The following is a 50,771-nucleotide window of genomic DNA, read 5'->3' as shown; positions in this document are numbered from 1 at the left end:
ATTTTATATTATTTATACTTAAAACTAAATAAATATTATTCTGCTATTCTAAATACTACATAAACTTTGCTTCCGTCAGCAGGAAGTACGTCTTCTCTTATATATTTATCTATTTTTTTACTGTCAAGTTCTTTAGTAGCAAAAGCAGCATCGCTTGTTATTGCAATAGGACAGCTGTCAAGACATAGTATGCAGCCTGTTCTATTAGCTTTAGCAGCTTCAAAATTTCCTCCAAATCTAACATCAACAGGTCTTTCTTCTGAAGATTTTATTATATCAGAAAAAGGTATTTCTTTATCCAATCCATCCCAAGTAACAAATACATCTAATTTCTGACCATCTACATATTCCGTTACTTTACCATAATCTTTAAGTTTAAGATTATTTCCAGCTACTGCACCTATATCAATTAAAGCCTGATAAACTTCTCTTTCATCTGCTAGCCCTATTAAAACAGCCCTATCTCCATATTTTCCGCCTTTAAATACTATACCATGATGTCTTGAAGGCGTGTTAAAATATTTACCATTTACTGTTGCTTCTATAATAACTTCTTTATTATCATTATCTATTACAACAGGAACTGCACCTTCATCTCTTAATATGACACTTCCCATTGAATTAGTTAATTGAGAATTTCCTGAAGCTATTTTTTCTGATTCTCCAGATTGTTTACTTCCGCATGATGATAACATAAATGCCGAAAGTAAAGATAAAATAATAATAATTTTTTTATTCACATATTACTCCATTTAATAAAATAAATTTATTTTAATTATTATTTATTGCTACAGAACAGCAGTCTAATTGTTTCATTCTAAACATAACTGAAATTTTTGTGCCGTCAGGCGGAAGTACATCTTCTCTTATATATTTATCTATCTCCTTGTTTTCAAGTTCAGCAGTAGTAAATGATGAATCACTTGTTATAGCAATAGGGCAGCTGTCAAGACATAATATGCAGCCTGTTCTATTATCTTTAGCAGCTTCAAAATTTCCTCCAAATCTAACTATCATCATTCTCTCTTCAGAAGATTTTATTATATCAGAAAAAGGAATTTCTTTATTTAATCCTTCCCAAGTTACAAATACATCTAAAGGCTCTCCTTTAACAGCTTTAGATAATTTCATGTCTTCCATAGTTAAATTTGTTCCTTCAACACATCCTATATCTTTTAAAGCCTGATAAAACTCTCTTTCATCTGCTAATCCTATCAATACACCTCTATCACCATATTTTCCGCCTTTAAATACTATTCCATGATGCCTTGACGGTGTATTAAAATATTTACCATTTACTGTTGCTTCTATAATAACCTCTTTATTATCATTATCTATCACTACTGGAACTGCACCTTCATCTCTTAATATAACACTTCCCATTGAATTAGTTAATTGAGAATTTCCTGAAGCTATTTTTTCTGATTCTCCAGATTGTTTACTTCCGCATGATGATAACATAAATGCCGAAAGTAAAGATAAAATAATAATAATTTTTTTATTCACATATTACTCCTTTTAAAAAGTTAAAAATATTTTGCTTAAAAGTTCTGATGATCAATATTTTTAAGTTATTATTTTATAAAAAACACTATAACAAAACTCCTAAAAATACTCTAAACAGATTTATCATTAATATATTTTCTCTTCAAAAATAATGATACTGCTAATACAAATATTAGAATAACACCTGCAATCAAAAAATATAAATATCTATTATTCTCAGATACAACTCCCACAGAAGCTATAGTAAAAAAAGATATACCTGGAAGCATAAATAAAAATGTATATAGTGAATATTGTAGAAAACTTACATCTGTTATACCATAAGCAAAATTCTGTATATTGTAAGGAAATAAAGGCACTAATCTTGTAATCATCAAAAGAAGTATCGCATTTTTATTTCCTTCCTCAAATAAAAGTTTATTTAAATATTTATTTTTCTCTACCAATGGCTTTATAGTATCTTTTAAGAAAAATCTAGCTATTAAAAAAGAAATTACAGCTGCCAAAGTAGCCGAAAAAGAACATAATATTATACCAAGCACAGGTCCAAATAGCAATCCAGAAAACAAAGCAAATGTTATACCGGGTAAAGCTAACACAGAACTCCCTACAGCAGTTATTATAATATATATGATAGAAGCCTTAACTATATTATCTCCAAGTATATTTCTAAAATCTTCCAAATTATGTATTCTATCATGAAGTTTATAATGATAATTTAATATAATAACAGCTATAACTGCTGCAAAAAATATAACAAGTTTTATATATTTAGTTTTTAACTTCATTATTATTTTCAACTTTATCTTCAGTTTTTGTAGTTTTATTTTTTCTATTTTTATATATCTGTCTTAATAAAATTATCAATGCCGACAATGCAAACAATATTAAAAGTCCAGTAACAAACAGTTTGGCCCCACCTGTAAGCATACCTCCTACATACGAATATACTATTGTAGCAGGAAGCTGTCCTATTCCAGTAGCTATAAAAAAACTTAAAAAATTCATAGATGTCAATCCAGCCGCATAGCTTACTATGTCAAAAGATATAAAAGGAAGAAGCCTAGCTATAAGTACACTTTGTTTTCCGTATTTTTCAAAAAATTCATCTATTTGCTTTAACCCAGTCTTGCTTGTAAGTTTTTCAACAAAATCTCTTCCTAATATTCTCGCTATATAAAAACATACTGCAGCTCCCGCCATAGCACTAGACCAAGATAATAATGCCCCAGCCTTCCAGCCAAATAAATTAGCGTTTGCAAATGTAAGCAAAAATGCAGGCAAAGGTGCTATTACTGACTGAAATACCATAAGTATAAATGAAACTGCCATAGCATAATGTCCGTAAGAAGCTACAAATTCTTTTACTACATTAAAATCACCAGATGCAAACATTTTAAATATTGTATTGAGACTGCTATTTACTTGAGGTATAAAGAAATATGAAAGTACTGCAAGCAAAATTATTAATATCAAAATTACTTTTTTTATTATTGATTTTTTATTTGAAACATTTGACTGTTCCATAAAATAAACTCCTGAAAAAATAATAGAATGATTTTTATTATGATTTTATTAAAGCCGCACGGACTAATATTTTTTATTTAAGAGGGAATTTATGATTGTTAAAAAACATACAAAATAGTACTTTTTTTGATAAAAGAATAAACATAAGAAAAATCCAGTAAAGTTACTTTATAAGTATAATAACAAAAATAATAAAAATATCAAGTATAAAATAGTGATATATAACTTTTTGTAAGCTATTGACATTTTATGCTCTAAATTATATTATTAAAACTCAATTTCAAAGAATAATAATCATTAAAGGTATTAATTTCACTATGAATATTTTATCATCATCACAAAATATGCATTTCAAGAATCAATACCACTTTCCTCAGATAATCTAAATACTGCAGGCAGGCTGTCTGTAAATAACAATATTAATATTCTTTCTTTATATGAATATAAGCTAATAAATTGATTAGTTCTAATCAGTTAATAATAAAAAACTAAAAGGATTGACACAATGAAAACAAAATCGTATTCATTAACTTTTTGTGCTATAGGCGTAGCATTAAACATAGTGCTTTCATTTATAGCGAAACACTTAAATATCCCATTTGTATTTTTCGATGTAATGGGTACAGTATTAAGCGGTGCGGTACTCGGACCATTATACGGAGCTATTACTGGATTTGTTACCAATTTAATTACTTCTATGGTTAATAATCCTGCGGAACTTCCTTATGCTATTGTTAATATGATGATAGGTATAATAACAGGATTTATTTCTATTAAATTTGGATTCAAACTTCCTACAGCAATAATAACAGGTATAATACTTGCTGTTGCCGCTCCTTTAGTAGGAACTCCTATAACAGTAATATTATACGGCGGATTAGCTGGCGGAACTATGGATATTATGACAGGCTTTTTAATTCAAAGCGGTCAGAAAATATTTACTTCTGCATTTATACCTAGAATAATATCCAATATCATAGATAAGCCTTTATCTTGTATAATAGCATATATTATAATTTTAAGAATGCCTAGCTCTCTTCTCTCTAAAATAACTACAAACAAAAAATTATTAGCTCAAAAAAATGCTGCTTCTTCAAAAGATGAGGATATTGATAATGAATAGGTCAAAAAAATTGGCTGTATTATCGCATTGCATATTAAATCAAAATGCTGTTGTCAAAGGAGAATACAAGGATATGAATGTATTTTTTCCATTTGTACAAGAGCTATTTAAAAATAATATAGGAATACTTCAGCTTCCATGCCCTGAAACAGAATGCTATGGATTAAAAAGATGGGGACATGTTAAAGAACAATTCAATAATTCTGGATATAAAAAATATGCTAGAGAAACTCTAAATTCATTTGTGAATACTCTTAAAGAATATATTGATAACGGATATGAAATAGTAGGAATATACGGAATAGCTGGAAGTCCTAGCTGCGGAGTTAATCTTACATGCTCTGCTGACTGGGAAGGAGAAGTAGGACTTTATAAAGATAAAGAAGATATTACCTCAAGAGTAAAAATGATAAATGAAAGCGGTATATTTATGGAAATGTTTAAATCTATACTAAAAGAAAATAATATAAATATACCTTTTTATGATGTTGATGATTATTTAAAAAAATAGATTTTTTTATTAACAAAAATATATTAGGGTTTTTATTATTAAAGCCCTAATATTAATTTTTTATTTATAGGAAATTTCATAATGAGTAAAGCCGTAGAGTTTAAAGATGTATGTTTTTCATATATTCAAAATGATGATGAAAACTATTTTCTTGACAATATTAATCTCTCTATTGATGAAAACAGTTATTTGGCACTTCTTGGAAAAAATGGAAGCGGAAAATCTACATTAATAAAACTTATGTTTGGAATAGAAAAAGCAAATAAAGGCAAAATAAATATATTTGATATGGATATAAATGAAAAGGCATATGAAATATATAAAATAGCAAGCTTAGTTTTTCAAAATCCTGATGATCAAATAGTAGCCGATACTATAGAACTTGATATTGCTTTTACTATGGAAAATTATTCTATACCAAGTAAAGAGATGCATAAAAGAATAGATGAAGTGCTTGAAATAGTAGAACTTTCAAATAAAAGGAAAGATAAAGTACATTCATTATCAGGCGGAGAAAAACAAAGACTATGTATAGCTTCGTCTTTGGTATTAAATCCTAAAATACTTGTATTAGATGAGCCTACATCTATGCTTGATGCTGAAAATAGAATGAAAGTAATTGAAGTATTAAAGAAAATACATTCAATGGGTACTGCTATAATTATAGTAACCCATCATATTAATGAAATAGAACATTGCAATGAAGTTGTATTTATGGATAATGGAAGTATATCTTTTAAAGGCTCTTCTGATGAATTTGTAAGGGCTTTAATAAAAAATAATGAGTTTCATAAGCTAAATATGCCTATTAATTTTAAGCTGGCTTATGAATTATACAAAAATAAAAATGTACTAATAGATAAAGATATTTTTAACTATAAAAAGGTTTGTGAAAGTTTATGGAAATATGTTTAAAAAACTTAAATGCAGGATATATAATAAGCAAAAAAGAAAAAAACTAATAACTGAAAATTTAAATGCGGTATTTGAAAGCGGAAAATTTCATTTTTTGGCTGGAGTATCTGGAAGCGGAAAATCTACACTTCTTGAAACTATATGCCTGCTTATAAAAAAAATATCAGGCGAAATATTATTTGACAATAAGAATATAGAAGATAAGAATAATCTAAAAGAGTTCAGAGAATCATCTGGAATAATGCTTCAATACACAGAAAAACAATTTTTTAATAATACAGTAAGAGAAGAAATAACATTTAATCTAAAAAGAAAAAAACTTGATAATAAAGAAATTAATAAAAAATTAAGAGAAACTCTAGAAATATTAAATATTGATAAAAAAATATTAAAAGCCTCACCATTTGAAATAAGCGGAGGACAGAAAAGAACAATAGCTCTAGCTTCTATAATAATAACTTCTCCAAAAATATTATTTTTAGATGAACCTACAGCAGGACTTGATTTTGAAAGTAAAAGCACATTTATGAATACTATAAAAAATCTAAATAAAACTTCAAATATTACTATTATACAGTCATCTCATATATTAGATGATATAATAGAATACGGAGATTATGTTTTTATTATTAATAAAAATAAAAAATATATTCAAGGAAAACCTAAAGATTTATTATTTTCAAAAGATATACTTAAAGAATATAACTTAATAGAGCCTGAAATTTTTTTATATATAGAAGAGCTTAAAAAATTAGGAGTGAATAATATTGATAATGTATCAAATGCTGATGAATTAATACAAAAATTATTTTATTAAAAGAGTATTATTATGACAAAAAGATTTGACCCAAGAACTATTTTTTTATCCACATTATTTTTAGCTGTATCATTAGTAGTAATGAATAAAATAAATCAAACTATATTCTGTGCATTAGCTATAATTTTGCATGTACTTTTTATAGGAATAAATATTAAAAATATTATAAAAATATTTATAGCGTCTATATGGCTTTTACTTTCAATCATATTAATTAATTATTTTTTGATAGGCAGAAATATAGATTATATAGCAAATACAGCTTTCAGATTATTTGGAATTATAATACTTGCAGCTGTGGTATTATCGTCTATGGATATAATGGATATAGGTTTTGCCATAGAAAAAATATTTTATCCTTTGAAATATCTAAAAATACCAATAGAAAGCATAAGCATTATAATAGCATTATCATTAAAGTTTATACCATTAATAAAAGATGAAGCTTTAAGAATAAGAAAAGCCCAAAAAGCAAGAGGGCTTGATTATCAATTAATGCCAATAGGAGAGAAAATAGCTAATTCAGCCAATCTTTTTATACCAATAGTAATTTTGGCAATACAGTCATCAGTAAAAACAGCTGTTGCTATGGAAGTGAGAGGATACAGTGCTCCATATGATAAAACAAGGCTATATGAATCATTTATCAAAGTAAAAGACATTTTATATATATCATTCAGCATTTTATTTTTAGTATTTATTATTTTAGTAAGACTTAATATAATAAAAATACTTGATAATATAAAACTATAATAAAAAATAAAGGGCTTAAAAAAACCCTTTATTTATATTATTTTTTAATTATATTTTCCAATTAGGGAAACGCTTAATAACAGCAGAAATTATATCAGTTTTATAATGCTGCTCTAAATTAACCAGCTTTTGGAACTCACTGAATATAATTTTTACATCATCTTCAGATTCATTTTCTATAAACTTGAGTAAATAAGCCTTATCAAATACCAAATCATATACCACTTTCAAAAGTTTTCTAGCCTGAGCAGATGTTTCTTTTTTATCAACCATTTTAGAGAGATGAGGTATAATGCTAAGAAGCCCTATCATAAGAGAGTTTTTATTTATTTTAATGTCTCCCTCTATATCATCATAATATTCTCCATCAAGTATCTTCTGGGCAAAATATACAAATGCCTCTGGATATTCTCTGTAATGAAGAAATATATCATCAATAGTTTTAGCAAGCATATCAACCTTACCGTCAGAAAATAATTTATTTACTATAAGATAATTGTTTTTTACCTGAGAAGAATAAAGCATTTTTAATATAATATTATAATAATCGTCTCTTCTTCCGTCCCAAATAGCTTTTATAAACTTCTCTCTGTAGTTTGAAGATGGAAGAACCTCATAAATATGGGTATAATCATCAATATCTTTAACTATATCAGAAAGAATAGGTACATCTTTATCAACTGATGATTGACTTCTTAAATATATTGTACTCACTATTCTCTCATCATTAGGAGACTTTTTATCTTTAGAAATATTAACAAAATAATCATTCATTTCTCTAGCTTCATCTGAGTTCAAATTAGGAGTATAATTTAAATATTCTATATATATCTGATATCTTTCAAAGAAGTTATCAGTTTTATTGAACTTAGACAAACATTCAGCATCATAAGTTTCAGCTTCTTCATTATAAAGAAAAGTATTTTTATCAAACTTAACAGAAGTAGAAGCCCTTACAGATTTTTTAGCTCCCTCAAGCCATTTAGTATAAGAAGCCTCTGGAACTACTACAGCTGGTTTTGAAGTTAATTCCTGTTTTAAATCTTTAGTTGTAATAGTTTTTTTATATTTTAAAATAATAGTTAAAAGTTCCGTAGGATTTTCTTCTGCTATTTTTTTTATCTCATTAAGTTTGTATGCCTTATAAACATTAATATCATCAGCTGGAAGAGTAGTCAGAGATTGTATAGCCATATCAAATGTCATTTTTCTTACATCTTCCTGAGATACAAATTTTATCATCAAAAAGTTTATATCTATAGCTTTAATCTTTCCTACACCGAAGTTTCTATGAATAACATATTTATCAACATCATATTGTATATATTTTTCAAATATTTCTATACATTCTTTTGGTTTTTTATTAACATTAGTTATAGAGGATATTTCTTCTATTTTTTCAAAAAGTGTATGGTTAGGGTACAATGCTTTGTAAACATCTACAAGTCTGTGTCTGAAAAATTTAGCTTTTTTATTATTTTGAGCTACTATATCTTGTTCATAATTAAGTAAATTTTTTATAGTTTTCAAAGCATCACTGTATCTGTTATTTTCAAAATAGTAGAAAAATATTATTTTCCATACATCTATCATTATATTAGAATCAACCAATGCTTTTAATGCATTTTCATGTTTAAGTAAATAGTTATAATTATCAGGTTCATACTGAAGAACTTTTTTTATATCGCTTTCAGCATTATTTCTCTCTCTTAAAAGATTTCTTTCAAAAGCTATTTTGTAGTAATGTACTGCACTCTTTATATCACCTGCTAATTCTTTTGTATGAGCTATTTTTTCTGGAAGTTCTGGATTTGAAACATCAAAACGTATAAGTCTTTCCCATATTTCTAAAGCCTCAGCTTCTCTGTTTGTACTTTGATAATAGCTGGCTAAATATCTTAAAGCATAATCGCTTTCATAGTATTCGTCCAATATTTGCTGAGCTATAAACTCAACTATATTCCATTTCTTAGCATTTTTAAAAATACCTAAAAGTTTATCCAAACTGCCTTCAGAGTAGTTTTCAATTTTTAAATTTAAAAGTCCGTTTGCATATAATGCCGATATATGATTAGGATTTTTATCTAATTGTAATTTAGCAGTCTCTATAGCAGCACTAATATCATTAGTATCATTTATGTCATTAATTACAGCAGCCAAATCAAAAAAATATTTAGTTGTATAATTAAGTAATGGCTTTCTAGTAAATGTTTCTTCTGAAAATATATTTTCCAATTTTTGTAGAGCTTCTGACATATTATCACTCCTTGTCTAATATTTTTATGTAGTATTGCAGCAAATCCTTATCTATCATAGCCATCTTTCTGCCCCATACCTTAACTTCTTCAATATCAGAATCATTTTGACGCATAATAAGATATGTTGTTAAAAATGCATAAGAAGCTAAAAGTTTAGGTGCTGCTGCCTCTCTCAATTTTAATTTCCTATAGTCAGCTTCAAGCCTAGATATCTTTTTCCTAAGTTCAAACTCTTCTTTTTCACTTAAAGGTCTTTTCACATCCAGTATATTCATAAGCTCGCCGTAGGCACTCATCCAAAGTATTATCTCCTCCTGACTATTATTATGAATGCCTCTTTTTATTATTATATCTCTTATTTCTCTTACTACTTCAATGCTAATATTTTCAAACTCTATACTTAAAGGATCATAAAATAAAGCTTCTCTTATATATAATTTGCATTTCTTTTCATCGCCTAGTATATCATAAATCATAGCAATAAAACTAAGAGTCCTAGAATTATAAGGTTCTATTGTATTTAAATATTCATAAGATTTTAATGCCCTAGAATAATCCTTTAACTCTATAAAAGCATTTGAAAGTAAATGTAATTCCTCCGTACCTTCAATATCATCAGTGTTTTTTTGCATTATTAAGTCTACTGTTTTATTATAAACATAATAATGTATAGCATTAATTGCCATAAGACTCTCATTGTAAGATTTAGCATGTATAAATATACTAAACTTCTTATATGTAGAATCTAAAAGTTTGCAATACTCTATACAATTTCTCTCTACGCTTTTAAACTTATCAAGTCTGTTAATCCAAAATTTAACGCAGGATATATTTTCATATAGATTAGCACATTCAAAGTCCATAGACATAATCTTATCAAAATATTCCATAGACTCTTCAAATAAGCCGTTTTTTAATTTACTTTCTATAACAGAAAAAATATCCTTAACAGACTCCTTCCTAGAAAATAATTCTTCTTCCATTATATTTTATACAAACTACTCCCTTAAAGTAAAAAAACGTACAGAGATATATACGTATATTTATATAATATAATCAAATAAGACTAAATTGTCAAGTAAAATAATACTTTGCATATTTCAAAATAATAAAAAATATATTAAAAAAACTATAATTATTTTTATACTATGATAATTTACTAAATATTAGTATTGTTATATACAATTTCTCCTGATTTAAAAACAATACCGCATAGATTATTATCCAAAGTATAGAGTAAAAAGTTTAATTTTTTAGTATTCCATATTATAATATCAGCCTTTTTACCAACTTCAATAGTACCGATCTCTTTACCTCTATCAATAGCACATGCAGCATTAATTGTTGCAGCATTTAATATTTCTTCAGGTTTTAATCTATATATTAAATATGCTAATTTCATAATGAATTGCATATTAAAACAAGTACTTGAACCAGGATTATAATCAGAAGCTATAGCAACAGGTATACCCTTTTCTATCATATATCTAGCTCTAGCATAAGGCATTCCCAAATAAAAAGAAGCATTTGGTAAAAGTACTGCTATTACACCTTGTTTTTTTATAATATCTATACATCTGTCATCAGCCATTATCAAATGTTCAGCACTTATAGCCTTAAATCTGGCTGCCAAATAAGAACCTCCGCTGGTTTCAAGCTGATCCGAATGTATTTTAAGTTTTAAATTATGCTTTCTAGCAGCATCTAAAATATTATGGCTCTCTTCCATATTGAGTCCGCAATTTTCACAAAATACATCACAGAACTCTGCAAGTCCAAGTTCTACAATCTTTGGTATCATTTCATTGCATATTAGATTAACATATCCTTCTCTGTCATTTTTATATTCCTCAGGCACAACATGCCCTCCCATAAATGTAGAAACTATATCTATTTTATGATTTTCATTTAATTTTTTCATAACGTTTAGTATCTTTATCTCATCTTTAACCGTTAAACCATAACCGCTTTTACCTTCTACAGTGGTAGTACCATATTTTATCATGCTGTCAAGTATTGGAATTGATTTTTTATAAAGGGCATTTTCTGTCTGTTTTCTAGTATCTTTTACAGTAGATAATATACCGTATCCAGCCTTTATTATATCAGAATATCCCATATGTCCTGTGACTATATCATACATCTCATCTTCACGGCTTCCGCCATATACAAAGTGGGTATGGCAGTCAACTAAACCAGATGTAACTAAGGCACCATTAGCATTGATAGTTTTTCTAGCTCTTTCATTTGGAGATTCTCCTATATATTCTATCAAACCATTTTTTATACCTATGCAAATATTATTATATACTTTTACTTTTCCCTGATTTTTACCATATAATGGATTGCTGCCTTGTGCTGTTACCAAGCTGCCTATATTCTTTATAACAATGTCTAACATATATAATTACCGCCATATTAATAGTATAGTAATAATTATAACATAAAACAACATTAAAAGTTATATATTGATAGAAAAATGGTACAAATTATAGGAAGTTATCAAAATTATAATTATTAATATAATTATAAATAGTTTATTAACAATATTAGAATCTATTTTTTTATTAATAAATCTGCCTAATACCCCGCCCAATATACCGCCGATTATCATTACAATCAAAAAACGTAAATTAACTTTTGAAACCTCATTATTTGATACACTTATAAATACGCTTGCAATTTGAGAAAAAAGTATTATATACAAAGAATTCTGAGCTGCAGCTTTTGAATCCATACTAAAGAAAAAATATAAAAATGCTATATTAAAAGGTCCGCCGCCAATACCTAGAAATGATGATAAAAATCCAAGAATAAGTCCTATTATAATACATAAAAATATATTTTGTATATGCAAAGACTTTATTTTTTTATCTCCCATATTTTTTACAGTAAAAATAAATGTGAATATGGTTAATAGTACTAAAATAGACGACTGAAAAACACCTGCAATATTTTCACTTTGAAAAAATATAATAACATAAGAAAATGACATCTTTCCTAGTATTCCGCCAAGTACACCACCCAAAGCAAGAGGAGTAGCTATTTTTCCATTTACAAGACTGTCTCCCTTTATCTTTGAAACTATAAAAGTATACAAACTCATAGAAAGCACTGTGCATGAAGATAAAAAACTTATTTTACTTACTTCCATAATATTTAAAGAATCAAGTACTGGCTTTATTATAACACCGCCACCTATTCCGCAAATAGCTCCTATAGAAGAAGCAAGCAAACTTACAATCAAAAAAAAGATTATCATTTTTCTATATTAAGATATTCCATCAATCTGTCATAATCAGTATTAAGTATAAGATTCTCAGGAAAATCAATAGATTCAAGCATATCTATTGCATCTTTATGATCTCCCACCTTATACATAGAATGAGCATCAGAAGTTACTATTATATTAGTTTCATATTTTTTGCAGGCAAGTGCTACCTCCTTGCATATAGGATAACTTCCTTTTCTAACTTTAAAAGATGATGAATTAATTTCTATTAATTTATTATATTCTTTGCATAATTTTACTATATATTCAATATTAAACTCAAATTTAGGATTTCCGACATGACCTAAACAATCAATGTCTTTATTTTTTATCACTTCAGCATATCCGTTAGTATGCTCCCTTATATTGATAGGCTGTAAAGCATCTTCATGGTATGAAGCTATAACAAAATCCAAATAATTTAATACACTGGCACTTAAATCTACTTTTCCGCTGTAATCTATTATATCAGCCTCGCATCCTCTTAATAGTCTTATACCATCTATATAATCTGGCAAATTATGCATAGCCTTAAAATGAACTTCCTTAGCCCCATCACTTGAGGCAGGACCATGATCTGTAATAGCTAAAGCCAAAAAACCCTTTTTTTTAGCCGCTTGTACCATTTCATTAACTGTATTGTATGCATGCTCACTTACTATAGTATGGGTATGTAAATCAGCTATTATTTTCATAATAATATACCTATCTTTCTAATCTAAATTTAGCTATTTTTTCTATTAATTCTACAGTATTATCAATGCCTACAAAATCACTATTGAAGCAGGCATGATAATTTCTTGCATCCCCCCAAACTTTGCCTGTATAATAATTATAATGTTTGGATCTTAATTTATCTCTTTCTTTTAGGATTTTTTCTATATTAGTACTATCTAATTTATATTCATCAACAGCACGCTTGATTTTGCTTTGCATATCTGAATAAATAAATATATTAATACAATTATCCATTCCTTCCAACACATGATTAGCACATCTTCCCACTATAACACAAGAGTGTTTTGAAGCTACTTCCTTAATAACATTACTTTGAGCAAAAAACATAGTATCTTGCAGCGACTCTCCATTTCCAAATGTCATATTTCCTGCATAAGAGCCAGATATAGCAAAATTAAATAAAGAAGAACCAGTTAATTTCTGTTCATTTTCTTTGATATATTCAGGAGAAAATCCTGTTTTATCTGATGCCATCTCTATTATAGCCTTATCATAAAAAGGTATATCAAGTTTCTTTGCTACCATCTCACCGATATATCTTCCGCCGCTTCCGAATTCTCTGCTGATAGTTATAACAATATTTTTACTCATAGTACACCTCTAATTTATCATTTCCTATTATATAATAGTTTAGCAATATAAATATATTTGTCAAATTAAAATGATACCAATTTTAAGAATATATTAAAATAAAAATAAATAAATTTTATATATAATTATTAAAAAAACTCAGAGAAAGTTTTTTCTCTGGCATTTTCATCTTTCATAACACCTATATCATACAAATATCTAGTAACAGCCAATGAAAAACCGCCCTTTATAGGAGTTTTCGGATAAAGTATTATAATAGGTGTTCTTTTCTGAACTGATATCATAACTTTCTCTTCATCAAAAAGTACAGGTCCTAAAAGAACCAAATTAATATCAAGAGAGAACTTAGCAGTTACCTTCTTAACTTCTCTGTATAAATTTATAGCCCAGTCTATATTTTTTACTTTATTGACTATCAAATACATTTTGTCTGTCATATTATTAACGTATATCATCTTCATAAGTCTGTAGAGATCTGTTAAAGCTGTAATCTCTGGGTTTGCTACTAATATAATATCATCAGACATCTCATAAAAACGCATCATAGGCTGAGTAATACCAGCAGCATAATCTATTATAACATAATCATAATCTTCAGCTAAAACCTTTAAATCTTTAGCAAGGTTTGACAAATTAAAATCATTTTCAAACTGAACAAATCTTTGTATATTAACACCAGCACTAATAACATCAATACCATACTCACTTCTTATAACGCAGTCTTTTAATGTTAAAGTACCCTCAAAATATTCTTGTAATTTAGATTGCGGTTTGACATGAAGTAATATAAATACATTAGAACAGTTAATATCTATATCAAATACTAAAACTTTATATCCTCTTGAGGCTAATTCGGCAGAAAAATTAACTGAGCATAAAGTTTTTCCTGCACCGCCCTTACCGCTAGAAAAAGATATTATTCTTCCCATATTATTGTCCTGTATACAATTTTAATACCTGAGCCACTTTAAGTCTGACATTTTCGTCCCAATCTAGTATATGCGGCTTCAATGCTTTAATTACAGATATTTTATCGGAATTTTCTACATTTTTTGCCAACTCTTCAAGAGCCTCAAGTCTTTTTTCTACCTCTTCGCTTTCCAAAAGTGCAAAAATTTCTTTCATAGTTTCTTCCTTAGTTAAATAAAAGAATCAAATAAACAATACTCTGATTATTCGATAATTATACATTATAAAATATTTTTGTCAAAATATAAAGATTGTTTAATTTTTTTTAAATAATATTATAAAACTATATTTGAAATGGTTTTTCTTTAGTAAAATCTGGCAAATAATTTTCAGAACTATCCATATCCTGAACTAATAAATTTTCAAATCCCAAATCAAGTGCATAGTCTACTACATCATCATACTCTTTTTTATATAGCTTCCTGTTTATATTCTCAAAATCTAAAGCCTTAAATTTAGGATTATACTGCGACATTAAAGATATAGTGCTATTTAAAAATCCTCTTTCCTTTAATTCTATTAGTATATCATAAGAGTCAGATTCATTGTTTGGCAGTATCAAATGCCTTATTATGATTCCTCTCTCAGCAATACCATTATTATTAACGATTAAATCTCCAACCTGACTTTTCATTGTTTCTATCGCATTAATAGCAACATTAAAATAATTTTCAGCCCTAGAATATTTAAAAGCCTTATCATCAAAAACATATTTTAAATCAGGCAAATATATATCAACTATGCCGTCTAAACAATCCAGTAATTCTTTTGTATCATACCCATTTGTATTGTAAACTATAGGAAGATTAAGCCCCTTCTCTAAAGCAATCTTTAAACCTTTAAGCACTGGATATATAACATGTGTAGCACTTACCAAATTTATATTTAAAGCTCCATCTCTTTCTAAACTCAAAAAATAATCGGATAGTGTTTCTATATTAACTTCTTCTCCTACTCCTTCATTACTAATCTGGTAATTCTGACAAAATACACAGTTCAAATTACAGCTTGAAAAAAATACTGTTCCGCTTCCTCTCTCTCCTACAATCATAGGCTCTTCTCCAAAATGAAGTGTGTGGGATGCAACTTTTATATGATGAGTATCTTCAAAAATTTTACATCTTCCTATCTTATTTTTATTACGGTTAATACCGCATATATGTCCGCAGCATATACAATTGTCATAAAGTGCCTTTGCTTTATCTATTGATGCACCTATATTTTTTAAATGCTTTTCATTATACATAATCTGTCCTAATCTTATTTATATTAAATAATATACAAAAAATAAAACTATATCAATAGTCATAATATTATTATAAATATAAACAAAAAATAACAAAAATGCATATTAATATATTGACAATTTTTGTTTAAATGTTAGAATACACAAACAATTTGTAAATATCTTATAATTTTCAAGGAGAAAATTGATGAAACTAACTGAATTGGATATTGAAGAAGGTTTTGTTGTTGATAAAGTAGCCACTGACGGCGAAATTAGACAAAGAATTATAGAAATGGGTTTTACTCCGGGGGCTAAAGGCTGGATTGTAAGAAAAGCACCTTTAGGAGATCCTATACAAGTTCATATAATGGATTATGAAATATCTTTGAGAAAATCTGAAGCTAACGGAATAGAAGTTGATAAATCTAATATTGAAATAAAAAAAGAAAGAGTATTAAAACCAGTTGAACATAAAGAATCAAAAGAAGATGAAGCTTCATTAACTGAAAATAAAAATGATATAGCTAAGAAGATAAAAGTTCCTTCTAATAATACAAAATTAAAAGTGGCATTAGCTGGAAACCCTAATTCTGGAAAAACTACAATATTCAATGCACTAACAGGTGCCAATTATAAAGTTGCAAATTACCCAGGTGTTACTGTAGAAAAAAGACAGGCCAACATGATGTATAATGGATATACTTATGATTTGATTGATTTGCCAGGTGTTTATAGTTTGAGTGCCTATTCACAAGATGAGGTTGTTGCATGTGATGTTTTACTTAATGACAAACCTGATTTTATTATAAATGTTATAGATTCTACAAACTTAGAAAGAAATCTTTATCTCACATTGCAGCTTGTAGAATTAGGTATACCTATAGTATGCGTACTTAATATGTATGAGCATGCTGAAAAAAACGGAGTTAATATTGATGAAAAAAATTTAACAGAGCTTTTTAAACTTCCAGTGATGAAAGTACATGGCAATAAATATGAAAGTGTTGTTATGATATTAGAAAAAATAGAAGATATGTACAAATCTGGAAATAAACTTCATCAGGATTCTGCTATAAGATACGGAGAAGAAGTTGAAAAAGCTATAGAAATAATTACAAATAAAATGCAGGGAGATATAAGCAATCTTCATAAGAGATGGCTTGCTATAAAGGCATTAGAAAAAGATGAGAGAGCAATTCACTCTATAAGAAGAGAATGCAATAACGGCGGAGATGTTATAGAAACTCTAAATAAAGAAATCATAAAATTAGAAAACTCTATGAATGCCAAAACTGATTCTATAATGGCTGATAAAAGATACTCATATATAAGAGGAGCTTTACAGGAAGCTGTTCATAGGGATAATATACAGGCATTCAATTTCACTGAAGCTGCTGATGTAATATTTTTAAATAAATGGCTTGGTCTTCCAATATTTTTGGTTGTATTATGGCTGATATTTAAAATAACATTTACAGTAGGGGCATATCCTCAGGGTTGGCTTGAAATGGGTATAGGAGCATTATCTGGTTTTGTAGGCAGTTTACTTCCAGAAGGCAGTTTAATACAGTCGGTTATTGTTGATGGTGTTATAGGCGGGGTTGGTGCTGTATTATCATTTCTTCCGCTTGTACTTATACTTTTTACAGGTATTTCATTTCTGGAAGACTGCGGATATATGGCAAGAGCTGCATTCTTAATGGACAAAATAATGCATAAATTAGGTCTTCATGGTCAGTCATTTATACCTCTTTTCTTGGGTTTCGGCTGTACTATACCTGCAGTTATGGCAGCACGTACATTGAGAAGTAAAAAAGATAGAGTCGTAACTGTTTTAATTACTACATTTATGAGCTGCGGAGCAAGACTTCCAGTGTATATACTTTTTATAGGTGCTTTCTTCGCTCCAAAAATGGCTGCTTCTGTAATGTTCAGCATATATATGATTGGTGTTTTAATGGCTTTTATAATGGCATTTATATTTAGAAAAGCCTTCTTTAAAGGAGAAGAAACTCCTTTTGTAATGGAGCTTCCTCCATATAGAATACCAAGAGCTAAAGCAGTACTAAGACATATGTTTGACAGAGGCTGGATGTATATTAAAAAAGCTGGTACTTATGTATTTGCTGCTTCTATAATCATTTGGGCTTTAATGACTTTTCCTCAGTACAAACCTACTGATGCAGATAATGAAAGACTTATGAATGAAGCTAAATCATTAGCTGTAAGTCAGGGTTTAGATACTAATGATGAAGAGGTTATAAATGCTGAGTTTGAAAGATTAAGAGCTTCTGAAGGATTAAAACATAGTTATGCTGGTAAAATAGGTACATTTATAGAGCCTGTATTAAAACCTTTAGGATTTGACTGGAGAATAGGAATAGGGCTTGTAGCAGGGGGAGCTGCTAAAGAGGTATTAGTTTCTACAATAGCTCAGATTAAATCTATAGAAGACGGAGATGAAACAGTACTTACTGAATCTTTAAGAAATGACCCTGTATTTAATCCTATAGTAGCTTATACATTATTACTATTTGTACTTTTATACTTCCCTTGTTTTGCAGCAATAGGAGTAATAGGTTCAGAAATAGGTAAAAAATGGATACCTTTCTTAATGCTTTATACATTGGTTGTTGCTTGGATAGTGAGTTTTGCTTTCTATCAAATTGCTGGAAGAATAGCGGGCATTATTTAGACATAAGGATAGTTTTTTAATATAGTGTTTGGCTCAAGGCTTTGCTTTAATGTAAAGTCTTGAGCTTTTTATTACAAAATTAAATCTTATAGTTACTGCAATTTAAATAGACTTGTTTCAAAATAATAAATATTGTTTTTATTTTATAATTGTCTATTTAAAAATATATTTTTAAATTTTAGTTATTTGCGGAGACTATAAACATGCTCTGCGTTTTGATGAAGTACGCCTGCGACCGAAGTAAGTACCGTTAGGTATGTTGTGCAGCTGGAAAAGCTGAATAAAAGAATTGGGAAACTTAAAAATTTTAAGTATATACCTAAACAAAAATGTATTATTAAATTTTTTGACGCCACTTAGTTAAAAGTTTTTATCCTTAGGTAACTGGAGTAAATATGATTTTCCTTTGGTATGCAGACTGTGGGTTAAAGAAAGTTGGGCTATCAAATACACAATTACTAAAATTATAAATATCATTAAAAATTATTATTAGTAGACTTGTTCTAAAATTCAATTTATTAATATTCATATTCTCTAATTATAGTTTGCTATTTGCTATGAAGCACTTCGCTTATGACCGTCTGCATAGTATAAAATAATCATATGAAGTATAGAAGAGAACAGCATTATATAGATTAAATATATAATTTAGGCAACATGTAAAACATTTATTTTTTGTAATAATTTTTATATTATATCATTTAGCATAAAATAAAAACTTATAAATTTGTTTATCAAGTACTTTTGAAACAAGTATATTATGTAATTTTTACAATATTAACAATATATTTTATTGTTAATAGTCTGTTTGCATGTTAAAGACGGATTATTATATTATTATAGTTCATAAAAAATAATTATGAAAAATTATAAAAAATATAATGTAAAAAATATTTATAAACTATTGTAATTTTTCTTTTTTATAATATAATTTTCTCACAAAATTAAACCCTTGATTAAGGATAATATTTTCACTGCATATTCTATTTATATAAATATTTTAATAGTTCCCGCTATAATACTTATCAAATGCTCTCAGTTTATTTTTTATTTAGTAAATAATTTTTATTTTAAGGATAAATTAAAATGGATATAATAATAATAATAGTGTTAATACTTTTAAACGGCATATTTGCAATGTCGGAAATAGCTGTAATTTCGGCTAGAAAATCATCTTTAATGAAAGATAGTAAAGAAGGAGATAAAGGGGCTAAGGCAGCATTATCTTTATCTGATAATCCGGATAAGTTTTTATCTACCATACAAATAGGCATAACATTAATAGGTATATTAACAGGTATTTATTCTGGAGATACTGTTGCAAAAGAACTAGCAAATATATTAGGTAAATTTAATATACCATCAGCATATGCTTCTGCATCGGCACAGATAATAGTTGTAGCCTTAGTTACATATTTGACTTTGATATTCGGTGAGCTTGTACCAAAGAGAATAGGTATGGTAATGCCAGAAAAAATAGCTAAAGTTGTAGCATCTCCTATGACATTGCTATCAAAAATAGGTGCTCCTTTTGTGTGGATCTTATCTAAAAGTGCATTATTAGTTTCTAGGGTACTTGGAATAAAAGATGATAAAAGTCCAGTAACTGAAGAAGAAATAAAATCTATGATAGAAGAGGGAAGACAGGGAGGAGAAGTAAAAGAAATAGAACAGGATATTATAGAACGTGCTTTCTTTTTGGGAGATAGAAAAATAGAGTCTATAATGACGCATAGAAACGATATGGTATTTTTAGATATTAATATGTCCAATGAGAATATAAGAAAAATAGTGTCAAAACATTCTTTTTCTGCTTACCCTGTAGTTGATAATAATCTTGATAATATTATAGGAGTAGTTAGGGTAACTGATATATTTGATAAATTAAATAATTCAAAAGCAAAAATAGAAAAATTTGTCAAAAAGGCACATTATTTTCATAACAATATGGAAGTATATTTAGTGCTTGAGGAAATGAAAAAAAATAATATAAAAATAGGGCTTGTATCTGATGAGTTTGGTAATATAGATGGAATGGTTACTCAAAGTGATATATTCGGGGCATTGGTAGGTTATGCCTCTGAAGGTAAGGAAAATAATGATATAAGAAAGAGAAAGAACGGAGGCTGGTTTGTTGATGGGCAGTGTCCTATTTATGATTTCTTAGATTATTTTGAAATAGAAGATGAAAATGCTTCTAGTAATTACAATACTATAAGCGGACTTATATTAGAATTATTACAGCATGTACCTTCAGAAGGTGAGGCTTTGGAATGGAAAGGGTTTAATTTAGAGATAGTTGATATGGACGGAGCGAGAATAGATAAACTTATAGTAAATAAAATTGAAAAAAAATGTAATGAAGAAGAGATAAAGAATTAATTAAATTGCTCGAGACTGGACTTGAACCAGCACGGTGTTACCCGACAGCACCTCAAGCTGTTGTGTCTACCTATTCCACCACCCGAGCTTCAATAATAATGAATGGTATTATATATTAAATAATTATTTTGTCAAATGATTATTATTTACTTTAATTATATTTTTGTTATTATATTTTTTATTATTACAAAGAAATTTATTAATATTTTATTTAAAAAGGTTTTGTTATGAAATATATATCTAATTTGCATACTCATACCATTTACTGTGATGGTAAAAATACGGTTGAAGAAAATATAGAAACTGCTATAGATAAGGGACTAATAAGCATAGGTTTTTCTGGACATTCTTATTTTGAAAAAGACCATACTTCTATGAGCATAGAAAATACTATTAAGTATTTAGAACATATTAAAAAAGCTAAAGATATTTATAAAGATAAAATACAGGTTTATCTTGGTATTGAAGGGGATTATTATTCTAATTTAAATAAAGATACTGATAGAGAAATGGGGCTTGATTATAGAATAGGATCTGTACATTATATTGATGATGGAAATGGTAATTATTTTCCTATAGATATGTCAAGAGAAAGTTTTAATGATACTATTAATTATTTTGGGAGCATTAGAGAAGTTATTTACAGATATTATGATAATGTTATTAAGATGATAGAAAAACAAAATCCAGACATTATAGGACATTTGGATCTTGTTAGAAAGTATAATTTAAATAAAGAATATTTTACTGAAGAAGAAGATTGGTATTTAGAAAAAATAGATGAAGTAATTGAAGTTATAAAAAAAAGTGGAAGTATAGCTGAAATAAATACAAAGATTATGAATAAAAATAATTTAAATGCTCATTATCCTAATAAAAATACAATAAAAAAATTATTAGAAAAAAATATACCTATTATGATTAATTCAGATGCTCATAATGCTAATAATATAGATCATTGTTATAAAGAAGTTATTGAAGAGTTAAAAAAACTAGGAGTTTCTAATATAAAGGTTTTGTATGATAATAATTTTAATGATGTGAATATATATTGAAAATTGTTAAGTTTGTTAAAAATATATTTTTAAATTTTATTTATTTGTTGGGACCACCACTTCAAAGCATACAGTCTTCCTGTATATGCGTATCCACTTTTTTGCTGTCCGATCTGTAGCACCTACTCAAGTTGACTAAGCTAAGTACTCCTGAGGTAATATGCAAAAAAACTCCATTTTTAATTAAAATATAGTTATTATAATACATTTTAAATTTATTTTATTAATAATGCTTTAGCTATTTATAAGCTATAATTATAAACAAGCAAAATTTGGTAAATTATGGTTATTTTGGCACTATTACCATTAAGAATACTAATCTTTTTTATTAATTAAAAATTCTCTTGCTAAAAATATGCTGAATACTATAAGTATAATTCCGCTTATAGCGGCACTTATATACGGCGTAATTCCAAATAATAATGATATAATAGCCGTCGTTACAGTAGCTAATATGATTACAATTAATTCTAATATTACAAGTACTATAATTCTTTTTTATTAACTGGCTTTTTTTCTTCTGGTTTTTTATATGGTATTGGTTTTCTCATAATTACCTTCCATTTAAGTTAATTTTTTTTATAAATTTAATAATTCGTATCTATATCCAAAGAGGCTCTTGATATCCAAGTTTCTATTTTTTTATCAGTTTCTACTATTAAATAACCTTCTTCTGTTATATCTTTAACTAAAGCTTCAACTTCTTTACCGTCTTTTTTTGCTTTAATAGTATGCCCTATCATATTGCTGTACTCTCTAAAATATTGAGCTAAACTTTTATCACTATTATAGACTTCCTCAAAATAATAAATTAAGTCCTTATAAAAAGTATCTAGCTTAACCTTATTGCCTATTTCCATATAAAGAGATGTTGCTTTATGCTGTATATCCAAAGAAAAATCTTTTTTTTCATGATATAAGTTAACTCCAGTACCTATGATACATGCATTTTTATTATTAGTAGAAGTAACTTGAATTAATGTTCCTGATATTTTTTTATTTTTTACCAAAACATCATTAGGCCATTTTACATGTGCTAATGTATTATACTTTTCTCTAAGGCATTTGCTTAATGCAATACTGGGAAGAAAACTTAAAGCCTCCTTTTTAAATGGGCTATAAAGCAAAATACTAAACCATAATCCTAAATTATTATCAGAATGCCAAGTATTTCCATAACTGCCCTTACCTGATGTTTGCTTTAATGCTATATATACGCTTCCTTCTTCAAGTTTTATATTATTATTTAAATCTTCAATCATTTTTTTGTTTGTACTTTCTAATGATTCAAATAATACTGTATTTTGGCCGTATATTTTTGTATTTAAATTATCTGTAAATATGTTAACTTTCATCTTTTTATTATATATTAAATAATCATTATATCAATATTATGATAACTATATTTTTTTATATAAAGTCTTTTTAGTTTGAAAATGTATAATTGTATTCTTGACTTTTATATTATATTGAAGTAATATTTTTGTATATAAATACTGTTTGTAGTATTTGTTAAATTATATAAAAGAAGGTTCAAAAATGAAAAAAATATTAATATTTATGATGATTATAGTACTATTGTCATGCTCAAACAACTCAAAATCATCTCAAGAAACTGTAAAAGACCCTATATATGTTGGTATAGATGTAGATTTTCCTCCTTTTGGATATTTGGATAACGGAAATATAGCTGGTTTTGATTATGATATTATGAGTGAAGCTCTTAAATTGGCTGGAATTAATGGCGAGTTTGTTCATATGCAGTTTAGCGGACTTTTACCTGCTTTACAGGCTAAAAAAATAGATGCAATAGTAGCTGGTATGACTGTAACTGAAGAGAGAAAACAATTTGTTAATTTCTCAGAGCCTTATTATGTATCTAGTCAGGTAATGCTTGTTCATAAAGATGATAATTCTATTAGCACATTTGATGATTTGGCTGGAAAAAATATAGGTGTTGTTATAGGAACTACTGGAGATACTGTAATGAGTGAAAGAACAGATATTAATGTTGAGAAGTTTGATACTGGTGCTGCTGCTGTACTTGCTTTGAAATCAAAAAAAATAGCTGCTGTAGTATTTGATAAAGAGCCTTGTAAAAATTTTGAAAAATACAATGATGATATCAAATTAATAGAAAGCGATGCTATAAAAGAAGATTATGCCATCGCTGTAAGAAAAGAAGATACTTTACTTTTAGAAAAAATTAATGAAGGACTTGCTCAGATAATGACAAACGGAACTTATGAAAAATTAATAGAAAAGAATTTCAAATAAAATTATAAATTCATACTCCTTAAAAATAATTTTTAAAAAATTATAGGCTTTTAGAAACTTCAAATATTCTAAAAGCCTTTATTTATTAATTCAAAATATAAAAATTATTTTACTTCTTTCAAAGTTCCTTTTAAAGTTAAAACACCATTTTCAAAAGTACCCTGCAAATCTCCCTGCCAATAATCAATTCCATCTTTAGCCTTATCCGTAATCATTTGAATATCAGAAAAATCAGTATCATTAGAAATTTGAGAAGTACTCATTTTATTATTATCTAATCCGTATCCTATTTTAAATATTCCATTAGTATCAGACTTTAACTCATATACCCAAGGATAAACTGTAGGACCTCCCGCATGAGCATATCTTATAGTAATAATTCCAGTTTCGTCTTTAGTTACACCTGTACCTGTAACTTTAGGTCCGTTAGTTCCGTCTAAAGTTTTTTGAGATATTCCACTGCCGTTCATTCCATCGAATCCGAAAGTTTTTGCAGGTGCTACTGCGTATAATACAAAAAATCCGAAGCCTCTTTCTATTTTATTATTAGCAAATTGATTATTCTCATATCTATAAGCGTCCCAAGATTTTGTGGCACCTTTCGGAGTTGAAGCTCCTGTTTCAGCATCTACTTTAGCATCAATATTTCCATAAGTACCTGTAACTTTCAAATATGAGCTTTCCATTAATTTATTATCATCATTAGCATTTTCATCAAATACAGTCTTAAAGTCTATATTCATAGTTCCTGTTGCTGCTTCATTATTTGATGATGTATCTGTTTTTGTACATGAAAATACTAAAACAGATATAATAAGCATAATTAATATTATTTTATTCATTCTTGCTCCTTTTTTGTATTTATTATATAATAAAATATATACAAAATATTACAATAAGAAAAAATGTGAATTTTTTTTATATATATCTTTTAGAAATATTTGAATGATAATATGATCTCTTAAATATGGATTATATTTAGTTATTATATATACCTAAACAACTATAGTTTATCAAATTTTAATTATTTAAAAATGTAATAATAACTTATAAATAGTATAAAGTATTATTTAGTATTAATAAAATAAGTTTAAAATGTATTATAATAACTATGTTTTGATTAAAAAATGCAATATTTTTGCTTATTTTGTTGCCCAAAGAAGCAGGCACAGCCTACCGCTCCGCATACCGACGAAGTCCACCTGTGGTGTCGGCAGCGAAAGGCTACATTTTAGTAATTTATCCTACATATAAAATATAATTAGTACGATTTAATAATAATTTTAATACTTGCACTTTTTGGTTCTTTTTTCGGCGTGAAAAAGAACAACAAAAAAATTGACAAACTTAAAAATTTTTAGTATATCTTCATTTCACGAGTAATTAAATTAATAAACTTATAAAAATGATGTTTAACAGTTTATTATAAATGATAATAAAAACAGCCTATCAAATAAATGGGGTTTTACTTGATAGGCATTTTTAAGAAAACATATGATAAAAAATAAAAACAATCTATACGTATAGTATACTATATATTGTTTTTGTCAATACGAAATTTGAAAATATTTTCAAATAAATGGCTTAGTTTACAACTTTTACGTGTAATATCTTACATATTATACAAAATTTTACATATTGTACAAATAACTCTTTATAGGCTTATTTCTTTCTGACGGCTTATCTTAAAAAATATAATAAGCGATATAATAGTAGTAAATGTAAGTATAGTAGAAAGTGCAGCTGCAGTTCCATAGCTTGCTCTAATAACTTCCTGATAAATAGCTACAGACATAGTACGCGATTTTGTAGTATAAAGTATAATAGAAGAGCTTAATTCATTAATAACTGTAATCCAGCTAAGTACAGCACCTGATAATACACCAGAAAGCATTAATTTTGCTGTGATATTAAAAAAAGTTTTTATTTGAGAAGCTCCGAGACTTATAGAAGCTTCTTCCATATTCTTATTTATTTGATAAAGTATAGCAGAACTTGATCTTAATGTATAAGGAAGCCTTCTTATTACCAATGATATTATAATGATTATAGAAGTTCCTGTTAATATTATAGGCGGCTTATTAAATGCAAGTAAAAAAGTAATACCTAGTATTGAACCAGGTATTACATATGGAAACATTGATACTATATCGATTATATTGGTTAATATATTTTTTCTTCTTGATGTTATATAAGCTGTAAGCATTCCTATTATGATTATTAATATAATTGTGATTATGCCGTATATATATGTATTTTTTATAGATGATGCTAGTGAATGAAATATTGTTATATAGCTTTCAAGTGAGTATTCGCTAGTAAATACTGATCTGTTGGTTTTAAGAAATGAAGTATATATAACTGTTATTTGAGGAAGTAAAGAAATAAATATTAAAACATATAAAAATAGATGAATTAATACTGATTTAATACCTTTTATATTTTTTGGTTTTATAGTATTTATAGAATTAGCAGCATAAGATTTTTTACTTACGATATATTTCTGAATAATAAACATTATTGTTGTAATAACTATCATTATAACAGACATAGAAGCAGAAAAATTAGCATTACTTCCAACCTCGCTTATAAACTCAGAATATATCATAGTAGGCATAGTTCTGTATCCCTCACCTATGAGCATAGGAGTACCGAAATCAGCTAATGCATTCATAAATACAATAAGACTTGCTGATAGTATAGTAGGTTTTATTAAAGGTATAGTAACAGTAATATTTCTTATAAAACTAGAAGCTCCTAAACTTTCTGAAGCCTCCAAAAGAGAAACATCTATCTTGCTTAAAGCACCGCTTACATACATAAATATAAAAGGATATAGCTTTAATGAAAAAACTAAAAGTATTCCTCCAAAACCGTATATTGTAGGAATATTAATACCTATATATGAAAAAAATCTAGTTATAACTCCATTTCTTCCAAGAAGCAGTATCCAAGAATAGGCACCTATAAAAGCAGGAGACATCATAGATATTATTATTAATATTTCTGCTGCTTTTTTGCCTTTTATATTATACATCTTCATACAATATGCTAAAGGAGTACCTATCAATACAGCAAGAATTGTTACTGAAATAGTTACTGTAAAACTATTAATTAATGTACTGTAATAATACTTTTTTGTAAAGAATTTAATAAAATTATTTAATGTCCAAGCATCTGTTTTTATATCTTTAAAGCTGCTTAAAAAAAGAGAAAATAACGGATAAACTAAAAATAAAGCAAATATTAAAACAATTAAAAAAGTAATATATGTCCAAAAGTCCATTTTTTTGAAAAAATATTTTATATTATTTTTCATAATTATACTTCTAATTAGTATATTTTTTATATTTATGTATTTCTATTTTTTAGCAGCTTATATAAATAATAGCCTATATATGTTTATGAGCCTGTAACTATATTTTTAAACTTTTCTAGCCAAGTATCTTTATTTTTATCAACCATCTCTTCATCTTCTTTTATATCATTGATATTTTCAAGTGGTATAAGTATTTCAGAGCCTTCTAAATTTTTTATTATTGCTCTTGTAAACAACTCATCATTAATAATTTTCTGGGCTTCATAGCTTGTTACATAGTCAACAAATTTTTTAGCATTTTCTAAATGTTTGGCATTTTTTATTATAGCCATAGAGTGAGCTTTAGTAAGTACTCCCTCTTTCATATATACCACTTCTATAGGAGAGCCTGTATGTATATAGTTTGCAGCGGCACTTTCAAATGTAAGCCCAACTGCATATTCGCTGTCAGCCACTCCTTTATATACTGCAGAAGAACTACTTAAAAGTTTGCCGTCCAAATTAGCATATAATTTCTCAACATAATCCCAGCCATTATCTGGATTACCTTCTCCCATAGCATAAAGCATATTAACTAACTGTTCAAAAGAAGATGATGATGTTGTAGGATCATTGAATGCTATTTGTCCTTTTAATGCAGGATTAAGTAAATCAGCATATCCTTCTATTTTTATATCTTTTATCAAATTTGTATTTATTATTAATACACTTGGGCTTAGCATAAAACCAGTGATATATTTTTCTTTGCTTCTGTAATCATCATATACATTATCAGCATTTGTTGAAACATATTCTTCAAAAAGGTTGGAATTGTATTTAAGTATATTTTCATTTGCAGCAAAAAATATATCGCCTAAAGGATCATTTTTTTCTGCTTCTATTCTTTTTATTATTTCAGCAGTACCAGCTATAATAATTTCTACGTTTATATCAGGATTTTTTTGCTTAAAATCTTCTGCCAATCTGTCAATAAAGAATCTAGTTGCGGGCGTATAAATTACTAAACTGTTTTTATTATCTTCTTTTTTTGAGCAGGAAGGTACAAATATCATTGTTAATATCAAAAATAATAAAATAATCTTTTTCATGATTGTTTACCTCTTTTTATTTTTTATTATATGCTTGTAATAATATCTTTAAATTTTGAAAGCCAAGTATCCTTATTTTTATTTACTGTTTCATCGTTATCATATATTACTTTAATTTCTTCTATAGGAAGAAGTATATTTGATTTTGGTAAGTCTTTTCTAATAGCTCTGGCATTAAGTTCTTCATTCATTTTCTTTTGTGCCTCATAGCTTGTAATATAATCAACAAATTTTTTAGCATTTTCTAAGTGTTTGGCATTTTTTATAATATATATTCCGTCAGCTTTCATTATAACGCCTTCTTTCATATATACTAATTTTACTGGAGAGCCTGAAGCAGCATAATTGGCAGCAGCATTTTCAAAAGTAAGTCCTACAGCATATTCACTGTCAGCAACTCCTTTATATACAGCAGAAGAACCGCTTAATAATTTACCGTCCAAATTTTCTACGAAGTTTTCTACATATTCCCAGCCGTTTTCTGGATTTCCTTCTCCCATAGCATAAAGCATGTTAATTAAATGCTTAAAAGATGATGAAGATAATGACGGGTCTGTATAGGCTATTTTTCCTTTTAAGGCAGGAGCAAGTAAATCAGCGTACCCTTCTATTTTTATATCTTTTGTAAGATTTGTATTTACTATAAGGATACTTGGTATTGTAGTAAATCTTGTTATAGAACCTTCTTTATTTTTATATTCATCATATAAACTGTTCTCATTTGTGGAAGTATAATATTCAAATAAATTTAATTTGTCTTTTATAAGATTTAAATTAGCTCCCCAAAGTATGTCACCAAGCGGTGTATTTTGTTCTGTTTCTACTCTTTTTATTAATTCTCCAGTACCAGCAGCTATTAACTCTATTTTTATATTTGGATTTTTATTTTCAAAATCTTTTATAAGAGGCTCTACAAAGTCCAAAGCATGAGGTGAATATATAACTAATCTGCTTTCATCTGATGTTTTACTGCTGCATGAATAAAAAATAAGGCTTATAAAAGCGAGTATCAAAATATTTTTCATTTTTAATATCCTAATATTATAAATTTTCTATAATGGTTTTGAATCGCTCAAGCCAATTTTCCTGATTTTCTTTCACAAAATTATCTATTTCCTCTAATTCATCATTATCTGTAATAGCATTAATATCATTTATATTTACTAAAATAGGGGAGCTTCCTAAATCTTTTCTTATAGCTCTTGCATTAAGCTCATCATTCATTTTCTTTTGAGTATCAAAGCTAGTCATATAATCTACAAATTTTTTGGCATTTTCTAAGTTTTTTAGCATTTTTTATAATGTATATTCCAGCAGGCTCCATTATAACACCTTCTTTCATATATACTAATTTTACAGGTGATCCAGCAGCTACATAATTAGCAGCAGCATTTTCAAAAGTAAGTCCTACAGCATATTCACTGTCAGCGACTCCTTTATATACGGCAGAAGAACCTGCTAATAATTTACCGTCTAAATTAGAACATAATTTTTCTATATAATCCCAAGCATTATTTATATCATCTTTACCCATAGTATATAGTATAGTAACTAAATGTTTAAAAGATGATGATGACGAAGAAGGATCATTAAAAGCTATTTTTCCTTTTAACTTTTCATTAGTTAAATCACTGTATCCTTCTATTTTTATATCGCCTATAATATTGGTATTAACTATTAATACACTTGGACTTATCATAAATCTAGTCATTGAACCTTCTGCATTTTTATAGCTGTCTATTATTTCATTTTCATTTGTTGTTGTGTAATTTTCAAATAGATTCTGATTATTTTTAACCAAATTAATATTAGCAGCCATTAAAACATCACATAGAGGATCATTTTGTTCTGTTTCTATTCTTTTTATTAATTCACCTGTACCTGCTATAATAACTTCCACATCTATATTTGGATTTTTGCTTTTAAAATCTTCTATCAATGGGTCTATAAAATCTCTTGATGATGGAGAGTATATTACTAATGATGATTTTTTAGGAGTATCTTTACTGCATGAAAATAATATTACAAATACCGCTAATAACATAACTGTTCGTATTAAATTATTAAAAAAATACATGGCTTTATCCCCAAATTATTTTGCAATAAAATATATCATATTGTTTTTTTGTCAATAAAAAATGCCTTGTTTTTTATAATAATATAATATATAAGTTTACATAATAAAAAAATGCTAATAAAAGTTATCATAATATCGATAATTATGTTAACATTTTAATACTAGGACTGTAATCTATATTATGAAAAGCAAAATAGCCTCTACAGCATATACTTTAATCAAAAAAAAGAAGTATAAAAAAGCGAAAGAGTTTCTTCTAAGTAATAAATCTAGAATTGTAAATGATGCAGATGCACTTGCTATGCTTTCATTTGCTGATATATTTTTAAAAGATTTTTATGGTGCTGAAGAACTTTCAAGAAAAGCTCTTAGAGAAGACAGTTTTTGTATTAACGGTATGCTTGCAAAGGCGTATATAAGTCTCAATAACGGGCATAGAGAAAATGCTTTGAGAGAATATTTTAGAATATTAGATTTAGAGCCTGAAAATAAAGTTGCAAAAGACAATATAGAGAGAATAAGATTTTTAACTAATAATGCCAGAGGCGATGAGATTAATCCCAGAGCATATTTACTAGGCAAAAAGAAAATAGCAGTATCAAAATTTATTCTTCTCATTCCAATAGCATTTATACTCACATTTGCTTCATATATTGCAATAGACAGATTATACCCAAAGATAAGATATGTACTTCTTGACAAAGACCAAAAAGAGTTAAGAGAAAAACTAGAGAATGTTTACTTATTTGAAGGGCTTGAAGATGGAAAGATTCCAGAGAGTGCAAAAAGTCCTACATATTCACCGCGTGAAGTAGCCGAGATGTTTGATAAGGCTAAAAACAATATGAGAAGTGCATCTGTTAATGAAGCTGTTATGATAATAAACGGTGCATTAAAAAGCGATATTAACGAATACCTAAAAGAGAGATTTAGAGTGTTAAAAGAGTTTATAATAGCACCAGACTACAATATATTCAGAGAAAGTCCTAGCTATCTTACAGTTGCAGAGAATTACGATCTATACAATGGCGGATATGTGAAATGGAAAGCCGATGTAAACAGAGTAACTCAGACTAACATTGATGGCATACCTAAAAAGAAAGCAAGAATATTAATTTACGACACTAATGACAAAGATATTGCTGGTGTTGCCGATTTGATAGTGAATGTAACTGTAACATTAGAGCCTAAAAACTATATAGAAGTGTACGGTAAGATTTTGGGCTATGATGCTAAACAAAAATCAATACAGCTTGAAGGTCAGATTATAAAGCATTTGCCTAAGAAGAAGTAAAAATAAATCTCTAAATATATTATGTAAACTTGACGATAATCGTAACGAAATAGTACACAATAATTTAGAGAAGTTAAATAATGCAGTTACAATTTACAGAACAAAAATATCAAGAAGAATGCATACAAAATATAGTATCAATATTCAATAATTTAGAAGACGGATTTAGTTTTGAGTATTCATTAAATAAATGCATAAAGCAGGATAAAGTATCTAATAGTAAAAACATAGATATATTAATGGAAACAGGTACAGGAAAAACTTTTACATTTATCAAAATTATGTTTGAGCTTAATCATAATTTTGGATATAATAAATTCATTATATTGGTGCCGTCTTTAGCTATAAGAGAGGGTACTAAAAAAAATTTTGAAATAACAAAAGACTATTTTAAATCAATATATTCAAATTTCAGGGAAAGAGAAATAGAAGTAAATATATATGATGGTTCTATATCAGTTATAAACAGATTTTTAGATAATGATAATTTTTCTGTATTAGTATTAACTCCTCATTCATTTACTAATAAAGAAAATAAATTAAATAGGATAATAGAGGGAACTTTCTTTAATGATAGAATTATAACTTATCTTGATGCTTTGAAAGAACTTAATCCTATTATTATTATTGATGAACCCCATAAATTTGCAGGCGAAGCATTTTCTAAATATTTTAATGGATTTAATAATTATTTTTTGAGATTTGGTGCTACATTTCCAAAAAGTAAAGATAAAAAAGATCATATAATAGAACTTTCAAATATAGCATATAAACTTGATGGAGTATCATCATTTAAAAATAACTTGGTAAAAAAAATAACTGTATACTATAATGAAACTTCTAATAATAAAGACATAATTTTATCTATAGAAAAAGATATAGTAAAAATAAAAAGTAATATTAATAGTGAAATTGTTTATAAAGATTTAACTGTTGGAGATAAATTTAACGGTGAAGAAATAATAAAAATAAATTATGAAAAAAAAGAGAGTAAAGAATCCAATATTATTTTATCAGATGGAGAGCAGTATTTTGCTGAATATTTATTAGAAGAAGATAATATAAGATTGATGATAAGAGAGAGTATAGAACTTCATTTTGAAAAAGAAAAAAATTATTTCTTCAGGGTATTAAAGCTTTATCATTATTTTTTATAAGGTATATTGCAGAATATAGAAGAGATTTAGAAGATGCTGAAAAATACACAGATGTAAAAAAAATATTTGAAGAAGAGTATAAAATAATTAGAGAAAAAACTATAAATGAATTAAAATATAATGAAAAATATAAAGAGTATTTAGAATATTTATATAAAGATTATGAGGACGGACAATTAAAAGTTCATGAAGGATATTTTTCAGGTGATAAAGGAAATGATGATGAGAAAATAAGACATGGAGTAGATTTAATATTAAAATCAAAGGAAAAATTACTATCCTTTGAAACACAGACTAGATTTATATTTTCTGTTTGGGCATTACAAGAGGGTTGGGATAATCCTAATGTATTTACTATTTGTAAATTGAGCAACAGAGGAAGCCATACATCAAAAATACAGCAGGTTGGAAGGGGGTTAAGAATATGTGTTAATCAGAAAGGTGAGAGATTAACTATAGATACATTTAAAGATAAAAATAGTTTTTGGCAATGCAATAATTTAGATGTGGTTGTTTCTGGTGATGAGGCAGATTTTATTAAAAGTCTTCAAAAAGAGATAGTTGATAATTCACCTGTTTTATATGATGAGTTTACAAGAACAGATTTAAACATCAGATTAAAAGTCAATAATATAGAAACTAATATACGAAAGTTTGAAAAGTTTTTATTATATTATGACTTAATAATAGATTTAGAAAAGGTTGATGATAAAGGACTTGATATTTATAAAAAGGCAGATGATTATTTTAATAAACTTTCTCAATTAAAAGATAAAATTACAGATAAAGAAGAAAAATCAATGCTTGAATATGCTTATAAAATTTTTGATGAGGATATGGAGCATTATATTACAAACGGTAATAAATTAAGAGAAAGAAAAAATCTAAAAATAAAAGGTGAAAAGATAGAAGAGTTTAAAAAATTATGGGATTATATATCTAAAGAGGCATATTATTATATAAATGAACTAAACGAGGAGAATGAAGAAATATTGTTAAACTCTATAATAGAAAAAATAAACAAATCAGATATAGAAAAAAACTCTCTTAAAACAGTAAAATTAGTCTGGGATATGGATAATTTAGAAAAAGATAATTCTATAAATAAAGAAATAGTGCGTTCTCATGAATATAAAGAAAATATTAATTATGTATTTTTAGCTAGAGAATTGGCTGAAAAATCAAAAATGCCTATATCATTTATAGTAAAAATATTAAATGGTATCAATAAAGAATTAAAAGAAAAAATAGAAAGCAATATTAATTATGCCAAAGCAGAAATATTATCTATAATAAAAAATGCCTTGATAGGAGATATGAAAACCCTTATTGAATATAATTTTATAGAAGGTAGAATAAAACCTAATGTAATGTATGATAAAAAAGGAAATTTCAAAAATGAATTAGAAGCAGGAAGTCTTGGAAAAAATCAGGAAAAAGCAGATAATTTCAGTTTAAAGGAAGAATGGATATTTGAAGATATTATAGAATATGACAGCATGTTTGAAAGAAGCATAATACTTAATGATCCTAAAGTAAATAATATAACAATATTTGCTAAAATGCCAAAACTTTCAATACCTACACCTTTAGGCAATTACAGTCCGGATTTTTGCTATGCAATAGAAAAAGATAACAGTAAGAAAATATTTTTAATAGTTGAAAGCAAAGGCTATAATACAGAAGAAGAAATACCAGCAGATGAAAAATCAAAAATAGATTTTGCATATAGATTTTTTGAAAAGCTAAATAAAAATAATTCAAATGATGTTAAAGTTTATTATAAGAAGAGAATAAATAAATCACAGCTTTATGATATGATAGAGGAGGTAATAAATAATGACTAAAAAGGAAGAATTTGAAAAACAGGGATTTGATGTAATAGACACAAGAGAAATAATAGATGAAGAACAAAATCAGCTTTTAGAGTTTTTAAAAAATAATTATCCTTCTATCTATAAAGACGGTGAAATAAATATTGAAGAATTAAAGAGAGTTTTAAATAGTAAGTCAGCAATAAACTATAAAGAAAACGGATACGGTTTAAACTTTATAGGCAGAAATTTGGCAAAGGCTAAATACAGACAAAAAACAGAAAAAGAATTGATTATCAATGAAAAGTTAAGTAAAAACTTTGATGAAACAGAAAACATGATAATAAAAGGCGACAATTTAGACTCCTTAAAAATATTAAAAAAATACTACAGCGGTAAAATAAAATGTATATATATAGACCCTCCTTATAATACTAATACTGATAACTTTTTATATCCAGATAGATTTGATAAAGAAGAACTTGAGGTTTTAGGACTTCAGGATATAGGAAAAGAAGAATATGACAGAATGGAGTTTATCTTTAAAAGAAGCAAAAAATCGCATAACGGCTGGCTTACATTTATGTACCCTAGATTAAAACTAGCAAGAGATTTATTAACAGATGACGGAGCCATTTTTATAAGCATAGACGATAATGAACAGGCGAATTTAAAACTTTTATGCGACGAAATTTTCGGCGAGGATAATTTTATACAAAATATTATATGGCAAAAAAAGAAAGGTGGAAGTCAAGATTCAGATGATTTTTCAAAAGAACATGAGTATATTTTATCTTATTCTAAAAAAGATTGGTATATAAATGATATTAAAGAAAAACATGATGAAAAAGAATATACACATATTATAAATGGTAGAAAAGCAAAGTTATTAAAACTTGAAAAATGGGGAAATCATTCTTTAAGGATTGATAGACCAACTCTATATTATAAAATTAAAGATCCAAATGGAAATGATTTTTATCCGATTGCTCCAAATGGAGAAGATGGTTGTTGGCGTAAAAAACCAGAGAAATTAGATAAAGATCATATTTATTGGAAAATATCAAAGAATAGATTGACACCATATGAAGTTATATATTTTGATGAAATGTTAGATAAAAATAAAATTATAAAAACTAGAACTATATTTAGTGAATATGGTACTACAACTGATGCCACAAAAGAAATACTTTCAATATTTGAAAATAAAAAAATTTTTGATACACCTAAACCACTAAATTTAATTAAACTTATAACTAAACTTTCTAGTAATGAATTTGAAGAAAGTATTATTCTCGACTTTTTCGCTGGGTCGGGTACTACAGCACATGCGGTGATGGAGATTAATGCGGAAGACGGCGGAAACAGAAAATTTATTCTTTGTCAGATTGATGAGGAAATTAAAAAAGAAAAATCGGCTGCTTATGATTTTTGTATTGATAATAACTTTGAGCCTGTGATTTCTTCAATCACTGTCGAACGTGTTAATAGGGCTGGGGAGAAAATAATTCAAAACCTAAAAGAAAGCAATAATATGTTTGATGATAAAAAAATTGATATAGGTTATAAGGTTTTTGATTTGCATGATATCAATACTGAAAAACAAGATGAAAACAAGCAGATAATACTTTTATTAAATGGGGTAACTGATTTAAGCAGAATATATAATATGATTATTAATGTAGGTTTAAACTCTCCAGTGTCTAAACTTACACCTATTATAGAAAATTGTGCTTATATGATAGAAGATGATAATATAAAAAGATATTATATTACTAACTCTGAAATTCTTATAAAAAACGATGAGAACAAGCAGAAGTTTAAAGATATGATAGAAAGCGGTATGGTATATATTGACGGCTGGACTATTACTATTAATGTGTCTTTACAGCAGTATAAAGATAATGTAAAAATTGTTTTATAAATTATAAAACCAAATGCTTTTATTATAAATAAAAATTGCTCGCTTTAAGGCTCTGTCAAGTAAACTTCCCAGAGGCTCACAATTTTTATTAAAACAATTTATTTATTATATATCCAAATGCTTCCAAGCGTCATAGAAATGATTTACTGGACCATGACCCTTTCCAACGCTGTCGGTTTTGGCTGATTGTAAGGCATTGAATAAATATTCTTTGCCGAGTTTGCAGGCTTCAAGCGGAGTTTTTCCATGTGCTATATAACTGCAAATAGCTGCCGATAATGTACAGCCTGTGCCATGTGTGTTTTTTGTGTCTATTCTAACGGCATCCAAAAACTCTTTGCCTTCTCTGTTCATAAACAAATCTCTCGAAAGCTCTCCTTCCATATGTCCGCCCTTAAGCATAACATTTTTTGCCCCCATATCTAGTATTTCTTTTGCAGCATTAATCATATCTTCATCGGTTTTTATTTTTCTTGAAGTTAAATCTTCAGCCTCTGGTATATTTGGAGTAACTACAGTAGATATTGGAAGTATACGGCTTTTCAAACTAGCAACAGCCTCTTCTAATAATAGCCTGTCCCCGCTTTTTGCCACCATAACAGGATCAACTATAATAGGTATATTTTTGGCATGAGTTTTCAAGAAGTCCGCTACTAATTTTATTATATTACTATTAAAAAGCATTCCTATTTTAATGGCGTCTGGTATGATGTCATCAAATATGCAGTATAACTGTTCTTCTATGGCTTTTAATTCTATACCATAACAGTTTCTCACTCCCTGTGTGTTTTGTACGGGTAGTGCAGTAAGTACGCACATCCCGTAACAGCCTAATGCCGAAAAAGTTTTTAAATCTGCCTGTATTCCAGCTCCTCCCGAACCGTCAAATCCTGCTATAGTTAATGCCTTTATCATAGCTTTTATCCTTTATTTTAATTTTTCTATATATTTATCGTATATAAACTTGCATATTAGTTTAGAATTAAATGCAGATAATTCATCAAAAGTTCCTATATATTCATTACCTATTTTTTCAGTTATTATTATAGAGAAACTTATTTTATATGAACTTATAGCCATAGAAGCATTTTTAATAATATGTCCCACTTCTATACTTGCCTCTTCAGGCGGCATAATAAATTTTAACCCCACAGGTGACATCTCTATTATCATACCATGAAGTATCTGCCTTACTCCGTCATGCCTAAATACTAATTTAAAATTATCCAAATCATTAATTACTATATGCTTTAATTTTTTAGGTTTAATATTTGCTTTTTCTAAAAGTAAGCTAAATCTGTTTAAAAAATCTTTTTCATTAAAAGGCTTTAATAAAAATCCAGAAACGCCTATACGCATCATCTTGCTGAAAAACTCTTTACTCGGATTTTCAATATGTACTATAACATGGACATTATACCTGTCATCTAAATATATTTTTTCTAATATGTCTGCAATCTCTTCATCACTTTCATTAACTTCTATAATGGCTGCAGTAAAAGGAAGTTTTCCAAACATAGATAGTATGCTTTTTTTATCTTTTACTGCTACTACTTCATATCCTGCAGTTATAAGAATGCTGATAAGACTGTCTCTTATCTGTAAAGATGAATCATAAACTAATATACGCATAATATTATACCTAATAAAAACTATATTGTTTATTATATAATAGAAACAATTAAAATCAATATTATATACTAAAACAATTAAATTTTGTAAAAAATGAGTTGTCTAAATTAATATGTTTATCTGCTCAAAGCTACGCTTAATAAAAATACTCAAAAATAAATTAGTGAAATATTGATTATTAATTTTGAAACAAATATATTTTTAGTATAATTGAGTGAAACTTGTATTTTGTAAAAGTATTATAATGTGATGATTATAAAATAATCAATTTAATTATTAAATAAATATAATATACTTTTTATATTATTATTTGTAGAAATGTAAAAATACTATTATGTAATTTTAAACTTTATAATGTTCTTCAAATGTTCATAGAGTACAAACTTAATAAATATAATAGTGTTTTTATTATTAAAATATCGTTATAAAAAGTTGTTTTTTTTATTATTCGTATATAATTATAAGAATGAGAGTTTCTGGATATAATTTGTTTCCGCCACTTTTAGGGCATATAAAAAATTGGTACGGTCATGTTGATAGAATCAAGTCTATGGGTTTTGAATGGATATATATAAATCCTATTACATATCCTGGTTTCAGCGGCAGTTTATATGCTACTAAATATTATTATCAGTATAACCCTTCATTTTTTACAAGCAGCAGTCAAAATATAGCTGAAAAAGAGTTGAGAGATTTTATATTTTATTGTCATAGTAAGCAGATTAAAGTTATGATAGATTTAGTTATCAATCATTCTTCAAAAGACTGTAATTTGACTTATGAGCATATAGAATGGTACAAAACTAAAGATGGAGCTTTGCAGTCGCCCGGTGCTTGGGATAATGGTAAGTGGATTGAATGGGGCGATTTGGCTATATTCAATAATAAGAGAGATCCTAATAAAAAAGATGAAGAAGAAACAAATAAAGAAAGTAATAACAGTGAAAATAATGATGAAATATTAAATCCTATATGGTATTATTGGAATGATTTGATAAAACATAATCTTGATTTAGGATTTGAAGGTTTTAGATGCGATGCGGCATATAAAGTTCCTAAAGAATTATGGAAATATTTGATAGATAATGCTAAAGAACACAATAAAAATGTTATATTTTTTGCAGAGAGTTTAGGCTGTTCTATTGATGATACAGAAAAACTTATAGATGCAGGGTTTGATTATGTGGCAAGCAGTGCCAAATGGTGGGATTATGAGGGAGAATGGTTTGTAGAGCAATATGATTTGGTACGTAAAAAATGCAGACAAATAGCTTTTCCAAGCAATCATGATACTAAAAGACTTATTACAGAGTATGACGGAAATATTTGGAGAGTAAAGCAGACTTTTTTATTTACGGCTATAGTGTGTGATATGTGGATGATAACTACAGGCGATGAATACGGATTTATCAACAGATGCAATGTTGTAGGCGGAAGTGAGAAAGATTATGAGAATATAAGCTATGATTTAAGCGAATATATCAAAAATATTATTAAATATGTAAAACAGAATAATATACTAGCAGACTGCGGTGAAATAGTTTCTCTTGATATAGAAGAAAAAAAGAAAATTGAAAAATTAAAAAAAGAAAGCGAAAATAATCTCAATTATGAATATCATGAGCATCATGAATATTATGATGATAATAGTAAGGAAGAAAATACTAAAAAAGATCCTTTTAGGAAATTTTATAAATACAGCTTGGACGGCAAGGAGAAACTTTTAATAGTTATAAATATTACCTCCAAAGAAAGGCTGCTTGATGCTAATAAATATGGTATTAAGTATGATATCTCTTTTGAGAATGTAGTTAATAATATTATAGATACTGTAAAAATATTGCCATATGAGCTTAAAATATTTACATTGAGAGAAGAAACTTATTGGGTATAGAGAATAAAAAAATTATATAAGGCGTTTGTTTTATGGAAGAGAGAAAATCGATAGACAGTTTTTTTTCAGATTTATCTATGGGGCTTCTTTTTGCCGAGAATACCAATGAAATAGACAGAGTCGTTGATTTATTTTTGGAGAAAACTTGTCAATATTACGGATTTGACTGCGGAGAGGTATATTTTCCTAAAGGTGATTATCTTATATTAAGGGGAGTATATGGTATAGACAGATACTATGTATGTAAAGTAGATTTTCCTATAGAGGCCAGCCATTGTAAAGATGTATTATATGATCAAAAAGTTTTTATAGGTGAAAATATCAATCATACAGATATGGAAGTCTTTTCCAATTATGCTTCAATTTTTGTACTTCCTATATTTTTCTATGCACACCCCATAGGTGTTGTTGTGTTTAGAAATAAAGAGAATAAGATTGATTTTTACAGAGAAATAGTTGATGAAATAAAAAATGTTATAGGTCATTTTGCTGTTTATGCTAATAATGTACTTCAAAGTGTAACATACAAAGAAAGAGATAAACAATTAAAACTTCTTAGAGAACTTTATTTGAAATTAAGCGATGTAGATGATTTTGAAAATAATTTAAATAATTTAGCTTCGGATATAGCCAATATTTTTACAGCAAGCAAGGCTTTTATTAGGCTTAGAGATGAAGACAATAATTTGTATTTAAGGTCAAGTTACGGATTTCCAGAAAATTTTGACTATTCTATTTTTGAAGATAATTCTTATATAGAGGAGTATTGGGATAATAACATATTTTTTATAAATAATGCGGCCAATAACAAATATTATAAGAGATTTGAAGGTATAATAAATAGATCAGTCCTTTTCAATAGAATACCAGTAAAAAAAGGTTGTATAGGCTATATTGTAGTTATAGACAAGATTCCAGATGCTGTTAATCCTTTGGGAGATTTTGATTCTAATGATCTTAATTTATTTAATCCGCTTTTAGCTAATATATCAAGCAGAATTTCAGAACATTACAGTATGATAGCATTAAGTAAGGCTAATGAAAAAAATACAAAGCATATGTCTCGTTTAAGCACATTGTACGATATAAGCAATATTTTATTGGAGCGTTCCAAGACAGAGGACATATTATTTTTACTTCTGACAATTACTACTATAGGAGATGTATTTGCTTTTAATAGGGCTTTTGCTTTTCTTTATGATAAGGAGTTTAATGTATTTAGGGGGCGTATGTGTGTAGCACCTAAAAATGCTCAGGATGCAGGAATGATATGGAGCAACATGCAGAACTTAGACAAGTATGCTCTAAGAGAAAAATTAATGCTTTCTTTTGATAAAAGAAGTGTTGAAGATGCATGGGATTTGAATCAGCAGTTTTTAAATACTGTTATACCTAATAATGAAAATTGTCAGCTTTTTTTTGATGTATTTAATAATAAAAATAGTATCAATGTAGTAAATGTAGATAATAATGATAAAGTAAATCAAATAAAAAAATATACCAATATATTTGGAGATTATCCTTTTGCCATTATACCAATAATGAACTCTGTTAATTGTATAGGTATGATAGTTGTTGATAATCCTTATAATGGAAAGCCTATACCTGAAGATGATCTTGATTATTTAAAGATGTTTGGCAGGCAGGCGGCTGTTGCTTTGGAATATTCTTCTCTTTACAATGAGATGGAAAAAAATAATAATGCTCTTAAAGCAGCACAGAAAACGTTGCTTGATTTAAAAAGTTTGGCTATAATAGGAGAAATGAGTTCTTCTATGGCACATAATTTAAGAAACTTTATAGTACCTATCGCAGGATTTGCAAATAGACTTGTAAAAATAAGCAAAGATGAAACTATTAAAAATTATGCTCAGATAATTGCTAATGAAGTAGAAAATTTGGAGAATTATCTTAGAAGGAATTTGTCATTTGCTAAAAGTATTAATTTGGAAATTGATAATATTAAAATTGATGATATGATAAAATATTTGACTATTCTTTCAAAAGAATATATAAAAAAAAGCGGTAAAAATATTAAATTCTATGCTTTAAAAATGACAAAAGAAGATGCAGTAAGATGGGATTATGACAGAATGAATGAGGTTGTGTTTAATCTTATTATTAATGCCATAGATGCTATAGAAGATAATAAAGATGGTTCATTTATTAGCGTCATATTTGATGATAATGCATATAGGGAATCTATGATAGATATAATAGTTGAAAATACAGATTCATATATAGAACCAGATTTGGCAGAGAAGATATTTACTCCGTTTTTTACTACAAAAAGTCATGGAGTAGGTATAGGACTTGCTATATCTAAGAGAATAGTTGAAGCTCATGGGGGAAGTATGGTATTAAAAAGTGTTAATGATTCTTTAAAAATAACAACTTTTTTTGTTTCTATCCCTGTTAGTTTAAATAATTAAAAAATTCAAAGCGTTTTCCGACAATAAAAATGTGGAGATGTAATTATGGCAAAAATAAGCGAGGCAGCAAAAGCCGAATGTACTAGAATGCAGAATAAATATAAAGATCTGCTTGCTGGTATAGAATCAAAATTAGTAAAAGTAGAGAAAGATTTATTACTATTAGAGGATCATTTTGAAATATGCAGAAAAAAGATAGATGCCGCTGTACTCTATATTCAGGCTTCTTCTTTTATTGCAACTACCTGCTATATTGCCATAGAATATATAGATGTGCGTTCTGATAATCAGCTTAATGATGGAAGACGTTATGTTAATAAGGCGATTATGCTTTTGGAAGAAGTTTTCGGAAATCATACTGATGATTCATTATCTTTAAATGAAGAGATACATGATTATTTAAGAGATAAATTAACAGATGAATGGAAATACAAATTTATCTGCTCTTTTGGATATGTTATAGATTATTTCAAATACTGTTATGGTGAAAACTCGAAATGGCTTCAGAACTTTATTGAAATAGAAGGAAGATTTGCTACTTTGGGTAAAAATATGATAGATTTTAAAACGTATATCAGAGATTTGAGCCCTGAGATAGAAGGCTATAAATACAGAGTTAAAATGATGGAGCTTGTAAAAAAATTATTGGCAGCAGCCGCTGAACAGTACAGAACGAAATATGAGCTTCAGGATAAAAGATTAGATGATATGAAAATGGCTCTAAATATAATAGCTTCTCTTAGAAGAATACATGTATATTTAAATGAATCTGAAGAGTCTGAAGAAAAAAAGAAAATGTATGATTTGTGGAAAAAGAAAATGGATGCTGACATAAAAAAAATGAAGTAGTTTTGACAATTTTTTCTTTTTTAGTATAATATTAATTAAGATGAAATTAAAAATAACATTAATATTATCACTTTTTTTATTGCTGTTATATTAAAAATAATAACTTTTTCTAAAAATTTTGTAGAAAACTTTTATTCTAGGACTATATATAAAACTATAGCAGGTTCTTTAAATAAACTCTCTTCTAACGTGAGTTTTTCTATAGGAGAAGTTTTACTTTTTATTTTTATTATAGCAGTTATTTTATTTGTAATAATTGCTTTAAAGCATTCTTTTTTTAATCATAATATAGCTTCTTTTAAAGAAAAAATAAAAACGGTTTTAAACTTTATATATGTTTTTATATGTTTCATAATAATAGTATATATAGTTTTTATGTTAGTATGGGGACTTAATTATTACAGAGTGCCTTTAATAGAGTATTATGCCGACAACAGCAGTATTACTGATGATGATATATATAATTTGGCTGACAGGCTTATAAGAAATGTTAATGATCTTAAAGATGAAATAAAATATACTGATATTAATACTAATTATCAGGTATTAAATAGAATTGTAGAAAGCGAATATAATAAGGTGTTTGAATACTTTGAGTTTCTTAATATGCATTATTCAAAAACAAAACCCATAAAAATATCAAAATTATTTTTACACCTGCAGATAACTGGTATATATTCTCCTTTTACATCAGAAGCTAATGTTAATATTCTTATTCCAAGTGTATCTATACCATTTACAATAGCACATGAGATGGCACATCAAATAGGTATAGCTTATGAAGACGAGGCTAATTTTATATCATATGTGGCATGCTCTAAAAATACAGATGTTTTTGTAAGATATTCTGCTAATTTTGAGGCACTTCTTTATGTACTTGGAGAGATAAAGAGAGATGAAAATTATTCTCATTTGATATCTAATTTGAATAGCGAAACTAAAGATGAAATAAAAAAATATTATGAGTTTTGGCAGGGATATTCAGGACAATTATCTAAAGTAAGTGAAAAAGTTAATGATACATATTTGAAAGCTAATAATCAGCAGTATGGAGTAAAAAGCTATTCTAGGGTAGTGAGATTGCTTGTGCTTTATTATAAAAATAATTCTAATCTTTAATATTTTGAAATTTTTACGATAATTATTAAACATTGATTTTTATAATTTTAAATATAATAACAAATTTTTCAAAGGTATTTTATGAAATTAGATGAGCCTCCTTATTTTTATCAATGCAAAAGCTGTAAAAGAAGATTTTCATTAAGAAGAAAAAAGTATACTGTAAATTTACTTATTTTTAAAATTAACCCTCAAAGATGTCCTTATTGCAAAAGTTCAAGAACTAAAAATATTGATCATATTGTAAAAATAGATGATTAATTTTTATTAGGATTTATACTTAATAATGTTAAAGCTGTAACCGTTAATATAATACCTATAATTGATAAAATATCTGGTATTTCATTAAAAAATATAATTCCAAATACTGACGCAGCAATAGGTTCGCATGAGGCAAGTATAGAGGCTTTTCCAGTATCCATATAATTTAATGATATAGTATAAAATACATAAGGAAGTATTAAAACTAATAGAGAATGAAGTATTATAAAAATAAATATATTATTATCTTTTTTTATTAAATCTGCAATTAAATTCCAATCAGCGAAAGGTGCTGTTATTATAGCAATAAATATAAAAGCATATAGAGTAATAGTAAGAGAATGATATCCTTTAAGCATAGCTTTTTTTGATATTATACTGTAAAGGGCATATGAAAAAGCAGCAAGCAGTCCGCTTATTACACCCCATAATGATATTTTTATTTCTGATTTAAGTATATTACTTACAAGTATGCATCCGAAAAATGCTAATATAATAGATATTAATTTTTTTAATGTGATTTTTTCTTTATATAAAAAATATGACAGCAAAAGTACAAATATAGGTGAGAGACTTAATAAAACTGCTGCTAAAGATAAAGATAAAAAACTAACGCTCTCATTAAAAAATATATTTACTCCAAGCATTCCTATTAAAGCAGCGAATATAAATATGAATATGTCTTTTAAATGTATTTTTATTAATGATTTATTATATAATAATATTGATGCAAACATTATAACGGATGCAGTTACAGCTTTTGAAGATACTATTGTTATATTGTTCATTGATAATTCCGCAGATTTTCTTATAAATATACCAGTAGCACCCCATAGTATGCCTGCTAGTATAGGAAAAATTGGCACTATTTTTTTAAGCATTATATAATACTCTTTATACTTTTATTGATTTGTTATTTTGAAGGATTTTAAATTAAAATTATTATTTGTCAAATGCATTTATTTATTGAATTATTTTTTTATTAAAATATACCTAAACAACTATATTTTGTAAAATTTTAATTATTTATAAATGTAATTATAATTTATTTGTAACATAATGTATTATTAGTAATCAACATAATATGTTTTAGATGTATAGTAAATTACTTATTTGGTATAATAAATAGGTAATCAGCCGCATACCCTCACCACAGGCGGACTTCGTCTCGGGTACTTCCTCACTTCGTTCAGTCGCGTTGACATTTGATAAGAATAAACAATACCGTGCGGGAAGGTGCCGCAGTTCACGGTTGACAAACTTAAAAATTTTCAGTATATAATAGACTTTTTAATTTTTATTATTTTCAATTAATTCTTTTAATTCTTCATAATAAACATTTTCAAGTTTTTTTATAAACTCTTTATTTTTCTTATAATTGATTTTATCATTATTTAATTCTGTATAAACTTCTTTTATATCAAGACATTCAAGCATACTTTGAAGTTTCTTTTTATATTTTTTATTCTTACATACATTGTAAAACATTAAAATAGTTTTTATATGTTTAAAAGAATCATCAAATATTTCATCAAACTCTTTTAATTTTTCTATATTCCAAGAAGTTAAATCTTTATTAAAATATAAAGCATTATTAAACATATATTTCATGTCAGTAATATTTGATACGTCCCAAGTTTCAAGACCTTCAAAATTTTTTCTTTTGCTCTCTTGAAATAAGTAAGACATATCAATCATATTACTTGTATCTATATCAGAGAGATTTATATTTTCATCTTTTAGTAAATCAAGTAAGGTATATTTATATTTTACAATATATTTTTTATTAATTTTACAGGTCCTTTATTTTATTTTTTAAACTCTTATATTTGGTATATCAAATACTTTTCCATTTTCAAAGTTTTTCACTTTTTCTTTTTCTGTAACAGTAATAAATACCTGTCCTAATGTTTTTATGTATTCAAGTATGTTATCTCGTCTTGTATTATCAAGTTCGAGCATAGCATCATCAATTAATAAAATAGGTGATTTTTTTCTGTATTCGGACAATATTTTCTCACTTGCAAGTTTCATTATAAGGGTAAACATTCTTTTCTCGCCTTGAGAGGAGAATTTTTTTGAAAGTGAATCTTTATAAAAAAATTGATACTCTGCTCTGTGTATTCCAAAATATGTGGTACGCATTCTTATTTGTTCGCTTAAAGTATTTTCTAGTTTTTTTACATATTCATTTTCATTTAAAATATCTTCTATAGTAGACTGATATTTTATTGCATAAGGATTTTCATCATTGAAAATATTTTTATATATTTCATTCATTTTATCTTCTAAAAGAGAAGAATATTTTTTATTTTCACTAGCTATATAAATAGAAAGTTTTGCTATATCATTATTATAAATATATGCTTCATTTGGTTTTGTACTTAGACAAACATTTCTCATTTTTAAGAGTTTATTATATTTTATTAATGCAGTTAAATATTCCAAAGATATTGTTGATATAAGCATATTAAAATAATCGCGTCTTAATTTTGGTTCTGCTATAACTAAATCTGTATCATTAGGAAGAAATATAACATAAAGTATCCTTCCTATTAAATCCTTTCTTGATGAAATTTCTTTTTTATCAAGAAATACCTTCTTTACTTTTTTTTGATATGCTATTTCTATATTTGTATCATAATTTAATTCATCTTCTCTAAAAATGCCTCTTAAAAAATAATTATCATTTCCGTTTTTTACAAGCTCTCTGTCAAGTCTTGTCCTAAATGACACGCCGTTACCAAGCATATATACTGCCTCCAGTATATTAGTTTTGCCAGAGCCGTTATGCCCGTAAAGCACATTAATTTTATCAGAAAATTCAAATACATTTTCATTATAATTTCTAAAAGAACGAATTGTAAGTTCTTTGAGTATCATTTTTATTTAAGCCTTTAATTTTATTAGTGGAAGTATTATATATTAAAAATTTTAAAAATAGTAGTGTTTTACTATGATTAATAAGGTATTATTAGAAACATTTTTTTATTTGTATATTTTTATATCCATTGTATTTTAATATTCATTAATCTTGAGTTAATAAAATTAAATTATTTATTTTTGCAGTAACTAATATAATTGCATCAGGAAGTTTTATAGAAATTTCTCTTTTTATTAAAATAGTTTCATTTTTAATATAATTATCTAAATTTAGAATATCAATACTTTTAAGAAAATCTTTTATTATATTTTCTTCTTTAGATGTTATTTTTGGATAACATAGTAATTCTATTTCCGATATTATAGATGTATACACATTATATTCACTATCTAATAAAAATTTACCGCTTAGAAAATATATAATTGCATTTGTATCAAGTAATATATTATTTCCATTCATTTCTTATTTCTTTTTGGAATTCTAATGGATCTTTTTCTAATATTTTTAGACTTCCGCTAAATTTATTCAAATCATTTTTTCCATACTTTTTTTGTTTATTGAGCAGTAAATCATAAAAATCTATTATCTGTTTTTTTGATTCATTATCCAATACAGATAAATCCAAAATTTCCATAATAACTTCCTATTAAAATGAATTACTCTTCTCCTATACTCATAGGCATGATGATATAATAATAATCTTCTCTTTCTATCTCTTTTACCATCGTAGGGCTAGAATCTTTATTAACCATAAAAGTAACTATTTCCGAATCAATTTGTTTTATAACATCTTGAATATATGTATAATTGTAAGCAACAGAATGCTCTTCGCCTGAATATTTTATATCTATCTCTTCTAAAGATTCTCCCATTTCTTGGTTAATACCTTTTACTTTAAGAGATTCTTCAGAAACAGTTAATATCATTCTTTTTGAACGCACATCATTAATCATAGGTACAATTCTTCTTATAGCATCAAGCAAATCGTTTTTATTTACTCTAAAACTGTATGCAAACTCTTTTGGAATTACCTGTCTAAAATTAGGGTATTTTCCTTCTATAAGGCTTGATACAAAATCGTATTTTCCTATTTGAAAATAAACCTGCTGACCATCTACTCCCATTTTTACCTGTTCTACTTCATCATAATTGGCAGTAACAAGTATTTCATTTAATACTTTAGGCTCTATTATTATAGAGAAAGATCCGTTTTCCACTCCTTCAAATTCTCTCTCTATTACAGCCATTCTTCTACCGTCAGTAGCAACAGCAAGAAATTTCGAATCAGTTTTTTCAAAGCATATACCTCTTAAGGCAGGCTTAAATGGTTCTTTAGCTATAGAAGAAATAGTTTTATTAATCATAGTAACTAATTCTTTAGTAGGAAGCATTATATAGCTTATATCTCCGTTGCTCTCAGGATATGCTGGGAAATCATCAGTTTTCATTCCTATGATTAAGTGTTTAGTTTTTCCATTTTCAGATTCTATATTTATTTTTTCATTTTCTTCAACATTGATAGTAATAAGTCCGTCAGGCATCTCTTTTAATATAGAACTTATCTTTTTGGCATATACCGCTACAGCACCTTCACCCTCGCAGTCATCAAGTATTATTCTGCTTCTAGCCCAAACAGAGCCGTCAGTAGCAGTTAATGTAAGCATATTTCCTGCAAGATGAAAAAGCACATTGCTTTCTATATTATAAATTACTTTGCCTTCAACAACGTTTTCTGTAACTCCGATAGATTTAACTATATCCTTTTTTAAACATCTAAATTTCATTGCTTCCTCTTTTATTTATTTTAATTTTATTAAATTTCTAAAAAACTTATACTATTTGTACTTTAATTTTAACATTAAAAACTATTTTTTACAATATATTTTAATTTATAAACTTGTTTAAGTGTCATAGATATTGCCCACTTTTTATTTTAAAAAAGCAGGTATTTCTCATAGTTTTATTTACCTCAAATAAACAAAGAGGAATACCCATGAAACAATATAATATAAATCAGAAAAAAAGATAGTATTAATTATTAGTAAAATAAAAAGATTATTAACAAAGTAATTGAAGTTCATAAGAAATATGAATATAGTAAAGTTAAAATATGATGATTTTTAGAGTTTAACTATATTTTGAATATTTTATTTATTTTTAAGAAATTAAATAGTACTTAAATGCATACCTATAACTCATATACAATAAATTAAAGTTATATAAATAAAGCAGCAGTTTTTATTTATATAATTTTAATTTATTGCTTTTTTTTAGTATATTAGTTATGATTATCCAATAATTGATTAGTTATAGGATTATAGTAAATGAAAGAATTTTTTTAAGAAAAATTATATAAAATTAATACTTTTATCTATAATTGTTTTTTCATTTATTATGAATATTATATTATC

At 27.0% G+C, this 50,771-nt stretch carries 45 protein-coding genes, 1 tRNA gene and 1 pseudogene; 19 read left to right on the top strand and 28 right to left on the bottom strand.

Annotated features, from left to right (window positions below; translation table 11 throughout):
* Positions 1 to 35: 35 nt before the first annotated feature.
* The 4 genes from KQ44_RS08140 to KQ44_RS08125 all read right to left on the bottom strand — a co-directional run bounded on the left by KQ44_RS08140 (position 36) and on the right by KQ44_RS08125 (position 3,033).
* Entirely contained in the window at positions 36 to 740 is a 705-nt protein-coding gene (locus tag KQ44_RS08140) for a YdjY domain-containing protein (RefSeq protein WP_096736986.1), read from the bottom strand.
* 31 nt (positions 741 to 771) lie between these two features.
* Positions 772 to 1,506, bottom strand: coding sequence for a YdjY domain-containing protein (locus tag KQ44_RS08135; RefSeq protein WP_096736985.1), 735 nt, complete (start codon positions 1,504 to 1,506; stop codon positions 772 to 774).
* Positions 1,507 to 1,616: 110 nt separating this feature from the next.
* Positions 1,617 to 2,294: a VTT domain-containing protein gene (locus KQ44_RS08130; protein WP_096737804.1), complete on the bottom strand. Its 678-nt coding sequence runs from the start codon at positions 2,292 to 2,294 to the stop codon at positions 1,617 to 1,619.
* Positions 2,278 to 3,033, bottom strand: a complete 756-nt coding sequence (locus KQ44_RS08125) for a TVP38/TMEM64 family protein (protein ID WP_096736984.1) — start codon at positions 3,031 to 3,033, stop codon at positions 2,278 to 2,280. The genes KQ44_RS08130 and KQ44_RS08125 overlap by 17 nt, the downstream gene beginning before the upstream one ends.
* A gap of 505 nt (positions 3,034 to 3,538) precedes the next feature.
* On the opposite strand from KQ44_RS08125, the gene KQ44_RS08120 reads away from it, so the two are divergent.
* The 5 genes from KQ44_RS08120 (at position 3,539) to KQ44_RS08100 (ending at position 7,152) form a co-directional block, all read left to right on the top strand.
* Positions 3,539 to 4,156: a CD3073 family putative ECF transporter S component gene (locus KQ44_RS08120; RefSeq protein ID WP_096736983.1), complete on the top strand. Its 618-nt coding sequence runs from the start codon at positions 3,539 to 3,541 to the stop codon at positions 4,154 to 4,156.
* Complete coding sequence (locus tag KQ44_RS08115; RefSeq protein ID WP_096736982.1) at positions 4,149 to 4,667, top strand: CD3072 family TudS-related putative desulfidase; 519 nt, start codon at positions 4,149 to 4,151, stop codon at positions 4,665 to 4,667. The genes KQ44_RS08120 and KQ44_RS08115 overlap by 8 nt, the downstream gene beginning before the upstream one ends.
* 81 nt (positions 4,668 to 4,748) lie before the next feature.
* Complete coding sequence (locus tag KQ44_RS08110; RefSeq protein WP_096736981.1) at positions 4,749 to 5,582, top strand: ATP-binding cassette domain-containing protein; 834 nt, start codon at positions 4,749 to 4,751, stop codon at positions 5,580 to 5,582.
* Positions 5,575 to 6,399 carry an ATP-binding cassette domain-containing protein gene (locus KQ44_RS08105; RefSeq protein ID WP_240516553.1) on the top strand — a complete coding sequence of 275 codons (825 nt, stop codon included), beginning with the start codon at positions 5,575 to 5,577 and terminating at the stop codon, positions 6,397 to 6,399. Before KQ44_RS08110 ends, KQ44_RS08105 begins: the two co-directional genes overlap by 8 nt.
* A 12-nt stretch (positions 6,400 to 6,411) precedes the next feature.
* Positions 6,412 to 7,152, top strand: a complete 741-nt coding sequence (locus KQ44_RS08100) for an energy-coupling factor transporter transmembrane component T (protein ID WP_096736980.1) — start codon at positions 6,412 to 6,414, stop codon at positions 7,150 to 7,152.
* A 48-nt stretch (positions 7,153 to 7,200) separates the two neighbouring features.
* Here KQ44_RS08100 and KQ44_RS08095 read toward each other — a convergent pair whose 3' ends face one another.
* The 9 genes from KQ44_RS08095 to KQ44_RS08055 form a co-directional block, all read right to left on the bottom strand.
* On the bottom strand, positions 7,201 to 9,408 hold the full coding sequence (locus KQ44_RS08095) for a transcript cleavage factor (protein ID WP_096736979.1): 2,208 nt from the start codon (positions 9,406 to 9,408) through the stop codon (positions 7,201 to 7,203).
* Positions 9,409 to 9,412: 4 nt separating this feature from the next.
* Positions 9,413 to 10,393 carry a hypothetical protein gene (locus tag KQ44_RS08090; protein ID WP_096736978.1) on the bottom strand — a complete coding sequence of 327 codons (981 nt, stop codon included), beginning with the start codon at positions 10,391 to 10,393 and terminating at the stop codon, positions 9,413 to 9,415.
* Between the two features lie 176 nt (positions 10,394 to 10,569).
* Positions 10,570 to 11,811, bottom strand: coding sequence for an imidazolonepropionase (hutI, locus tag KQ44_RS08085; protein ID WP_096736977.1), 1,242 nt, complete (start codon positions 11,809 to 11,811; stop codon positions 10,570 to 10,572).
* A gap of 60 nt (positions 11,812 to 11,871) precedes the next feature.
* The gene (locus tag KQ44_RS08080; RefSeq protein WP_096736976.1) at positions 11,872 to 12,672 is read right to left on the bottom strand and encodes a sulfite exporter TauE/SafE family protein; all 801 of its coding nucleotides are present in this window, start codon (positions 12,670 to 12,672) and stop codon (positions 11,872 to 11,874) included.
* On the bottom strand, positions 12,669 to 13,376 hold the full coding sequence (locus tag KQ44_RS08075) for a phosphatase (protein WP_096736975.1): 708 nt from the start codon (positions 13,374 to 13,376) through the stop codon (positions 12,669 to 12,671). Before KQ44_RS08075 ends, KQ44_RS08080 begins: the two co-directional genes overlap by 4 nt.
* Before the next feature lie 10 nt (positions 13,377 to 13,386).
* Complete coding sequence (locus KQ44_RS08070) at positions 13,387 to 14,010, bottom strand: cytidylate kinase-like family protein (protein WP_096736974.1); 624 nt, start codon at positions 14,008 to 14,010, stop codon at positions 13,387 to 13,389.
* A gap of 128 nt (positions 14,011 to 14,138) precedes the next feature.
* Positions 14,139 to 14,939, bottom strand: coding sequence for an AAA family ATPase (locus tag KQ44_RS08065; RefSeq protein WP_096736973.1), 801 nt, complete (start codon positions 14,937 to 14,939; stop codon positions 14,139 to 14,141).
* Position 14,940: 1 nt separating this feature from the next.
* A complete protein-coding gene (locus tag KQ44_RS08060) occupies positions 14,941 to 15,135 on the bottom strand; it encodes a hypothetical protein (protein WP_013113186.1) in 195 nt (64 codons plus the stop codon).
* 127 nt (positions 15,136 to 15,262) lie between these two features.
* Complete coding sequence (locus KQ44_RS08055; protein ID WP_096736972.1) at positions 15,263 to 16,225, bottom strand: radical SAM protein; 963 nt, start codon at positions 16,223 to 16,225, stop codon at positions 15,263 to 15,265.
* 187 nt (positions 16,226 to 16,412) lie between these two features.
* Between KQ44_RS08055 and feoB the strand changes: the two genes are divergently transcribed.
* Positions 16,413 to 18,902, top strand: a complete 2,490-nt coding sequence (gene feoB / locus KQ44_RS08050; RefSeq protein WP_096736971.1) for a ferrous iron transport protein B — start codon at positions 16,413 to 16,415, stop codon at positions 18,900 to 18,902.
* Between the two features lie 1,086 nt (positions 18,903 to 19,988).
* Entirely contained in the window at positions 19,989 to 21,284 is a 1,296-nt protein-coding gene (locus KQ44_RS08045; RefSeq protein ID WP_096736970.1) for a hemolysin family protein, read from the top strand.
* A gap of 6 nt (positions 21,285 to 21,290) precedes the next feature.
* On the opposite strand, the gene KQ44_RS08040 is transcribed toward KQ44_RS08045, so the two are convergent.
* Positions 21,291 to 21,372 (bottom strand) — tRNA-Leu (locus KQ44_RS08040).
* A 139-nt stretch (positions 21,373 to 21,511) separates the two neighbouring features.
* Between KQ44_RS08040 and KQ44_RS08035 the strand changes: the two genes are divergently transcribed.
* Both KQ44_RS08035 and KQ44_RS14580 read left to right on the top strand, forming a co-directional pair.
* Entirely contained in the window at positions 21,512 to 22,339 is an 828-nt protein-coding gene (locus tag KQ44_RS08035; RefSeq protein ID WP_096736969.1) for a histidinol-phosphatase, read from the top strand.
* Positions 22,340 to 22,694: 355 nt separating this feature from the next.
* Positions 22,695 to 22,844 carry a hypothetical protein gene (locus tag KQ44_RS14580; RefSeq protein WP_205676559.1) on the top strand — a complete coding sequence of 50 codons (150 nt, stop codon included), beginning with the start codon at positions 22,695 to 22,697 and terminating at the stop codon, positions 22,842 to 22,844.
* 82 nt (positions 22,845 to 22,926) lie between these two features.
* Here the strand turns inward: KQ44_RS14580 and KQ44_RS08025 are convergent, their stop codons facing one another.
* Positions 22,927 to 23,694, bottom strand: coding sequence for a biotin--[acetyl-CoA-carboxylase] ligase (locus tag KQ44_RS08025; RefSeq protein WP_096736968.1), 768 nt, complete (start codon positions 23,692 to 23,694; stop codon positions 22,927 to 22,929).
* A 184-nt stretch (positions 23,695 to 23,878) separates the two neighbouring features.
* Between KQ44_RS08025 and KQ44_RS08020 the strand changes: the two genes are divergently transcribed.
* Positions 23,879 to 24,616 carry a basic amino acid ABC transporter substrate-binding protein gene (locus KQ44_RS08020; protein ID WP_096736967.1) on the top strand — a complete coding sequence of 246 codons (738 nt, stop codon included), beginning with the start codon at positions 23,879 to 23,881 and terminating at the stop codon, positions 24,614 to 24,616.
* Between the two features lie 104 nt (positions 24,617 to 24,720).
* Here the strand turns inward: KQ44_RS08020 and KQ44_RS08015 are convergent, their stop codons facing one another.
* The 5 genes and pseudogenes from KQ44_RS08015 to KQ44_RS07995 form a co-directional block, all read right to left on the bottom strand.
* A complete protein-coding gene (locus KQ44_RS08015; RefSeq protein WP_096736966.1) occupies positions 24,721 to 25,458 on the bottom strand; it encodes a hypothetical protein in 738 nt (245 codons plus the stop codon).
* Between the two features lie 812 nt (positions 25,459 to 26,270).
* Positions 26,271 to 27,935: an iron ABC transporter permease gene (locus KQ44_RS08010; RefSeq protein ID WP_096736965.1), complete on the bottom strand. Its 1,665-nt coding sequence runs from the start codon at positions 27,933 to 27,935 to the stop codon at positions 26,271 to 26,273.
* Positions 27,936 to 28,018: 83 nt separating this feature from the next.
* The gene (locus tag KQ44_RS08005; RefSeq protein WP_096736964.1) at positions 28,019 to 29,023 is read right to left on the bottom strand and encodes an extracellular solute-binding protein; all 1,005 of its coding nucleotides are present in this window, start codon (positions 29,021 to 29,023) and stop codon (positions 28,019 to 28,021) included.
* A gap of 26 nt (positions 29,024 to 29,049) precedes the next feature.
* On the bottom strand, positions 29,050 to 30,048 hold the full coding sequence (locus KQ44_RS08000) for an ABC transporter substrate-binding protein (protein ID WP_096736963.1): 999 nt from the start codon (positions 30,046 to 30,048) through the stop codon (positions 29,050 to 29,052).
* Positions 30,049 to 30,064: 16 nt separating this feature from the next.
* Positions 30,065 to 31,100: pseudogene (locus KQ44_RS07995) on the bottom strand (ABC transporter substrate-binding protein).
* Positions 31,101 to 31,281: 181 nt separating this feature from the next.
* On the opposite strand from KQ44_RS07995, the gene KQ44_RS07990 reads away from it, so the two are divergent.
* The 4 genes from KQ44_RS07990 to KQ44_RS07975 all read left to right on the top strand — a co-directional run bounded on the left by KQ44_RS07990 (position 31,282) and on the right by KQ44_RS07975 (position 37,289).
* The gene (locus KQ44_RS07990) at positions 31,282 to 32,394 is read left to right on the top strand and encodes a hypothetical protein (RefSeq protein ID WP_096736962.1); all 1,113 of its coding nucleotides are present in this window, start codon (positions 31,282 to 31,284) and stop codon (positions 32,392 to 32,394) included.
* Positions 32,395 to 32,474: 80 nt separating this feature from the next.
* Positions 32,475 to 33,551, top strand: a complete 1,077-nt coding sequence (locus tag KQ44_RS07985; protein ID WP_096736961.1) for a DEAD/DEAH box helicase family protein — start codon at positions 32,475 to 32,477, stop codon at positions 33,549 to 33,551.
* 365 nt (positions 33,552 to 33,916) lie between these two features.
* Positions 33,917 to 35,398, top strand: coding sequence for a hypothetical protein (locus KQ44_RS07980; protein WP_096736960.1), 1,482 nt, complete (start codon positions 33,917 to 33,919; stop codon positions 35,396 to 35,398).
* Entirely contained in the window at positions 35,391 to 37,289 is a 1,899-nt protein-coding gene (locus tag KQ44_RS07975) for a site-specific DNA-methyltransferase (protein ID WP_096736959.1), read from the top strand. Before KQ44_RS07980 ends, KQ44_RS07975 begins: the two co-directional genes overlap by 8 nt.
* A 105-nt stretch (positions 37,290 to 37,394) precedes the next feature.
* Here the strand turns inward: KQ44_RS07975 and thiD are convergent, their stop codons facing one another.
* Both thiD and KQ44_RS07965 read right to left on the bottom strand, forming a co-directional pair.
* Positions 37,395 to 38,204 carry a bifunctional hydroxymethylpyrimidine kinase/phosphomethylpyrimidine kinase gene (thiD, locus tag KQ44_RS07970; RefSeq protein WP_096736958.1) on the bottom strand — a complete coding sequence of 270 codons (810 nt, stop codon included), beginning with the start codon at positions 38,202 to 38,204 and terminating at the stop codon, positions 37,395 to 37,397.
* A 12-nt stretch (positions 38,205 to 38,216) separates the two neighbouring features.
* Positions 38,217 to 38,921 (bottom strand): response regulator transcription factor, encoded by a 705-nt coding sequence (locus tag KQ44_RS07965; protein WP_096736957.1) that lies wholly within the window; start codon positions 38,919 to 38,921, stop codon positions 38,217 to 38,219.
* A gap of 466 nt (positions 38,922 to 39,387) precedes the next feature.
* Between KQ44_RS07965 and KQ44_RS07960 the strand changes: the two genes are divergently transcribed.
* The 5 genes from KQ44_RS07960 (at position 39,388) to KQ44_RS07940 (ending at position 45,476) form a co-directional block, all read left to right on the top strand.
* Positions 39,388 to 40,815, top strand: a complete 1,428-nt coding sequence (locus KQ44_RS07960; protein ID WP_096736956.1) for an alpha-amylase family glycosyl hydrolase — start codon at positions 39,388 to 39,390, stop codon at positions 40,813 to 40,815.
* 32 nt (positions 40,816 to 40,847) lie between these two features.
* Positions 40,848 to 43,247, top strand: coding sequence for an ATP-binding protein (locus tag KQ44_RS07955; protein ID WP_096736955.1), 2,400 nt, complete (start codon positions 40,848 to 40,850; stop codon positions 43,245 to 43,247).
* A 45-nt stretch (positions 43,248 to 43,292) separates the two neighbouring features.
* Positions 43,293 to 44,096 carry a hypothetical protein gene (locus KQ44_RS07950; protein ID WP_096736954.1) on the top strand — a complete coding sequence of 268 codons (804 nt, stop codon included), beginning with the start codon at positions 43,293 to 43,295 and terminating at the stop codon, positions 44,094 to 44,096.
* Between the two features lie 189 nt (positions 44,097 to 44,285).
* Entirely contained in the window at positions 44,286 to 45,215 is a 930-nt protein-coding gene (locus KQ44_RS07945; protein WP_240516552.1) for a DUF3810 domain-containing protein, read from the top strand.
* Positions 45,216 to 45,296: 81 nt separating this feature from the next.
* The gene (locus KQ44_RS07940) at positions 45,297 to 45,476 is read left to right on the top strand and encodes a hypothetical protein (protein WP_096736952.1); all 180 of its coding nucleotides are present in this window, start codon (positions 45,297 to 45,299) and stop codon (positions 45,474 to 45,476) included.
* Here KQ44_RS07940 and KQ44_RS07935 read toward each other — a convergent pair.
* From KQ44_RS07935 to dnaN, 6 genes are all read right to left on the bottom strand, one after another.
* On the bottom strand, positions 45,473 to 46,357 hold the full coding sequence (locus KQ44_RS07935; RefSeq protein ID WP_096736951.1) for a DMT family transporter: 885 nt from the start codon (positions 46,355 to 46,357) through the stop codon (positions 45,473 to 45,475). The genes KQ44_RS07940 and KQ44_RS07935 overlap by 4 nt on opposite strands.
* A gap of 409 nt (positions 46,358 to 46,766) precedes the next feature.
* On the bottom strand, positions 46,767 to 47,204 hold the full coding sequence (locus KQ44_RS07930) for a BspA family leucine-rich repeat surface protein (protein WP_276307055.1): 438 nt from the start codon (positions 47,202 to 47,204) through the stop codon (positions 46,767 to 46,769).
* A gap of 87 nt (positions 47,205 to 47,291) precedes the next feature.
* Entirely contained in the window at positions 47,292 to 48,359 is a 1,068-nt protein-coding gene (gene recF, locus KQ44_RS07925; protein WP_096736949.1) for a DNA replication and repair protein RecF, read from the bottom strand.
* A gap of 145 nt (positions 48,360 to 48,504) precedes the next feature.
* Complete coding sequence (locus KQ44_RS07920; RefSeq protein ID WP_096736948.1) at positions 48,505 to 48,819, bottom strand: type II toxin-antitoxin system VapC family toxin; 315 nt, start codon at positions 48,817 to 48,819, stop codon at positions 48,505 to 48,507.
* Positions 48,806 to 48,994, bottom strand: a complete 189-nt coding sequence (locus KQ44_RS07915) for a hypothetical protein (RefSeq protein ID WP_013113461.1) — start codon at positions 48,992 to 48,994, stop codon at positions 48,806 to 48,808. Before KQ44_RS07915 ends, KQ44_RS07920 begins: the two co-directional genes overlap by 14 nt.
* A gap of 22 nt (positions 48,995 to 49,016) precedes the next feature.
* Positions 49,017 to 50,144, bottom strand: a complete 1,128-nt coding sequence (gene dnaN / locus KQ44_RS07910) for a DNA polymerase III subunit beta (protein WP_096736947.1) — start codon at positions 50,142 to 50,144, stop codon at positions 49,017 to 49,019.
* Positions 50,145 to 50,771: the final 627 nt, after the last annotated feature.

It is taken from the genome of Brachyspira sp. G79 (assembly GCF_002379365.1).
Lineage (GTDB): Bacteria > Spirochaetota > Brachyspiria > Brachyspirales > Brachyspiraceae > Brachyspira.
The sequence above is the reverse complement of the archived record's forward strand: the minus strand, read 5'-3'. Positions and strand labels throughout refer to the sequence as shown.

Bases quoted from the DNA above. Each gene is read 5' to 3' on its own strand.
- KQ44_RS08130 (WP_096737804.1), bottom strand. From the start codon at position 2,294: ATGAAGTTAAAAACTAAATATATAAAACTTGTTATATTTTTTGCAGCA.
- KQ44_RS08125 (WP_096736984.1), bottom strand. From the start codon at position 3,033: ATGGAACAGTCAAATGTTTCAAATAAAAAATCAATAATAAAAAAAGTA.
- KQ44_RS08120 (WP_096736983.1), top strand. From the start codon at position 3,539: ATGAAAACAAAATCGTATTCATTAACTTTTTGTGCTATAGGCGTAGCA.
- KQ44_RS08115 (WP_096736982.1), top strand. From the start codon at position 4,149: ATGAATAGGTCAAAAAAATTGGCTGTATTATCGCATTGCATATTAAAT.
- KQ44_RS08110 (WP_096736981.1), top strand. From the start codon at position 4,749: ATGAGTAAAGCCGTAGAGTTTAAAGATGTATGTTTTTCATATATTCAA.
- KQ44_RS08105 (WP_240516553.1), top strand. From the start codon at position 5,575: ATGTTTAAAAAACTTAAATGCAGGATATATAATAAGCAAAAAAGAAAA.
- KQ44_RS08100 (WP_096736980.1), top strand. From the start codon at position 6,412: ATGACAAAAAGATTTGACCCAAGAACTATTTTTTTATCCACATTATTT.
- KQ44_RS08095 (WP_096736979.1), bottom strand. From the start codon at position 9,408: ATGTCAGAAGCTCTACAAAAATTGGAAAATATATTTTCAGAAGAAACA.
- KQ44_RS08090 (WP_096736978.1), bottom strand. From the start codon at position 10,393: ATGGAAGAAGAATTATTTTCTAGGAAGGAGTCTGTTAAGGATATTTTT.
- hutI (WP_096736977.1), bottom strand. From the start codon at position 11,811: ATGTTAGACATTGTTATAAAGAATATAGGCAGCTTGGTAACAGCACAA.
- KQ44_RS08080 (WP_096736976.1), bottom strand. From the start codon at position 12,672: ATGATAATCTTTTTTTTGATTGTAAGTTTGCTTGCTTCTTCTATAGGA.
- KQ44_RS08075 (WP_096736975.1), bottom strand. From the start codon at position 13,376: ATGAAAATAATAGCTGATTTACATACCCATACTATAGTAAGTGAGCAT.
- KQ44_RS08070 (WP_096736974.1), bottom strand. From the start codon at position 14,010: ATGAGTAAAAATATTGTTATAACTATCAGCAGAGAATTCGGAAGCGGC.
- KQ44_RS08065 (WP_096736973.1), bottom strand. From the start codon at position 14,939: ATGGGAAGAATAATATCTTTTTCTAGCGGTAAGGGCGGTGCAGGAAAA.
- KQ44_RS08060 (WP_013113186.1), bottom strand. From the start codon at position 15,135: ATGAAAGAAATTTTTGCACTTTTGGAAAGCGAAGAGGTAGAAAAAAGA.
- KQ44_RS08055 (WP_096736972.1), bottom strand. From the start codon at position 16,225: ATGTATAATGAAAAGCATTTAAAAAATATAGGTGCATCAATAGATAAA.
- feoB (WP_096736971.1), top strand. From the start codon at position 16,413: ATGAAACTAACTGAATTGGATATTGAAGAAGGTTTTGTTGTTGATAAA.
- KQ44_RS08045 (WP_096736970.1), top strand. From the start codon at position 19,989: ATGGATATAATAATAATAATAGTGTTAATACTTTTAAACGGCATATTT.
- KQ44_RS08035 (WP_096736969.1), top strand. From the start codon at position 21,512: ATGAAATATATATCTAATTTGCATACTCATACCATTTACTGTGATGGT.
- KQ44_RS14580 (WP_205676559.1), top strand. From the start codon at position 22,695: ATGCTGAATACTATAAGTATAATTCCGCTTATAGCGGCACTTATATAC.
- KQ44_RS08025 (WP_096736968.1), bottom strand. From the start codon at position 23,694: ATGAAAGTTAACATATTTACAGATAATTTAAATACAAAAATATACGGC.
- KQ44_RS08020 (WP_096736967.1), top strand. From the start codon at position 23,879: ATGAAAAAAATATTAATATTTATGATGATTATAGTACTATTGTCATGC.
- KQ44_RS08015 (WP_096736966.1), bottom strand. From the start codon at position 25,458: ATGAATAAAATAATATTAATTATGCTTATTATATCTGTTTTAGTATTT.
- KQ44_RS08010 (WP_096736965.1), bottom strand. From the start codon at position 27,935: ATGAAAAATAATATAAAATATTTTTTCAAAAAAATGGACTTTTGGACA.
- KQ44_RS08005 (WP_096736964.1), bottom strand. From the start codon at position 29,023: ATGAAAAAGATTATTTTATTATTTTTGATATTAACAATGATATTTGTA.
- KQ44_RS08000 (WP_096736963.1), bottom strand. From the start codon at position 30,048: ATGAAAAATATTTTGATACTCGCTTTTATAAGCCTTATTTTTTATTCA.
- KQ44_RS07990 (WP_096736962.1), top strand. From the start codon at position 31,282: ATGAAAAGCAAAATAGCCTCTACAGCATATACTTTAATCAAAAAAAAG.
- KQ44_RS07985 (WP_096736961.1), top strand. From the start codon at position 32,475: ATGCAGTTACAATTTACAGAACAAAAATATCAAGAAGAATGCATACAA.
- KQ44_RS07975 (WP_096736959.1), top strand. From the start codon at position 35,391: ATGACTAAAAAGGAAGAATTTGAAAAACAGGGATTTGATGTAATAGAC.
- thiD (WP_096736958.1), bottom strand. From the start codon at position 38,204: ATGATAAAGGCATTAACTATAGCAGGATTTGACGGTTCGGGAGGAGCT.
- KQ44_RS07965 (WP_096736957.1), bottom strand. From the start codon at position 38,921: ATGCGTATATTAGTTTATGATTCATCTTTACAGATAAGAGACAGTCTT.
- KQ44_RS07960 (WP_096736956.1), top strand. From the start codon at position 39,388: ATGAGAGTTTCTGGATATAATTTGTTTCCGCCACTTTTAGGGCATATA.
- KQ44_RS07955 (WP_096736955.1), top strand. From the start codon at position 40,848: ATGGAAGAGAGAAAATCGATAGACAGTTTTTTTTCAGATTTATCTATG.
- KQ44_RS07950 (WP_096736954.1), top strand. From the start codon at position 43,293: ATGGCAAAAATAAGCGAGGCAGCAAAAGCCGAATGTACTAGAATGCAG.
- KQ44_RS07940 (WP_096736952.1), top strand. From the start codon at position 45,297: ATGAAATTAGATGAGCCTCCTTATTTTTATCAATGCAAAAGCTGTAAA.
- KQ44_RS07935 (WP_096736951.1), bottom strand. From the start codon at position 46,357: ATGCTTAAAAAAATAGTGCCAATTTTTCCTATACTAGCAGGCATACTA.
- recF (WP_096736949.1), bottom strand. From the start codon at position 48,359: ATGATACTCAAAGAACTTACAATTCGTTCTTTTAGAAATTATAATGAA.
- KQ44_RS07920 (WP_096736948.1), bottom strand. From the start codon at position 48,819: ATGAATGGAAATAATATATTACTTGATACAAATGCAATTATATATTTT.
- KQ44_RS07915 (WP_013113461.1), bottom strand. From the start codon at position 48,994: ATGGAAATTTTGGATTTATCTGTATTGGATAATGAATCAAAAAAACAG.
- dnaN (WP_096736947.1), bottom strand. From the start codon at position 50,144: ATGAAATTTAGATGTTTAAAAAAGGATATAGTTAAATCTATCGGAGTT.